Annotated in this window: 39 protein-coding genes and 1 pseudogene (1 of these 40 running past the window's edge); 21 read left to right on the top strand and 19 right to left on the bottom strand. The window is 43.7% G+C overall.

Features of this window, described 5'->3' with window-relative positions; genetic code table 11:
• The 9 genes from AC27HD_RS18400 to AC27HD_RS18360 form a co-directional block, all read right to left on the bottom strand.
• Positions 1-441, bottom strand: partial view of a peptidoglycan DD-metalloendopeptidase family protein gene (locus tag AC27HD_RS18400; protein ID WP_487107713.1) — the 5' portion only. It extends 426 nt beyond the left edge of the window; 441 of the gene's 867 nt are visible here — the first part of the coding sequence; it begins with the start codon at positions 439-441; the stop codon falls past the left edge of the window.
• Between the two features lies 1 nt (position 442).
• Positions 443-1021 (bottom strand): YqaA family protein, encoded by a 579-nt coding sequence (locus tag AC27HD_RS18395; protein ID WP_163107549.1) that lies wholly within the window; start codon positions 1019-1021, stop codon positions 443-445.
• On the bottom strand, positions 1018-1653 hold the full coding sequence (locus AC27HD_RS18390) for a protein-L-isoaspartate(D-aspartate) O-methyltransferase (RefSeq protein ID WP_032095648.1): 636 nt from the start codon (positions 1651-1653) through the stop codon (positions 1018-1020). Before AC27HD_RS18390 ends, AC27HD_RS18395 begins: the two co-directional genes overlap by 4 nt.
• Before the next feature lie 93 nt (positions 1654-1746).
• Positions 1747-2817 (bottom strand): tRNA pseudouridine(13) synthase TruD, encoded by a 1071-nt coding sequence (truD, locus tag AC27HD_RS18385; RefSeq protein WP_487107711.1) that lies wholly within the window; start codon positions 2815-2817, stop codon positions 1747-1749.
• Entirely contained in the window at positions 2814-3287 is a 474-nt protein-coding gene (ispF, locus tag AC27HD_RS18380) for a 2-C-methyl-D-erythritol 2,4-cyclodiphosphate synthase (protein WP_487107709.1), read from the bottom strand. The genes truD and ispF overlap by 4 nt, the downstream gene beginning before the upstream one ends.
• Positions 3278-4024 carry a 2-C-methyl-D-erythritol 4-phosphate cytidylyltransferase gene (gene ispD, locus AC27HD_RS18375; protein WP_487107727.1) on the bottom strand — a complete coding sequence of 249 codons (747 nt, stop codon included), beginning with the start codon at positions 4022-4024 and terminating at the stop codon, positions 3278-3280. Before ispD ends, ispF begins: the two co-directional genes overlap by 10 nt.
• A gap of 5 nt (positions 4025-4029) precedes the next feature.
• Positions 4030-4320, bottom strand: coding sequence for a cell division protein FtsB (ftsB, locus tag AC27HD_RS18370; RefSeq protein ID WP_032095651.1), 291 nt, complete (start codon positions 4318-4320; stop codon positions 4030-4032).
• 94 nt (positions 4321-4414) lie between these two features.
• The gene (locus tag AC27HD_RS18365; RefSeq protein WP_487107707.1) at positions 4415-6130 is read right to left on the bottom strand and encodes a TIGR03545 family protein; all 1716 of its coding nucleotides are present in this window, start codon (positions 6128-6130) and stop codon (positions 4415-4417) included.
• A 142-nt stretch (positions 6131-6272) separates the two neighbouring features.
• Positions 6273-7892, bottom strand: a complete 1620-nt coding sequence (locus AC27HD_RS18360) for a methyl-accepting chemotaxis protein (protein ID WP_032095653.1) — start codon at positions 7890-7892, stop codon at positions 6273-6275.
• A gap of 458 nt (positions 7893-8350) precedes the next feature.
• On the opposite strand from AC27HD_RS18360, the gene putA reads away from it, so the two are divergent.
• Positions 8351-12148: a bifunctional proline dehydrogenase/L-glutamate gamma-semialdehyde dehydrogenase PutA gene (putA, locus tag AC27HD_RS18355; RefSeq protein WP_487107705.1), complete on the top strand. Its 3798-nt coding sequence runs from the start codon at positions 8351-8353 to the stop codon at positions 12146-12148.
• A gap of 114 nt (positions 12149-12262) precedes the next feature.
• Here the strand turns inward: putA and AC27HD_RS18350 are convergent, their stop codons facing one another.
• Positions 12263-12865, bottom strand: a complete 603-nt coding sequence (locus AC27HD_RS18350) for a TIGR04211 family SH3 domain-containing protein (protein WP_032095655.1) — start codon at positions 12863-12865, stop codon at positions 12263-12265.
• A 293-nt stretch (positions 12866-13158) separates the two neighbouring features.
• Here AC27HD_RS18350 and AC27HD_RS18345 point away from each other — a divergent pair, with 293 nt between their 5' ends.
• Positions 13159-14664, top strand: coding sequence for a CYTH domain-containing protein (locus AC27HD_RS18345; RefSeq protein WP_487107703.1), 1506 nt, complete (start codon positions 13159-13161; stop codon positions 14662-14664).
• 72 nt (positions 14665-14736) lie between these two features.
• A complete protein-coding gene (locus tag AC27HD_RS18340; RefSeq protein WP_487107701.1) occupies positions 14737-15822 on the top strand; it encodes a helix-turn-helix domain-containing protein in 1086 nt (361 codons plus the stop codon).
• A gap of 60 nt (positions 15823-15882) precedes the next feature.
• On the opposite strand, the gene mutH is transcribed toward AC27HD_RS18340, so the two are convergent.
• Positions 15883-16560 carry a DNA mismatch repair endonuclease MutH gene (gene mutH, locus AC27HD_RS18335; RefSeq protein WP_032095658.1) on the bottom strand — a complete coding sequence of 226 codons (678 nt, stop codon included), beginning with the start codon at positions 16558-16560 and terminating at the stop codon, positions 15883-15885.
• A gap of 114 nt (positions 16561-16674) precedes the next feature.
• Between mutH and rppH the strand changes: the two genes are divergently transcribed.
• The 7 genes from rppH (at position 16675) to AC27HD_RS18300 (ending at position 24320) form a co-directional block, all read left to right on the top strand.
• Positions 16675-17217, top strand: a complete 543-nt coding sequence (gene rppH, locus AC27HD_RS18330; RefSeq protein ID WP_032095659.1) for an RNA pyrophosphohydrolase — start codon at positions 16675-16677, stop codon at positions 17215-17217.
• A gap of 60 nt (positions 17218-17277) precedes the next feature.
• The gene (gene ptsP, locus AC27HD_RS18325) at positions 17278-19569 is read left to right on the top strand and encodes a phosphoenolpyruvate--protein phosphotransferase (protein WP_032095749.1); all 2292 of its coding nucleotides are present in this window, start codon (positions 17278-17280) and stop codon (positions 19567-19569) included.
• Positions 19570-19826: 257 nt separating this feature from the next.
• A complete protein-coding gene (locus tag AC27HD_RS18320) occupies positions 19827-20633 on the top strand; it encodes a sulfite exporter TauE/SafE family protein (RefSeq protein WP_032095660.1) in 807 nt (268 codons plus the stop codon).
• Between the two features lie 4 nt (positions 20634-20637).
• Positions 20638-21450, top strand: coding sequence for a prolipoprotein diacylglyceryl transferase (gene lgt / locus AC27HD_RS18315; RefSeq protein ID WP_487107698.1), 813 nt, complete (start codon positions 20638-20640; stop codon positions 21448-21450).
• A 6-nt stretch (positions 21451-21456) separates the two neighbouring features.
• Complete coding sequence (locus AC27HD_RS18310) at positions 21457-22290, top strand: thymidylate synthase (protein WP_032095662.1); 834 nt, start codon at positions 21457-21459, stop codon at positions 22288-22290.
• A gap of 9 nt (positions 22291-22299) precedes the next feature.
• Positions 22300-23352, top strand: coding sequence for a response regulator (locus AC27HD_RS18305; protein WP_032095663.1), 1053 nt, complete (start codon positions 22300-22302; stop codon positions 23350-23352).
• 2 nt (positions 23353-23354) lie between these two features.
• Positions 23355-24320, top strand: a complete 966-nt coding sequence (locus AC27HD_RS18300; RefSeq protein WP_052010129.1) for a sensor domain-containing diguanylate cyclase — start codon at positions 23355-23357, stop codon at positions 24318-24320.
• A gap of 155 nt (positions 24321-24475) precedes the next feature.
• On the opposite strand, the gene AC27HD_RS18295 is transcribed toward AC27HD_RS18300, so the two are convergent.
• The 5 genes from AC27HD_RS18295 to rapA all read right to left on the bottom strand — a co-directional run bounded on the left by AC27HD_RS18295 (position 24476) and on the right by rapA (position 31201).
• Positions 24476-25825: an AmpG family muropeptide MFS transporter gene (locus AC27HD_RS18295; protein WP_487107695.1), complete on the bottom strand. Its 1350-nt coding sequence runs from the start codon at positions 25823-25825 to the stop codon at positions 24476-24478.
• A gap of 224 nt (positions 25826-26049) precedes the next feature.
• Positions 26050-26373 carry a hypothetical protein gene (locus AC27HD_RS18290; protein WP_032095666.1) on the bottom strand — a complete coding sequence of 108 codons (324 nt, stop codon included), beginning with the start codon at positions 26371-26373 and terminating at the stop codon, positions 26050-26052.
• A gap of 142 nt (positions 26374-26515) precedes the next feature.
• Positions 26516-27439, bottom strand: a complete 924-nt coding sequence (locus AC27HD_RS18285) for a DUF3530 family protein (RefSeq protein ID WP_487107693.1) — start codon at positions 27437-27439, stop codon at positions 26516-26518.
• 205 nt (positions 27440-27644) lie between these two features.
• A complete protein-coding gene (locus AC27HD_RS18280) occupies positions 27645-28376 on the bottom strand; it encodes a pseudouridine synthase (RefSeq protein WP_032095668.1) in 732 nt (243 codons plus the stop codon).
• Complete coding sequence (gene rapA, locus AC27HD_RS18275; RefSeq protein WP_487107691.1) at positions 28376-31201, bottom strand: RNA polymerase-associated protein RapA; 2826 nt, start codon at positions 31199-31201, stop codon at positions 28376-28378. Before rapA ends, AC27HD_RS18280 begins: the two co-directional genes overlap by 1 nt.
• A gap of 429 nt (positions 31202-31630) precedes the next feature.
• On the opposite strand from rapA, the pseudogene AC27HD_RS18270 reads away from it, so the two are divergent.
• The 6 genes and pseudogenes from AC27HD_RS18270 to AC27HD_RS18245 form a co-directional block, all read left to right on the top strand.
• Positions 31631-32614: pseudogene (locus AC27HD_RS18270) on the top strand (PhoH family protein); the annotation flags it as partial.
• A 142-nt stretch (positions 32615-32756) separates the two neighbouring features.
• The gene (locus tag AC27HD_RS18265) at positions 32757-35099 is read left to right on the top strand and encodes a hypothetical protein (protein ID WP_487107689.1); all 2343 of its coding nucleotides are present in this window, start codon (positions 32757-32759) and stop codon (positions 35097-35099) included.
• Positions 35086-37380: a hypothetical protein gene (locus tag AC27HD_RS18260; protein ID WP_487107687.1), complete on the top strand. Its 2295-nt coding sequence runs from the start codon at positions 35086-35088 to the stop codon at positions 37378-37380. Before AC27HD_RS18265 ends, AC27HD_RS18260 begins: the two co-directional genes overlap by 14 nt.
• Positions 37373-37942 carry a hypothetical protein gene (locus AC27HD_RS18255; protein ID WP_487107685.1) on the top strand — a complete coding sequence of 190 codons (570 nt, stop codon included), beginning with the start codon at positions 37373-37375 and terminating at the stop codon, positions 37940-37942. Before AC27HD_RS18260 ends, AC27HD_RS18255 begins: the two co-directional genes overlap by 8 nt.
• 3 nt (positions 37943-37945) lie before the next feature.
• On the top strand, positions 37946-39337 hold the full coding sequence (locus tag AC27HD_RS18250; protein ID WP_487107683.1) for a tyrosine-type recombinase/integrase: 1392 nt from the start codon (positions 37946-37948) through the stop codon (positions 39335-39337).
• 249 nt (positions 39338-39586) lie between these two features.
• A complete protein-coding gene (locus AC27HD_RS18245) occupies positions 39587-40969 on the top strand; it encodes a PhoH family protein (protein ID WP_487107681.1) in 1383 nt (460 codons plus the stop codon).
• Positions 40970-41146: 177 nt separating this feature from the next.
• Here the strand turns inward: AC27HD_RS18245 and AC27HD_RS18240 are convergent, their stop codons facing one another.
• Positions 41147-41368, bottom strand: a complete 222-nt coding sequence (locus AC27HD_RS18240) for a hypothetical protein (RefSeq protein ID WP_487107679.1) — start codon at positions 41366-41368, stop codon at positions 41147-41149.
• A gap of 1615 nt (positions 41369-42983) precedes the next feature.
• Here AC27HD_RS18240 and AC27HD_RS18235 point away from each other — a divergent pair.
• From AC27HD_RS18235 to AC27HD_RS18215, 5 genes are read left to right on the top strand one after another with little or no spacing between them, the layout of a single operon-like run.
• Positions 42984-45419: a type I restriction-modification system subunit M gene (locus AC27HD_RS18235; protein ID WP_487107677.1), complete on the top strand. Its 2436-nt coding sequence runs from the start codon at positions 42984-42986 to the stop codon at positions 45417-45419.
• A gap of 4 nt (positions 45420-45423) precedes the next feature.
• Positions 45424-46722 carry a restriction endonuclease subunit S gene (locus AC27HD_RS18230; RefSeq protein ID WP_487107675.1) on the top strand — a complete coding sequence of 433 codons (1299 nt, stop codon included), beginning with the start codon at positions 45424-45426 and terminating at the stop codon, positions 46720-46722.
• 20 nt (positions 46723-46742) lie between these two features.
• Positions 46743-48584 carry a DUF262 domain-containing protein gene (locus AC27HD_RS18225; protein WP_487107673.1) on the top strand — a complete coding sequence of 614 codons (1842 nt, stop codon included), beginning with the start codon at positions 46743-46745 and terminating at the stop codon, positions 48582-48584.
• 9 nt (positions 48585-48593) lie between these two features.
• Positions 48594-51620 (top strand): type I restriction endonuclease subunit R, encoded by a 3027-nt coding sequence (locus tag AC27HD_RS18220; protein WP_487107671.1) that lies wholly within the window; start codon positions 48594-48596, stop codon positions 51618-51620.
• 24 nt (positions 51621-51644) lie between these two features.
• Positions 51645-52799 (top strand): PIN domain-containing protein, encoded by a 1155-nt coding sequence (locus AC27HD_RS18215; RefSeq protein WP_487107669.1) that lies wholly within the window; start codon positions 51645-51647, stop codon positions 52797-52799.
• 421 nt (positions 52800-53220) lie between these two features.
• Here the strand turns inward: AC27HD_RS18215 and AC27HD_RS18210 are convergent, their stop codons facing one another.
• Positions 53221-55794 (bottom strand): bifunctional diguanylate cyclase/phosphodiesterase, encoded by a 2574-nt coding sequence (locus AC27HD_RS18210; RefSeq protein WP_487107667.1) that lies wholly within the window; start codon positions 55792-55794, stop codon positions 53221-53223.
• A 55-nt stretch (positions 55795-55849) separates the two neighbouring features.
• Positions 55850-57388 (bottom strand): methyl-accepting chemotaxis protein, encoded by a 1539-nt coding sequence (locus tag AC27HD_RS18205; RefSeq protein WP_487107665.1) that lies wholly within the window; start codon positions 57386-57388, stop codon positions 55850-55852.
• Between the last annotated feature and the right edge of the window lie 283 nt (positions 57389-57671).

Below are 57671 nucleotides of genomic sequence, written 5' to 3'. Positions count from 1 at the left end.
GACGTTCGTGTTTTTTTGTGCTTTAACATCCTGTTCACGTTCAACATACGCCTGCGGTTTCGACTGGTCAATCACTCTTTTGGCTATAGGAGGAGAGGTCGGATCTGTAGACCGAGTGGTCGTAACATTGGATCGCTTGGTGGTTGAGGGTTTGTTAACTGGCGCTGTTAGTCGTAATTTTTGACCCGGGAATATGGTGTAAGGCTTTGAAATATTGTTGAATTTTGCAATATCCTGGTAGTCGTTTCCAGTAAACCAAGCTACGGCAAAGAGGGTGTCTCCTGGCCGCACTTCATACGTGCTAGCGGTATACTCTTCACTACCACTTTCTACCTGGCTATTGAGCAATACTACGGGGGCGGGAGCAGATCTCCCCGCACACCCAATGATTAATGTTAATAAACTGTAAATAAATAGGTGGCGGAAAAAGGTGGCTTTCATTCTATCGCAAAATTAAATACGCAATAACGGCGATAACAACGACTGCCCAGCCAAGAAATTCAACATACTGCCTCAGTTTTTGTTCCATTGGGGCGCCTCCCCATCGCATCAGCCCTGCGACTAAGAAAAAGCGTGCGCCTCGCCCAACCGCGGAAGCAAGGACAAAAGGTAAAAATGCCATCTGCAGGAAGCCTGCACTAACAGTAAAGATTTTATAGGGGATAGGTGAAAAGCCAGCTAAGAACACTATCCATACACCGTAGGTTTCAAACCATCCAGTAGCGGTGTCTATTTTGTGTGTATAACCCCACTTTTCGATAAGCGGTGCCAACCAAGCTTCAAAGGCAAAGTATCCCAGCCAGTAACCCGCTATTCCGCCAATAATTGAAGCGATGGTGGTAATAAGGGCAAATCGCCATGCTTTATGAGGTTGCGACATTGCCATGGGCGCAAGCATAACGTCAGGAGGTATAGGAAAGAACACAGATTCAGAAAAACTTAGGCCACCGAGGTATTTTGATGCGTGCTTGTGTTTAGCCCATCGCAAGGCCATGTCGTAGCATGGCTCAAAAATTTTCACATTAGGTCTCCTGCAACCAAGGGTACAAATCGGACAGATTCTATTGTGGTGGTTTGCAGTTCACCATCAACGCGGTCGATACAAAGAAGCGATTGCTGTTCGTTTCCAACAGGTATAATTAGCCTGCCGCCTTCTTTCAGTTGATCACACAATGACTGAGGTAGGCTAGCGGCAGCCGCAGTAACAATAATGGCATCGTACAAACCCTTAGATTCCCAACCTTTCCAGCCGTCGCCATGTTTCATAGCGATGTTGTGCAGGTCGAGTTGGTTCATGCGACGCTTGGCATGAAACTGCAAAGACTTGATGCGCTCCACGCTAAACACGTGATTAAAAAGCTGTGCCAAAATCGCGGTTTGATAGCCCGAACCAGTGCCAATTTCCAGAACCCGTTCTGGCTTGTTAGGGCTTTCTAACAGAAGCTCGGTCATTTTCGCTACAATGTAAGGCTGCGAAATGGTTTGCCCCTGACCGATGGGAAGGGCCGTGTTTTGATATGCTTTATGTTGCAATGCGTCTGGAAGAAACGCTTCCCTCGGCGTGCCAGCAATAGCATTTAACACAGCTTGTGAACGTATTCCTTCGTTATAAAGCAGCTGTGCTAATGCGTCTCCTTTTCTAGAAGCTCTCATGATGTTGCGTACTTTCCTATATTGTTAGTTTTCGCCACGCGAGTGATGATGCATCACACAATGGTCGCATCGCGACAGGGGCAAACGCTTATTTTATACTCGATTAATAGGAGACAGCGTTTCTACACATTCACGCAAAACCGATGTTGCAAAACACCCGCTAGGCAAACCGAATGAAATAGTAAACGAATCGCCTTTACTCTGCCATGTTAAGTCTGAAGGCCAAATTTTGATGGCACGTCTTTCTTGTTCAAACCCACATTCGCTTAGAAAATCGGTTACTTCTGGGTGAGCTGCCGCTACGGTATTTTCAATATTTGCTGCATCCTCTTCAGTGGCAAGTTTGCCTTTACCCCATAGTGGGGCTGAGGGGCATACATCCTTTGCAACGTAACGAGATTGGCTTTGTTCTCTATCGTCACGGTTGATAAAAAAGCTATTCGAGCCTGATAAAACAAGCGCGTCACCAGCAAGGGCAGTATCAAACACATTATGCTCTAGTCGCTGAGAAAGCACTTCATTAAATAGCCAGCTGCGAAGTGCAGACAACGCCATAGAGCGCTTGTTTCTATGACGTATGGTTTCGCCGTTAATCATGCGTTCGGCCATCACCAAGTTGCCGCCGCGCTGTACTTCACCCATGTCGTTTAAGCGCATGACGCCAAAACGCTGCTCACCGTAATAGTTAGGTACGCCATGTGTTGCAATTTCTTCGAGACGCTCTGTAATGGCTTCAGGGTGCACTACTTGTCTAAGAGTAATGGTAAAGTGATTGCCCTTTAATTGGCCCGTACGCAGCTTCTTATTGTGTCGAGACTGCTTTATCACTCTTACCCCTTCCAGATCCCAATCGCTAAAATCAAAATCTTCTACACCCGGTGCGTGTATGCCAAACCACTGCTGCGTGACGGCGTATTTGTCTTTGCGACCTGCGTAGCTTATTTGTCTAAGCGGTAGCTCGACAAACTTGGCCAGTTGCTCAGCAACAAAAGCAGTATTGATGTTAGTCTTTTCGATAAAGATGAACTGATGTTCGCCCTCACCGCATGGCTCGTAGCCTAAATCTTCAACGACTTGAAAATCATCTGCCTGAAACTTAAAAATGCCGGTAGAGACGGGTTTGGCAAAATAATACTGCCAGTGTTCGGTATCTAATGGTTTCATGCTTTTTTTAATAACACCACGGCGTGTGATGCAATCCCTTCTTTTCTGCCTGTATATCCAAGCTTTTCTGTGGTGGTGGCCTTAACGTTAATATCGTCAATATCAACATTACAGTCTTCTGCAATCAGTGCACGCATTTCATCAATGTGTGGTGCCATCTTTGGCGTTTGCGCAACAATGGTCATGTCGGCATTAGACACCAGATAGCCTTTATCTCGCGCTACACTTACAACGTGTCTCAGCAGCACTCTGCTGTCTGCCCCAGCATAGTCATCATCGGTATCTGGAAAGTGCTTTCCAATATCGCCAAGTGCGGCAGCGCCCAATATGGCATCGCACAGCGCGTGGAGTAATACGTCTCCGTCGGAATGTGCAACTAGCCCCTGAGTGTGCTCTATACTAACGCCACCAATGGTGATGGGGCCTTCGCCACCAAATTTGTGTACGTCAAATCCGTGTCCTATTCGCATGCAAAAGGTGCCTTTAATTTTTGATGTAGATAGAATTCTGCTAATGGTAGGTCAGCCGGGTGCGTTATCTTAATATTTGCCGGGCTGCCATTGACCATACCCACTTTGTATCCCGCATACTCCATGGCCGAAGCCTCGTCTGTAATCTCAACGCCGTCGGATAAACCTTTTTTCAATGCGTTAAGCAGAAGGGGTGCTGGAAATAGCTGTGGTGTTAAAGCATGCCACAAATTGGCTCTGCTTTCAGTGTGAGACACCACGCTAAGTGAAGAGTTAGCAGGGCTAGTGGAGCATTCCTGATTTGAAACTGCTCTTTTCATTGTATCTCGCACCGGCGTAGCAAGTATGCCGCCAGTCACGGTACTGTCGTTTATCACATTAAGCAGCGCAGAAATATCGTCTTGTGTCACACAGGGACGGGCTGCATCGTGAACAAGTGCCCACTCATCATCGTGTAATGCTTTAATGCCGTTTAGCACGCTGTCTGCTCGTTCCTTGCCGCCTTGCACAACACTCACCCGCTCATTGCTGGTTAGTTTAAGTGTAGGAAGGTAAGTGTCATCAGGGCTAACAGCAAGTACAACGCGGTCAATGTCACAGTGAGCTAATAATGCATCAAGGGTGTGCTCTAATATGGTTTTGCCCGCAATGGTAAGGTACTGTTTTGGGCGGTCGGCTTGCATTCTGCTGCCAACGCCCGCAGCGGGAATAACCGCGATAACACGGGGCTTTGTCATTCTATTCATTTCGTGTCTGCAGGCAGAATTCGGTAAAAGGTTTCTCCCTGTTTAATTAGGCCAAGCTCATTTCTGGCGCGCTCTTCTATTGCTTCTAAGCCAATCTTTAAATCGTTAATATCAGCGTTTAACAGTGCATTTCGTTGAGAGAGGTTAGCATTTTGAAGAGCCTGTGTTTTAACTTCCGCCTTGCGACTGTAATAATCAGGAATACTGTTTTTACCGAACCAAAGTCGGTACTGCAGAAGTCCAAAAAATAATAACAGCACGATGGGAAGCCATTTACCTTTTAACACACGTTCACCTGACAGTTAATTGAGCGCAAGAAAACGCAGGTCTTCGCCTGCGTTTTCTTATTATGCCGCTTAGCAGCGTCGAGTCAAAGACGCTTTACTCATCTTGCCCAAATTTGCCTTTTAATTTGTCGAATAATTTGTTTTTTTGCTGCTCAACAACGTTGTTCAACTTAGACTTAAGAAGTTCTTCTATCGCCGCGCTATCACCTTGAGCAGCGCTAAGCATGCTGCTTACATCGCCCAGCTCGCCGCTTATCAGCGACTGTTCATTGCCTATCATGGCGTTGAGCTTTTGATTTAACTCATCCAACTTATCTTGCTGTGACGCGGTAAGCTCAGATAGGGCCATGTTAGCGAGTTGATTGTCTAAGTCAGATTTAATTTTAAAGTCTGGATTTGACAATGTGCCCTCAAGAAACATGTCCATGTTAAGACTAGACAGCGATTGCAGAGCCTTGGCGATAACCTTTGTGGTGTCGCTCTCGCCAGTTGCTTGCATAACAAGTTGTTGTAAATCAACGGTTCCTGAACCAGTCAGCCTGTTATCTGTAATTTGCATGGAACCCGCGGTCTTCATTAATGCTGAAGTTAGCACTGCAGAAAGCGACTCATTGCCAGACAGCGGTATGTTGGCCATGTTTACGCCGGCAAGAGACCATTGTTGACTCGCGTCTACACCCTCACCATCAATGTAAAACTCACCGCTTGAGGTAAATGATTTCAATAACTCGCCAGCGGCCTCAATAGTAAAGGTGGTTGGGTTACCGAACACATCGTGTACGTTGGTAATGTTATTCCATTTACTTGTAATGGATTCTTCTTGCCACAGTACCGATACATTCGCTTCTTTTACCAATATGGATGGAATATCCGCGGGCGCTTCGCTTTTTTCTTCACCTTGAATAAGCGGCATAACAATTTGCATGGCAGCCATTAAGTACTCGGTGTACTCAGCGGCTTTATCACCAAATACAAAGTAGGTAACTTGAGACAATGCTTCTTGGTCGCCTGCAATCACCCCTTTCAGTAAGGCATAATCTTCTTGCGGTGCATTTTTTAGTGCGCTAGCGGTTTCGCTAAGGACGCTTTTCGCTTTCGAGGCTTTTTCGGTAAAGTCGGAAATAAGAGCCCGATCTGCCTGCATTTCTGCCTTCAATTTGTCGAAAGCTGACTTTGCTTGAACAAGGGCCTGTGGATCTTTGTAGTCGGTTTCTTGTAGCTGAGCGATTTGGGTTTTGTAGTAATCAATTCGCGATTTGTCAGGCAACGACGCGTAATCATTCTTTAATGCTTCACCGTAGGTGTCGTAAGCGGCCCGAGCATTTTCCACAGCTGCAGCTGTTTTTAATGGGTTGCGCTCAAGAAGTTCATCTACCGACGGCACTGCATCTTGTGCTTTTGCTTTCATTTCATCAAATGACAGAGAGCGCTCAGGAACGCGATATACTTCACCAGGGGAAGCACGTTCAGTGTCAAATTGAACATTGAGTAAATTGAGGTTGTTAACAATGACTTGGTCGCTTAGCAAAGGGGCTAGCTCAACATCGGCATTGGCGTCGCCTACGAATACTTGATTGCGGGCGGGCTTAGTAGGATTGGTAAGGGCGATACCTTTAAGAGAAACAGTGGTTGGAAATAGCGAATGATCGAAGCTGTCGATATTCACCTCGGCACCATAAGATTCACCAAGTTTTGATTCTAATACTGCTTTTATAATGGTGTTGGCGAACAAAAAGTACACCGCAATAATAACCACAAAAAAAACAGCAATCCATTTCAATACTGATTTGCCCTTGCTACTGCTACTCATATTCCACTCCTTGATAACACTACGCTGACGAAGAAAAAGCTTCGTTCAGTTAGTGTAAAGCACTACCTATCACACTTCCATATATAAGTGCTCATATCAACTGTGCGATTTAGGTAGGCTTTACGTTATCGAAAAGCAAAAATTACAGTTTAAATCGGTTGGCTATTTCCATTATTGCCAAACAGCTGGCACGTAAAGATTGGCTCGATGCCGCCAGTTCGTCGGCTGTGCGAAGACTACTGTCCGCAGCCCCCGATAACGCGTTTATTCGCATGTTCGCTTCGTTTGCTGCTTCGGCTTGTTGTTCGGTAGCGCGGGCAATCTCACTACTCATATCTGCAATATCCGTCATTAATCGGTCTGCTTCTTTTAGACTTTGATTGGCTTGTGTGGCCCTTTCTACGGTTTTTGATGATGCCGACTGACTGACCGTTACGGCGTTTACCGCACTTTTCGCATGGTGCTGCAATTTCTCAATCATGGTTTGAATTTCATCGGTACTTTGCCCCGTTCTGCTTGCTAGTGTACGAACTTCATCGGCCACAACAGCAAAGCCTCTGCCTTGTTCGCCGGCTCTAGCCGCTTCAATCGCAGCGTTAAGTGCCAATAAGTTGGTTTGATCAGCGATGCCTCTAATAACATCAAGCACAGCACCAATGTTCTCGGTTTGGGCTGCAAGTTCAGTCACTACAGTCGACACACTTTCGATATCGGCGGTGAGGGAGCGAATATCATCAACAGTACTTTCCACCACCGAGGCGCCGTGCTGCACATTACTTCTAGCGCTACTCGTGCTTTTTTCAGCGGAGTCTGTGTTTGAGCTTACATCGTTAATTTGGGTAGTCATTTCTTCCATAGCAGCAGCCACTTGCATCATATTTTCGTTTTGCGTTTGGGCTTGTTGATTACTGCTATCACTGGAGTTTTGCACGAGCTCAGCTTGCTCATTAAGCAGTGAAATATTGTCGCGAATTCCAATTAGCGACTGGCGCATTTTATCGGTGTACTGATTAAAATAACGAGCAAGGCGCGTGACCTCGTCTTGACCACTCTCAGGCAGCATGCGGGTTAAATCTCCCTCGCCTTGAGAGATGTCTTTCATACGTTCGGTAATTTCCTGCACCGGTTTGGCAATGCTACCGCCTATGATGTACACCAAGGCCACCACCAAAATCACGCTTACCATACAAAACACGATCATGAGGTTTCGCATATGGGCGTATTCTTCATTTAAGTGTGTGAGGTAAATACCTGACCCAATCGTCCAGCCCCAAGGCTTGAATTCCTTCACATACGAAATCTTTTCTGTGGGCGCATCTTCACCAGGGAGAGGCCAAACGTAATCGACAAAACCATCGCCTTGTGCTTTTACACTGTTAGCCATATCAACAAAAAATGCTTTGCCGTTACCGTCTTTAAAAGTGCGAAGGTCTCGTCCGTCTAATTGTGGTTTTAACGGGTGCATCACCATGGTGGGCGTGGAGTCTTGGATCCAAAAGTAATTGCCGCCGTCATACCTTAGCCCTTTCACCGCAGCGAGGGCTTTTTCTTTGGCTACCGTCTCATCGGTTTCCATTGCGGCAAAGGTATTAAGCATGGTGTGCACAACTTCAACCAAGTGCTTATTCTCATCGTAGGATTTTTGTTTTAGGGCATCGTAATGCTTCGTTAAAATAATGCCGGTTAAAACAATGAATAAAAGTGCAATAAGGGCAACGATCATTCCAAGCCGCTGAAATAAACTAAAGTTTCTTAACCACATAATACCTATACCATTTCTACGTTATTTTTTGGCGTTTGCTATCACAGTATTCACGGCGTCCCGTCTGCCTTGCGATGATTGTGTTATCCGGTGTGTTTAACACCTGATAAATAAGTGTAGTCGCTTTTTTTGAGACTATTAATATTTGTAATTAAATTGAAACTGAAACGTTAATGGTGGGTCTTTTTGAGCTAAGACGTTGAGTGGCAAATATGCTGCGATAGTTTGTATTAAAGTTAGCGTAAACAGGGCGTTGTGCCGCTTTTTTATGTGCTATTATCCGCCGAAATTGGTTGTCACCTTGATCTTCATCGCACAGTGTGAAGTTTAAACACCATATAGGCTAAAAAGTGAAGTATCGACTTCACTTGTTTTCTCGCGTTTTCCATGTAACCGTAGGTGATATTTTACGGCGGAAACGCTTTTCTTGTTACAGCTATTTCTACGAAAGGGTTGCAATGCTCATAAACGATACACTCCATACAACTTCGCCACTACGCCAGCGTATCAGAGACTACTACCGCATCAGCGAGTCGGTAGCAGTCGACCAAATACTACCTATTGCAGAGGTTAATCCTCGCGCGAGAAGTAGGGCGTGGGAACGAGCAAGAAAGATGGTGCTACAAATCCGCCGCGAACAGCAGGGGCACGGCGGTGTAGACGCACTGTTAAACGAATATTCGCTCTCCACCTCAGAAGGTGTGGTGTTAATGTGTTTGGCCGAAGCGCTATTGCGTGTGCCAGATAGAGACACACAAGATGAGCTTATTCGTGACAAACTGTCCAAAGGGCAGTGGACACCGCATTTAGGGAACTCAGATTCTCTATTTGTTAACGCATCTGCATGGGGATTATTGTTCACAGGTAATATGGTGAACTACGCAGATAAGCGTAAGACCGAACAATTCGGCTTATTGAAGAAAACGCTGGGCCGTTTAGGCGAGCCGGTAATTCGTCGCGCAATGAACATTGCGATGCGCGTAATGGGTCGTCAGTTTGTTATGGGCGAAACCATTGAAGATGCAGTAGAAAGAGCGAAAGAGAAAGAAACGAAAGGCTACGTATATTCATACGACATGCTTGGCGAAGCAGCCCGCACAATGGGCGATTCAGACGGCTATTACGACGCGTATGTCAAGGCAATAAAAGTCATCGGAAAAGCCGCAAAGGGCAGAGGCCCGAAACGTTCACCTGGCATTTCAGTTAAGTTATCTGCTATTCACCCTCGCTTTGAATTTTCTCACCGCGAACGTGCAATGGAAGAAATTCCTCCGCGCTTGAAAGCATTGTGTTTAATGGCAAAAGAACACGATATTGGCCTTACAGTGGATGCTGAAGAAGCAGACCGCCTAGAACTGTCTCTGGATATCATTGAAGCCGTCTTCCGCGATGAAGATTTAAACGGCTGGACAGGGTTTGGCTTAGCCGTACAGGCTTATCAAAAGCGCGCAATTCACGTTATTGAGCATTTGCGAGAGCTTACCCTTGAAGTGGGCCGTCCATTAATGGTGCGCTTAGTAAAAGGCGCGTACTGGGACACAGAAATTAAAATGACACAGCAGGCGGGCTTAGAAGAGTTCCCTGTGTTTACACGTAAGTCATCAACAGACGTGTCTTATCATGCCTGTGCCAACCGCCTACTAGAGTATCGCGAAACCTTGTACCCTCAGTTTGCAACGCACAACGCCTACACTGCGTCTGTGATTATAGAACTGGCAGGGGACGACAAAGAAGGGTTTGAATTCCAGTGTCTTCACGGCATGGGCGATACCTTGTACGACCAAGTTGTGAAAGAAGATAAAATACAGTGCCGTGTTTACGCTCCAGTCGGTGAACATGAAGACTTGTTGGCATACCTAGTGCGCAGACTTCTAGAAAACGGCGCTAATTCATCCTTTGTAAATGCAATTGTCGACGATGAAAAACCGGTGGAAACGCTGTTAGAAGACCCGGTTGAAAAAACACAGCGATTAAAAGTGCGCTACAACAAACTCATCAAAACGCCTCGTGGTCTATACGCCCCAGAGCGCGACAACTCGCGCGGTTTGGATTTAACCGACACTAACGCAGTAACGGCACTTAAGCATGAGCTAGAGCGCTGGCAAGATTACTATAAGGTAACTGATGGTGTACCCGAGGGCGCAACAGCGGTAGTAAGCCCAGCAGATAAAAGCGATATTGTGGGCTATCACTATTACGCTAAGTCTGACGATATGGTTAAAGCCCTTGATGCCACCAACGCTGGGTTTGACGCATGGTCGAAAAAAGACGTTAGCGAGCGTGCAGAAATACTAGATAGAACTGCCGATGCCTTAGAGCGTCATATGGCGGAACTCATCGCTATTTGTATGCGCGAAGCGGGTAAGGTTGCCCAAGACAGCATTGATGAAGTGCGAGAAGCGGTAGATTTTTGTCGCTATTACGCGGTAAGAGGCAGAGAGCTTGCCGAAGATCAGCGTTTAGTGCCTCGTGGTGTTGTACTGTGTATTAGCCCGTGGAACTTCCCTCTGGCCATCTTCTTAGGCCAAGTTGCTGCTGCACTGGTAACCGGTAACACGGTTATTGCTAAGCCGGCCGAGCAAACCAGTATGGTTGCTAAGCGTGCTGTAGATATCATGCACTCTGTAGGTCTACCGGAAGACGCTCTTAAGCTTATCATCTCGCCAGGAAAAGAAGTGGGTGACACCCTGCTTCCTGATGAGCGAGTGAAAGCGGTGATGTTTACTGGGTCTACTCAGACCGGTACATTAATTTCGCAAATGCTTGCCGAACGTGGTGGTGAGCAGGTGCCGCTGATTGCCGAAACCGGCGGTCAGAACTGCATGATTGTGGATTCAACTGCACTGCCAGAGCAAGTGGTTGATGACGTTATTCATTCGGGCTTCCAGAGTGCGGGTCAACGCTGTTCAGCACTTCGAGTGTTATTTGTACAAGAAGATATTGCTGATGAGCTAACTGAAATGTTAGTGGGCGCTATGAAAGAGCTTACCGTTGGTGAGCCAACTCAGCTGTCTACCGACGTAGGCCCAGTTATTGATGAAAAAGCGCTGAAGAGTCTTACCGATCACGCGTCATATATGGAAGGCAAAGCTAAAATATTGCATCGTAACGACATTCCAGCAGGAGTTGAAAACGGAACGTATTTCGCGCCAACGCTTTACGAAATTGATAATATCGACGTGCTTGAAAAAGAAGTATTTGGCCCTGTGGTACATATGGTGCGCTTCAAGTCTAAAAACTTAGATAACGTACTAGAGCAAATCAACGGCACTGGCTACGGACTCACCATGGGTATTCACTCGCGTATTGAAGAGCGTGCCCATGAACTTGCTGCGAAGAGCCGTGCGGGTAACGTTTATATTAACCGCAATATGATTGGAGCCATTGTTGGCGTACAGCCTTTCGGTGGTCGCGGTCTGTCAGGTACGGGTCCAAAAGCAGGTGGACCAAACTATTTGCCCCGTCTACTTATGGAGCGTGCAACACCTAAACCATCGCATATCGACGATGTTGACGGTACCGATGAAGCTCTTGTGGGCGATGAGCAAATTGCAGAGCGTGCTCACGTGATGATGGACAAAGCGAAAGCGGTGGAAATTCAGTGGCGTCATACTGCACTAAACGACCGTATTTCTATGGTTCGCCAGCTGTTAGCCAAAATTGCTAAAGTAGATATTGTTGATGACTTAGCTGACGATTTGAACAGAACGTTAGCAACAGCACGTCAACAGTTAACCAGCATCGAACGCAAGTTAGCTAAGCCGCAGGAGTTACCGGGGCCAACGGGCGAGTCGAATAGACTATACCTGGAGCCGCGCGGAATTCTTGTCTGTTTCGCCGATAAAGAAGTGACCTTTGAGTACTGGTTACTGTCTATCGTTACGGCATTATCAACAGGTAACCCTGTTGTGTCAGTAGTGTCTAAAATCTTCTATGAAGAAGCCGTAGAGATTCAGAACAAGTTTGAAGCCACTGGCGCGCCTAAAGGGCTTTTCCAGGTGGCACGTCTTGCACACTTAGACACGCTACTGATGGACGAAGACTTATCGGGTGTGGTTGTTGACTCAAGCACAGAGCGTACAGCTCGTATCACTGCAATGCTCTCTTCAAGAGAAGGGGCAATCTTGCCGGTAATCAGTGCGGAGTATAACGATAACCTTATTCAGCGCTTGGTAACGGAAAAAGCTATTAGTATCGATACTACAGCGTCAGGTGGTAATACATCGTTAATGACAATGGTAGAAGATGACGAGTAATCATTAATCTACAGCATGTTATGTGCACATACTAAAGAGACAAAAAAGCCAGCGTAAGCTGGCTTTTTTATGTCATAAAGCGTGATATCAGATAATACCGGTCCGCATAGATAACTACATCCATTCACTACTGCGACGTTTTCGCTTGGGGAAGTAGGTGAGTAGTACGCCTAATAAAATACCGCCACCAGCAACAAAGCCGCCTCGCGTGAACCACATGACCAACTCATCTTTGTTGGCACTTTCTACCTTGTCGGCCAAGTTAACAATTTCACTAGCCTGAGCTTCATTCTCTGTAGAGAGTTGAGAAATTTGCTGGCGAGCATCGTTTAACTGCTGGCGAAGGCGCGCATTGTCCGATTGAGATGCTTGCAGTTCAGCCTGGTTCTCAGCCAATTGCTCGCTGATAATAGGTAGTTTTTCTGCTCGCGACATTGTATTTGATACAAACTTGCTTTCTACCCATCCCTCGCGACCATCGTCGTCGGTAATTTCAGTAAATTCAGCATCGCTATCTGTTGATACTACCGTTATTGGTGTCCCTGCCTCTATTGAGCCAAGAATACGGTAATTTCTGCTCGGTCCCGTATGCATAAAAATGAACAAATCATCTTTGATGTAGTGAGATGATGATGCTTCCAATTCAGGGGTGTCTTGCAGCGCTAAGGCTTGAAAAGAACACGTGAAGAGGGCTACGGCTAACCACTTTCGAATCATATGAAGTCCAATTGCTCGTTTAAATCATAAAGATGGTATTGGTTGACTGACATAAAGGCAAGTTTGTTCATGCATTGAGTGTTGAATACCGCCTGCAAATATTGCCAAAAAGTAGTGACAAGGGTAAGGTGTTGTATCTTCAGATGTACCTGCATACCTGTATTTTCAAACGCATAACGTTTCCATGTAGCGTGGTTTTTTAAAAGTAGAGCCACTGATAATGGAAACCAGAGATTTCCAAAAATAAGCCAAACTTGAAATAACATGACCGAAAAAGTGACCGATAAAAAACAATGTCCGAAATAGAATTGAAATTTGTAACCGGTGCACATGCGCACCACCAGTTTTCTGAGCGCGTACTCCCGCTTTTTGACAAGCATCAGGTCACGGTAATCTCGCACAAAGAAATGCGATTGGAAAACGACTACTACGACACTGAGAAATTTGATTTTCAGCAAAAGAAAATGGGATTTCGCGTGCGAGGAAACAACGGTCGCTACGAACAAACCCTAAAAACTAACGGCGTAGTGAGTGGAGGGCTTCATACCCGCTCGGAATATAACGTCGACTTGCAAAACCCGAAGCCAGATTTAAGTCTGTTTGATGCCTCGGTTTGGCCGCAAAACTGGGATGTTGCTAGCAAGAATGCCAGTCTTTCACGCCAGTTTAGTACGCACTTCACTCGCCATGCCTATGAAGTTGAGGTTGATGGCAGCAGGGTAGAGGTTGTGCTCGATTGCGGTGAGGCAATGACTGACAAAAACAGCTCTCCCATTAATGAGATAGAGTTGGAATTGCTCGATGGTGATGTGGACAGTCTTTTCACGCTAGCGCTATTGATAAACAGTAATATGGAAGTGAGGCTAAGCGATGTGTCTAAGGCCGCTCAGGGATATCAGTTGCTGCATGGCTTCAATGCGAAAATTCGACCATTACCCGATTTTCTTGCGCTAGAAGATGCAACTTCCACCGAAGACGCGTTCTGTCTTGCTGTACAAATAGCCCTATCACATTGGCAACATCACGAACATGTGTTTTGCGAAAGCGGCTCTATTAAGATGCTGGCTGAGGTAGCGAAAAGCATTCACTTATTACTGCAAAGCGTATCGCTGTATTTGCCAATATTGCAATGCCCAGAACTGCTAGCCTTGCACAAAAAGCTTATTGCTTATGCGCAACAATGGAGCTGGCAGGACGACCTGCAAAGCCTTCGTTACTTGCTATCTAAAAAAAGTCTGTTCAGCAAAACCCTAAGTAAACATCCTGCCATTGTGAGTTATTTACATGGGCGAAAAACAGGCCTAATGCATGCCCATCAGCCAAAGCAACTTTTCTTCGATAACGATGCTACCGATATTAAAATTGAAGCTATTCGTTTGGTGCAGCAAAAGCCTTGGCAGGGACGCTCTACCGGTTACGACCATAGAGTACTAGATCACGCTAAAGGGTGGTTATCTCAAGGGTGGCAGACTGTTCAGCAAAGCATGCCGCTAAATAAAACCATGGGGCCGGCCAATTATTCCGCGGTGGAAGTCATGCTTCGTCAAACCCTGTGGAGTGGTTTCTTACTTGGCGACTTATTTGTAGAAGAGCGGGGCAATTTCAGAGCACCGTGGCTAGATTTACTCACCGGTATTGACGAGTTAAACGCCTTATTAATGTTACATAAATCTATCGATGATGCCGAGGTTGAGTCTCAGGATGAGTTGCGTAAATGGACGGCGCAGAAACTGACTACGCTTATCATTATTATGGAGCGTACGCGAAAAGTAGCAATGCAACGAGACGTGTATTGGTAATGCGTGCATTAGTAAGCTCTCTGTGTGCAATCCACAGATCTTTTTTTCTTTAATTCACACGGATAGGTGATAATGATGACTTTTTCGATTCAAGATTATTGTGTACTTTTGCTGCTGGTTATTTACCTGCTAAGCCTGGGCTTATTTTTACGCCAGCAAAGGCAAAATAAGGGCGCCGGATGGCTGTTGGCAGCGCTATTGTGCTGGCCGCTATTTATGACCGATGAATGGATAAGGATAAGCGGGCTCAACGAGCTTGCTGTGCTGTATGGTTTGTCTGATATTTTCGCCGTTATTGCTATTACGTGTTGTTATCGAGCTATAAAGCCAATGCTGTACCTTCAACCTTCTGCAAAAAAACGGCTGTGGTTGCCTGCGGGTATTACTGCACTACTTCAGGTAGCGGCATTACTCATACCCGCAACAGAAAAACAAAGTTGGCTGATGGCATCACCCATTGGCGACCCGTTAGTGTTATGGCCAGCGTATGCGGCACCATTAGTAGCAGGCTTTAGCGTGTTGTTAATTGGGATATTGATTACTGAACATATGCAAACCTACCACCGACACCTACCTGAGCAAGCGGTGGATATTGGCGAATTTAAAGTAACAGGTCTTGCCAGCGTGATGGGCATTACGGTGGGCATTGCTTTCATGAGTATTTTACTGGTAACTGCAGCCACCTTTGGCTTTTTTCAGCTTGCGGCGTGGGAGAGTTATTACCATCTCATGTTGGGAGCGGCACTGCTATCGATATTGGTGTCGTTACTGTTTGCTCGCAATACGTCGCCATCCCCGTTCGACCATGAGCGTTTGGACGAGGGAAAGGCAACGCCTTACGAAATGAGCAGTATAATCTCTAAGGCTGAACGTCATACTATCGACAGCAAAGCCTATAAGGCTAGGCGGCTCACTATCGCTCGTTTTTGTGCGGAGGCGGGGTTAGATGCAACGACTCTTGCGATTGCATTACGGGTGTCTGATAAAAAAAGCTTTAGACGGTTTATTTACCATTTTCGTTTAGAGTACGCCAAGAAGGTGTTATTGCGAACCGACACCAAGGTAGCAGCAGTAGCGAAACGCTTAGGTTTGAATTCAGAAAAGTTCTTAAGCGATTACTTAGTTAAACATCTAACCAAAAACGGCAGCGGACAATAAGGGCAGCGGACAATAAGGGGCGCGGTAGGCGCTGTCCTATTAACGGCGTAAATTGGCCTTCTAGTACCCAAACGCCGAAGCAAGAATGTGGTGAGTGAAGGTTTTGCGTAAATAAAACCCCCGCGGTCGAGTTTTAATTTTCTCTCCCTCTACTCCTCTGGCCTCGGTGAGTACGCTACCATTCGCTGCCTTTGGGCGTATATGCAGTGCCGTGCCTTGCTTTGACGTTATCGATTCCACATGCCCGGTGACTATTTTTTCTGTTAACTCTTCCCAGTCTTGCCTAAGTATCTCGTCTTCTTTTTCGCTAGGTCGCCAATAAAACCCCGTGGCGACCCGTCTATCTGCAAGAGGGATTCGTCTGTCTCCTTCGATAGGAAGCCACAAAACTTGCTGCAATTTGTTGCGCACATTACAGGTTTCCCAGGTGATGCCCGGCTGCATTAGTAAAGGAGCAAAGCACACGTACGTGGTTTCAAGAGGCGCAAAGGCGGCATCAATGGGAATGGTTTTTAGCTCAATGCCAAGCTCTGGGAAATCCTGCTGCGGCTTAGAGCCTGCACTTGCCCCTAGCCATTTCTCTATCAGCATTCCTGGCCAGCCTTTATGGCGCTGCAGGTTGGCTGGAATAGCGACATTTGCCATACGAGCAAGTTCACCTAAGGTAAGACCCGCTATAGCCTGACATCGAGTGAGTAATTCGTCGGGAGTGTTAGGCGGCGACTTAGGAGGCAGCATTGTTATCGGAAATTCCTTGGTTGAGCTGAGTCATTGAATATTAACACTATGATTGGAGCATAGTTTGTGGAAGAATGAAAACATATTACCAGTATTGCGTACCCGGGAGTCTATGTGATAGATGCCGATGGATTCCGTGCGAATGTGGGTATAGTGATTTGCAACAAAATGGGTCAAATATTTTGGGCAAGACGTTATGGCCAACATTCATGGCAGTTCCCTCAAGGCGGAATTGATGAAGGGGAAACTGCCGAGCAAGCCATGTTCCGCGAGCTGCACGAAGAAGTAGGATTAACGTCTAAAGACGTGACTATTTTAAGTGTTACCCGTAATTGGCTTAGATATAAGCTGCCAAAGCGATTAATTCGACAAGGTAGTAATCCTGTTTGTATAGGACAAAAACAAAAATGGTTTTTACTGCAACTCGATTGTCAGGATCGTGATGTAAACGTATTAAAGACTGGTCACCCAGAATTTGATGACTGGAGGTGGGTAAGTTATTGGTACCCCATAAGAAATGTTGTGTCGTTCAAGCGTGATGTATATCGCAGAGTAATGAAGGAGTTTTCTCCTGTTGTTATGTCTGCACAACAGCGTGCTCCCCAGCGTCCGGGCAACGTCTCGACTAAACGCGGCAAGAAACGAAGACGTGGATAAACGAAGGCGTGGGTAAACAAACAGGAGTAACCGGTGAATACCCCTAGTAACTCAGGTGCAATGCTAACCACGCTTAAGCGTATCGTGCAGGAAATGAATCAAATTCCTGCACTTGATACCGCGTTGTTTCGACTTGCATCCAGGGTGAAGCAGACATTAAATGTCGACTCCTGTTCTATCTATCTCGCCGACAACGAAGCGAAAGTTTTCGTTCTCAAAGCCACTGATGGTTTACATCCAGACGCGGTTGAAAATGTTCGCATTGGTTTTACCGAAGGCCTAATTGGCCTAGTGGGGCAGCGCGAAGAACCCCTTAACATCGCTAATGCGCAGCACCACCCTCGCTTTAAGCACTATCCTGAAGTTAAAGAAGACAACTACAACGCGTTTCTCGGCACACCAATTACCAATCAGCGACGAGTGCTTGGCGTTATTACGCTCCAGCAAACCGACCTGCGACGCTTCAGCGAAGACGAAGAAGCATTCTTAGTTACGCTAGCGGCCCAGCTTGCTCTTGAAATCACAAATGCAGATATTCGAGGCGCACTCACTTTATCCCATACTGCGGGGAATATTGCTCAGCAAAAGAATGTTCGCGGTATAGCAGGCTCGCCCGGGCTTGCTATCGGCACAGGCTTTTCGCCTGACAAATCAATAAACTTAAAAAACTGGGTAGTTAAGCAAACTCGCTCGCCGGCCGAGCAAATAGCCCTGTATCGAAAAGGTGTTGAGGTAACCCGTGGACATGTCGATACGCTTTCTCAGCGTTTAGATGATGGGCTACCTGAAGACGTAAAATCAATATTCCAGCTTTATCACCATCTTTTAGATGCCAACAGTCTTGGCCGCGAAGTAGAAGAAAAAATACGCCAAGGGTGGGATGCCGCCTCTTCACTGAAAATGGTGGTAGAAGATTATGCTGCTCGCTTTCGCGCGATGGAAGACCCGTACATGCAGGAGCGGGCCATTGATATTATTGATTTGTCAGACCGAATTCTGGTTAACATTCTTCAAGAGCAAAACGGTCATAAAATAACGGAAAAAGCCATTGCGGGGCCGTGCATTTTAGTGGCAGACGAAGTGTCAGCTACCATGTTAGCCGAGTGCCCTCGAGATAAATTACAGGGCATTATTTCTGTTCGCGGCTCGAATAATTCCCATGCCGCTATTTTAGCCAGAGCCATGGGCGTCCCGGCGGTAATGGGGTGTCAGAGCGTATCGCCAGCGCTGCTTGAAGACAAAGAAATCTTGCTCGATGGCTACTCTGGTGAAGTCATTATTTCGCCAGCACGCGAGGTAAAAGCTGACTTTATACAGCTGATTGAAGAAGAGTCAGCAATCACAGAAAAAATTGAGGCTGAAGCCGATAAACCGTGTGAAAGTATCGATGGCTGTAGAATGTCTTTGTATATTAATGCGGGGTTATCTGCAGAGGTTGAACTTGATGCCGGGCAAATAGGTGCGGGCGTAGGGCTTTATCGTACTGAAATTCCTTTTATGCTTCGCGAGCGTTTTCCGTCAGAACAAGAGCAAGTTACCTTATACCGACAAATACTCGAAGCCGCGCCTGAGCTACCCATTACCATGCGTACTCTCGATGTGGGCGGCGATAAGCCGTTGCCTTACTTTCCAATTAACGAAGAAAACCCGTTTCTGGGTTGGAGGGGCATTCGCCTTACTCTTGATCACCCAGAGATTTTCTTAGTTCAAATACGTGCCATGCTGCGAGCTAATATTGGGCTTAACAACCTGCAAATTATGCTGCCCATGATCTCAACGGTATCGGAAGTTGTTGAAGCAAAGCGGTTAATCAACCAAGCGTTTCTAGAGGTATCTGACGAAGCCTCAGGCACTGACAACGTGATCAGTCGGCCTAAATTGGGCATTATGTTAGAGGTGCCGTCGGTACTTTATCAGTTGCCGCAGCTAGCTAAATACGTCGACTTTTTCTCAGTGGGAAGTAACGACCTTACCCAATACCTGTTGGCCGTTGATAGAAATAACACACGGGTAGCAAGCCTGTATAATAGCTATCATCCATCGGTGCTTGGTGCGCTTTACGACATAGTGCAAAAAGCCAATGCCAGTCAAACGCCGGTCACTATTTGTGGAGAAATTGCCGGTGAGCCAGCAGGTGCTTTATTGCTGATGGGAATGGGGTACCGCCGTTTAAGTATGAACGGGTTTAATTTACGTAAAATCAATTGGCTGTTGCGAAAAGTAACGCTATCAGAGTGTAAGCAGCTGCTTTCTCTCGCGTTAACGTCGTCCTCGCAGCAAGAGGTATTCACGCACATTAATGAATACCTAGAAACAAAAGAATTGGCTGGGCTCATTCGCGCGGGCGCCTAGCAGGCCTTTAGTTTTTGAAACCTGTGCCTTTTGAAACCTGTGCCTTATGAAACCTAAAGCTAAGATGCTTGTCACTAGCACGCCTACAGCGAGTGTTTCGACAGCTATGTCTTGTGATAGTCAGCCACTTAGGTAGAGCAGCACTGCAACTGTAAAATCATTTTCCATGAAGTCACATAATTGGGCTTTGGCTTACCTGCTCAAGGAGGGGGCAATTATGCTACCCTCATCAACGTTAAAAAAGTGAAGGACACTGAATGGAACCCGTCGTTATCATCATAATTTGCTGCGTACTATTAGGGGCAATAGTGGGCTTGCTAGCGGGTATGTTGGGCATTGGTGGCGGCTTAATCATTGTACCTGTGTTGTCTTACTTATTGGTGCATACACTTGGAATGACGACAGAGACAGTGATGCCGGTGGCAATTGCCACATCACTCTCCACCATTATATTTACCAGCATGTCATCTGCATTTGCACACTACCGGCTGGGCAATATCCAAAAAAACATCGTGTTGTTCACCGGCATTGGTATTGCCGTTGGGGCCATATTGGGCGCGCAGATAGCCAGCCGTATATCGGGTGAGCTGCTAAAAGACATCTTTGCGGTGCTTGTCATACTGATTGCGGCGCAAATGATCTTCGGCAAACAGAAGACGTCTGATAACACCGCTACTCGTTTTTCTCTTGCCGCGGTGGGCAGTGGGACCGGTTTGATAAGCGCCTTGATGGGTATTGGGGGCGGCGCTTTACTCGTGCCTGCATTGGTGTGGTTTCGAGTAAACGTGCGTTCAGCTATTGGCTGTGCGGCGTTATGCGGGCTGGTTATTGCCTTGTTTGGTACTGCAAGTTTTGTCATTACCGGATGGGACGCGCCAGATGTTCCTCAATACAGCTTAGGTTACGTATATTTGCCCGCGATGGCTGGAATTGTAACAACGTCGATGATTACCGCGAACATCGGTGCTAAACTCGGCCAAAAAGTGAATGTTCGCGTATTGAAAGCCATGCTAGCCTGCCTGCTAGTGCTGGTAAGTATTAGAATGATTTTAGGAATTGAATAATAAAATGGAACAGAGCAGTTATCTGGTTTTCCCCAGTATCGACCCCATTATTTTTAGCTTGGGACCACTAAGCGTACGCTGGTATGGCTTAATGTATCTCGTTGGATTTATCGCCGCATTTTTACTGGCACAAAAGCGTTTATCCCAAACGCCTTGGAATAGAGATCAGCTCAGCGACCTGCTATTTTGGAGCTTTGTCGGCGTTATTCTTGGTGGGCGTATTGGCTACGTATTCTTCTATCAGTTTAATCTGTTCCTAGACGACCCTCTCTATCTATTTAAAATTTGGGCAGGTGGAATGTCATTCCATGGCGGTCTCATCGGTGTATTAGCTGCTCTTGCGTGGCAGGCTAAGCGTATGAAAGCCACGTTCTTGGAACTGGGCGATTTTGTAGCGCCACTTGTTCCTATTGGTCTTGGCGCCGGACGCATTGGAAATTTCCTTAATGCCGAATTATGGGGAAGAACAACCGATGTGCCGTGGGCTGTTATTTTCCCTAGCGCTGGCAATGTGCCTCGTCACCCTTCTCAGCTTTATGAATTTGCCCTAGAAGGGGTGCTTCTATTTATTATTCTGTGGCTTTTCTCAGCGAAAAAACGACCGGTTGGCGCCGTCAGCGGACTGTTTTTATTAGGCTATGGCAGTTTCCGTTTTATTGTGGAGTTTTTCAGAGAGCCCGATGCACACATTGGTCTATATCAAATGGGGCTGAGCCAAGGCCAACTTCTCTGTTTACCTATGATTGCTTTAGGATTAGGATTGATTGTACGTGCTTATAAGGGCACCAAAAATAAAGATAAAACTAAGAAGATATAAGAAACGATGAAAGAATATCTCGCTCTCATGCGCCATGTACGCGATACAGGTGTGAAAAAGGAAGACCGCACAGGCACGGGAACGCTCAGCGTTTTTGGTTATCAAATGCGTTTTAATTTACAAGAGGGCTTTCCTCTTGTAACGACCAAAAAGTGTCATTTAAAGTCTATTATTCACGAATTGCTGTGGTTCCTTAAAGGCGAAACCAATATTGCCTACCTCAAAGAACATGGCGTTCGCATATGGGATGAGTGGGCAACGGATGAGGGCGAGCTTGGACCGGTATACGGCAAGCAATGGCGAAGCTGGGATTGTGGTGATGGCACATCTATCGACCAAATTGCCGATGTGGTCGAACAAATTAAACATAACCCCGACTCAAGACGTCTTATTGTAAGTGGTTGGAACCCAGCCGCTCTGCCTGATACGCAGTATTCGCCAAAAGAAAATGCCGAAATGGGCAAACAGGCGCTTCCGCCTTGTCACACTATGTTTCAGTTTTATGTACTTGATGGCAAGCTAAGCTGTCAGCTGTATCAGCGCAGTGGCGATATCTTTCTTGGCGTGCCGTTTAACATTGCAAGCTATGCGTTGTTAACGATGATGATTGCACAAGTGTGTGACCTAGAGCCTGGTGATTTCATTCATACATTAGGCGATGCGCACCTTTATTCAAACCACCTAGAGCAGGTGGAATTGCAGTTAAGTCGCGAACCGTTTGAACGGCCTACTATGGCAATCAATCCAGACGTTAAGGATATTTTTGGATTCAAATACGAAGACTTTGAACTTAAAAACTATCAATCTCATCCGCACATAAAAGCCCCCGTCGCTATCTGAGGAGATACAATGAGTACTCCCATATTGATTTGCGACGACTCCGGTTTCGCAAGGCGTCAGATGGCCCGCAGTATTCCCGACAGTTGGGATGTAGAGGTGTCGTTTGCCGAACATGGACAAGATGCCTTAACCCAAATTCGAGAGGGAAAAGGCGATGTGCTTTTTTTAGATTTGAATATGCCGGTGATGGACGGTTACGAGACGATGGAGATCATTCGCAAAGAAGATCTACCTTGTTTGGTCATTGTGGTGTCAGGGGATGTTCAAGAAAAAGCACGAGAGCGAATGTTGGCTTTGGGCGCTATCGATTTTATCCGTAAGCCCATTGATAACGCTAAGCTTATGCACATTCTTACCTCCTACGGTATTTATAGCGGCGACAGCCTTGCCACAGGTCGCGCAAGCCAAAATAATACCGAGAAAGCAAGTGCGACAGCGAAAAGCGAAGCGGTAGTTACTGAAGAAGAGAAATTAGACGCCTATCGCGAGATGGTGAACGTTGCAATGGGACGAGCAGGTGAAGACCTTGCTAAGCTGCTTGGTGAATTTATTGATTTACCTATTCCCAATGTTAACTTAATAGAGAGCAACGAACTCTCTATGGCCGTTGCAGATATTAACCGAAGCGATCGCGTTTCTGCTGTGTCCAAAGGGTTTGTTAGCGAGGGAATAAGTGGTGAAGCCTTGGTGATATTTAACGACACGAAGTCGCAGAATATCGTTGAATTACTGAAGTACGCTCCCTCTGCATCATCTGAAAACCTAGAGCTTGAGGCACTCATGGATGTGTCAAATATTCTTATTGGTGCCTGTTTAAACGGTTTGTCAGAACAGTTGGCAGTGGCATTTAGTCACACTCATCCCGTGTTGCTAGGACAGCACCAAGGCCTCTCTACGCTTTTAAGTGACAATGTGCATCAATGGGGCAAAGTCATGGCCGTTGAAATTGGCTATGCCATAAAAGCCAAGGATATTTCTTTTGATTTATTATTGCTGTTTCCCGGTGATGCAATGAATCAAATTTATGCGCGATTAATGAACACCGACAGGGAGCGTCAATAGCGATGCATAGCAGTGTGACTCTTTCTTCCACGCCTAATGTTGTTGATGAACTACTAGACTCTATCGAAGTGGGTATTGTTATTCTCAACAAGCAATTCGAAGTTGAAGTGTGGAATAAATTTATGGCAAACCACAGCGGCAAACGAGAATCGTCGCTGTTGGGCACCTCATTATTTGAACACTTTCCTGAAATAGATAAGCAGTGGCTAACGGCAAAAGTAGATCCGGTCTTCAGTCTTAAAAGCCCCGTATTTATTATTTGGGAACAGCGCCCGTATTTATTTAAGTTCGGTTGTAGCAGGCCAGTAACAAGTGCGGCGTCGCACATGTATCAAAACGTCACTATGTTTCCCCTTGTTGGCGATAACGGCAGTGTAGAAAAGTTCTGTATTTTGGTTTACGACGTGACAGAGCAAGCTCTTGGTAAACGAGGCATGGCAAAGCTCAATGAAGAGCTTAAAATTACAAGTCGGGTAGATGGTTTAACCGGCTTGTACAATAGACGTTATTGGCAAGAGCGGTTTGAAGAGCTTTATAAGCTCTCAAAACGCAGAAACAAACCCAGTACCGCAATGATGTTAGATATCGACCATTTCAAACGGGTCAACGATACCTATGGTCACCAAGCGGGTGATAAGGTTATTAAGATGCTGGCCGCGCTTATCAAGCGTTGCGTAAGGGAAACTGACCTGGCAGGGCGTTACGGCGGCGAAGAATTTGCCATTATACTTACCGATTCCACTTTAGAAAGTGCTACTCATGTTGCCGAGAGAATACGAGCCCTAGCCGAGCGTCTTGAAGTGGAGCACGATGGGCAAACCATTACATTCACCGTTAGCTTAGGCCTTGCACAATTTGAGCAGAATGTGAAAAGCCCTATGGTATGGCTAGAGCAGGCCGACCAAGCACTTTATCGCGCGAAAGAAAGCGGACGTAACCAGTATTGCGTTCACGCAGTTGAGTCTTAGCTAGAGTCGCAGCCAGAGGCCTAGCCAGAACTCTAGCTGAAAATGCAGCGTAGGCCTGACTCTGCATAACGTGTGCGGTATCGGTTATATCGACAATGTTCGTATCTATTGTGTCAGTATCTGTCGTGCTAGGATTCGCCTCGTTAGTAGAAGCTTTACGTTTTCGGCGCTAGCGGATTCTGCACGTTTTTAATGTGCTCGCGAATGCTGTAGAGGAACACTAGGCTTGGTATCACCATTACCGCAGTGAGTATAAAGAAAAGACTCCAATTTCCATTCAAACTATCCACAACAATGCCGCTGCTAGAGGCGACAAATGTCCTTCCTGCCACACTTAAAGATGCCATTAGCGCATATTGTGTGGCGCTAAAGGCGCGGTTACACAGTAGCGATATGAACGCAACCATGGCTACCGTGCTCCAGGCGCCTGTAAAACCGTCTACAACCACGGTAAAGGCCAGTAAAGAAGTAGAAGGCCCTGTTTGTGCTATTACTGCAAATAAAAGGTTAGACGCCGCCATAGCGATGCCCGCCACCATTAAGCCGCGATAAATGCCATAGCGTATGTTTACAATTCCCCCCAACAGCGAAAATACAATAGTTACCCACCAATTCAGCAGCTTTGAGTAGGTAGCAATATCACTGTTGGTAAAGCCAATTTCTTTATAAAAGACAATGCTCATGCGCCCGAGAAAGGCTTCGCCAATTTTAAATAGAAAAATAAACAACAAGAAGGAAAGCGCAAGCTTCACGCCGTTTCGTGCAAAAAACTCAGAAAATGGGCTTATTAACGTGCTCTTTAACCAGCGTGAAATCTTGTCTTGAGTGCTGGCGTTAGCATTAGCATCGCCAGTGCTAGTGCCCTCAGAATCTAAGCGGTCAAACAGCGCACTTCTGTCGATATCCGGCTCTTTGGCAAGTAACGTGGCTATAGCAAGTAGGGCCATTATTACGCCCAGCAATAGATAGATATTCGCCCAGCTCCAATCGGTAAGGTCGGCGAGGAAGAAAGGAATAGCACCTAAGCCTCCATAGCCTGTCCACCAACCTGCGGTTGCTACCGAAGACGCAGCTGACATTCCGTCTTTATCGTTTTCAGCAATACAGTCTATGCGAAAGCCATCAATGGCGATGTCTTGCGTGGCGGAGAAAATGGCGGTGAGTAAACCGACTAATGCAATATAGAAAAGGTGAGACGTTGTGGTTAGCTGAGACATCGCCAGACAGCACAAGACGATGCCTATTTGCATGGAAAAAATCCACCCCTTGCGCTGACCTAATCTCGGTGGCTTTACTTTATCCACCAACGGAGACCAAAGAAAGTTGATTGAATAGGTGGCGAAGATAATGCCAAACAAGCCGATTGCTGAGCGTGATAACCCGTCATCTTTCAACCAGGCAGACAGCACTGAGCCAATCATTATCCAAGGAAAGCCGCTGGCTATCCCGAAACAGAAAATACTCAAAAAGCGTTTGTCGTTATATGTTTTTATCGCGCTTAACAAAATACTGCCTAGTGATGCTCCAAGGCTTGGTATTGAGCCATGTAATCAATGAAATGGCAACATATGAGTGGTGTTTGCAGGTGCCTTATTTCGACATGGATTTTTTAAAAATGTGCATGTGCTTATGGAAGAGAAGATGTTGAGCAGTACGGTCGAAATAGTTTTGTGCTTGATGTGTGCAGGCTTTTTACAGAACTAAAAGAATTACATGAGGGAAGGCCTTGCTAGGGCCTTATGCCTACACAGTCTATGGGACACGTGCCTGCGTCCTCGAGAAATTTGACACAGGTGCGTAACTCATCAACTAAAATAGTGTCGTCTTTTAGTTTTTCTTCGTTCCAATAGTGAATTTGGTGCAGCACATGCCAGAATACTCGTTCTTTTTGCGTGTAAGGCTGCGTAAGTGTGCAATTGACCTGACCCCATTCTTCCATGCAGTCCCAAAAAAAGAGTTCGATCTCTTCAACCGGTAAGCCTTCATTCCAAAAAGCATTTAGGTAAAAACACAGTTGTTTTGACTTGGTATCAACAAAATCTTTGACAGTCATAATGCCCCAACCGTTTTTTTACTACTCAGCGTATTATAGTCCATTACATTACTACTGCTCTAGGTTAGGAGTTATTTTTTACGATGTTATCGATATGTAACTGATATGCGGATTTTTTTAGACTAATAGTAGATTCTGAAAATTACCAGCCCAAATAACGAGTCCATCCAATGGTGTTATTTGCAACTAGTTGTATATACGGGGTTTTCTGATTTTGGTTTAGACTAAAGACTGAATTTGAGGAGGGGAGTAGCACCTGTCGGTAATGCAGTTTTAAACTGGTTTTGGCGCGATTTCGGCGCATCACAACCGTACTATTTTCCCAATCGCTCAATCCGTCTATAGAAAGGTCGAGTACGGGAAACGAAGAATTAGCCACTAAGTCGCTAATACTTTTATTCACATCGGCCTCTGGCCAATAGGGGGAAATCGTGACTAAGCTATCTGGCTCAAATGCCAAATTATTGCTGGTGGCGTCCAAAAATGTAGCAGCCAGCATACCTTGCGCAACCACTAGCCGATAGCCTTGCACGTTTTGCAAACGGTTGTTTAAGGCAATAAGCTGCTCAGTTAACTTGTCTGATGTTTGTTCAAAATCAAAGTATTGAGTGAGGTTTGTACTTCGCGGATGAATAACGCTATTACCTTGTCCGCTACTGCCCGGCGCTTGTTCCGCTGCCGATGGATCTGCTGCCGCCTGAGTATCAGCCCCTTGCCCAGAAGTGTCGGCTGATTCTATGCCAGATTCTGTTGGCATCATATTGAGGTTAAAAGGGCTTATGACGACGCGCCATCCTTTCTCTGAGAGATAACCCGCAAGCTCCTTGCTTTGAGAGAGTGAAAAGCTGGAGAGAAAAGGCTCAACCAGTATAACGGCAACCCCTTGTGATAACGGGGTTTGAGGTTCAACTTCGATAATAGGTACTACGCGTTCGCCCACCAAAAGCTCTTGAACTTCGCCCAACGCAAACCCGTGACTGATATCGGTAAAGTAATCGCCAAAGGCCGCTTTAGGCGAAAAGCCCAGTGCAAGCAGGCACAGTATGGAGGCAATACATTTACGCATGTTTCAAAAAACCTTTCGGCTCACAATAGTAGTTAGATAGCAATGTATCGGCAAAACCATAAAAATCTAAATACCAAAGCGTATTTTAACCAGCAAGTTTGTCGTCTCGTTTACTCAGTAAGCCTCTTTTGGATACGTTTTCTATCTACAAAGGTTACTTTCTAAAAAGACTACTTCCTAAAAAGCTTCTTACCTGAAAACCCTTCTACCCAAAAAGCTTTACCGATGAAAACGTGGTTAATGGCGTTGGCTTGTAGTCACTAAATGGAATAGTGCTTTGAAAGTTGAGCCAGTTGTTCGATTTTGGGTGTTTTAAACTCAAGCTTTCGGCGTGCAGCTGCAGGCGGGTGGCCATGGCTAATGCTGCGTCGTGAGCATACAGCCTATCACCTAAAATTGGGTGGCCGAGTGAGAGCATGTGCACGCGTAGCTGATGAGAGCGCCCGGTAATGGGGCGTAGCGCAACCAGAGAGTAAGGCCTATTTTCGCTATCATATGCACGTGTTATCACATCAAAGTGTGTTACCGATGGCTTTCCCCGTTCGTGGTCAACCATTTGCTTTGGTCGGTTGGGGTAATCGACGATAAGCGGTAAATCTATCTCTCCGCTGTCGGCGTCAACATGGCCGTATACCCTGGCGAAATAGCGCTTTTTCGTTTCTCTAAGCTCGAACTGCTTGCTGATGGCGCGATGACTAAATTTAGTCAGCGCCATCACCATAATGCCAGATGTCGCCATATCTAACCTGTGTACCACAGTAGCGGTAGGCAACACTTTGTTAACGCGGGTAATAAGCGCATCTTTATGTGCTTCTATTCTGCCAGGTACACTCAACAACCCGCTTGGCTTAAGGGCAACCACCATAAAGTCATCTCGGTACAGGAAGTTGAGATACGGCGTATAAGGCGGGTTGTAAACAAACGGTGGATTGGCCATTAGGGATTATTCACTATGATACGAATGGCATCAAACTGCACATCGGCACCTTGAATAACTTTGTCTAGCGCACTCATTTGCTGCTCAATAAACACAATCTCACTGTCGCGTACGGCAGGGTTGCGCTTCTGTAAGTCTTTTAATCGCTGTATTTCACTGTTAAGCGTGGTGTGCATAGTGCTAAGCGCGTCGTGTAGCTTTTGATTCGCGGCCTGGTGTGCAAGTTTGCGCGTATTTTCTATCGCAATGCTAAGGGGCTGCTGTAATGCTTTTAACAATTGTGACGATATTTTCCGCCCTACTTTTCGTTTTACATCGAAGCTTAAATCCACAGGGTTACCTTGGGCGTCAAGGCATATGCGTACCGGCGTTTGCGGAAGAAAACGGCCTAGCTGGAGGGCTTTCGGTGCTTGAGCATGAAGTACAAACAATGCTTCTATCCAATAAGCGCCTTTCGGCAGGTCGGGGTCGGCAATAAAGCCCATACTGCTTTTACCGTGTACATCAGTAAGAACAACGTCAATCGCGGTGTGAACAAGAGGGTGGTCCCAACTTAAAAACTGCACATTTTCTAACGTCGTCGCTACGCGGCGCTTGTAGGTTACCGTCATTCCCTCAGGGTCTAACCCAGGTAGCTGACTCACCATTTGCTCTGTTGGCATAAGAATAAAGCAGTCGTTGCCTTTCTCATCTTGCTGAACGCCAATGGCATCAAAAACACGGCCCATAAAGCGCGAAAGGTCTTGCTCACTATCAAGGGCAATAATGTCCTCTAATAGTGCTTCAACTCGGCCTTCACCCGATGCATTAAGCTCAAGCAGACGATCTCTACCTGCTTCAAGCTGAGCAACTAGCTGACTGTTCAGTTTAACACTTAAGTTAATCAGTTCGTCTCTTGCCGTCATATCGCTAGGGTGCAGACATGCGCTCATCAGCAATGGCTTAACGTCGTCAAACACGCCAGACCCTGTGGGACACGTTTTTTCAAATGCATTTAAGCCTTCGTGATACCAATCTAGCAATACGTGCTGTGCGCTTTTCGCAAGATAGGGAACGTGAATGTTCACAGTTTGCGTTTGACCTATTCGGTCTAAGCGACCAATACGCTGCTCTAGCAAGTCAGGAGTAATAGGTAAATCAAACAGCACCAGGTGGTGGGCAAACTGGAAGTTACGCCCTTCACTGCCTATTTCACTACACAGCAAAATTTGTGCGCCATCTTCTTCATCAGCAAAATAATGAGCGGCTTTGTCGCGCTCAACAATACTCATGCCCTCGTGAAACACACTGTGTCTAATGCCCGTTTGCGTGCGAATAACTTCACCGAGTTCTTGCGCAGTGCGGGCGCTGGCGCAAATAAGCAATATTTTCTCTGGCTTAACGTCTTGCATGAAATCGACCAGCCAGCTAACGCGGGGGTCTAGTTTAGTCCAACTGTTTACCACGCTTGGCACACGTTCAGGATAAAGCGCGTTGAGCAAGTCGTCGCTGTTCACGGCCGCTTCATACTCTTGTGGCATGGCAAGCTCGTAGGCAGACAGTTTGCGCTCGGGGAAGCCTTCAATATTGGCGCGACGGTTTCTAAACAGCATACGGCCTGTACCGTGGCAGTCTATGAGTTGGTGTAAAAGTTCGTGTCTATTTTTAGAGCTGGTGAGGTCGCCAGCGTGTTCCATAACGTCAGGTGCAAAGTTGCAAAGGGTAGCGCGCTGTTTTTCGTTCGGTTCTGCGTCTGACAATAATGGAGCAACCGCATCGGCAAGCTGACTGTATTGCGATTCTTCGGTTAGAAACTCTTCGTAACTGTGAAAGCGTGCCGGGTCGAGTAAACGCAGGCGAGCAAAGTGACTTTCGTGACCTAACTGATCGGGGGTTGCCGTTAGGAGTAACACCCCAGGCGTGTTTTGGGCAAGCCCCTCAACACAGAGGTATTCTTGCGACGGCGCTTCTTGCGACCAAGACAGGTGATGTGCTTCATCCACTACCATTAAATCCCAATCTGCGGCCTGAACCTGCTGCTGTCGTTTTTCACTGCTGCTTAAGAAATCGATGCTGCACAGAACTAGCTGCTCACTGTCAAACGGGTTTATATCTTCTTCGTCCAGCGCTTCGCAGCGGCTCTCATCGAAAATAGCAAAAGGCAGGTTAACGCGACGCAGCATTTCTACCAACCACTGATGCATGAGTGAATCTGGAACTAAAATGAGAATGCGAGACGCTCGGCCAGTCTTTATCTGTTGGTGAATGATTAGCGCTGCTTCAATGGTTTTTCCCAAACCAACTTCATCGGCAAGAAGTACCCGCGGTGCGTGGCGGCCACCTACTTCAGAAGCAATGTGCAATTGGTGGGGAATAAGTGAAATTCGTGCCCCGGCAACGCCAATCGTATTAGAGCGCTGATACTCGTAATGATAGCGCAACGCGCTTTCTCGCAAATCAAACCATTTAGGGTGGTCGAGCTGTTGGCTAAACAAACGCTTTTCAGGTTGGTTCAAGCGAATGTGATGGTCTAGCATTGTTTCAGGTAGTCTTGCCTGCGCCTTCGTATCTTCCCGTAGACCGTGATAGATGAACACCCCTTGGCTTTCTTCTGATTCAGTCACCGTCATTTCCCAGCCGTCTTGGCTTTTTACGGTGTCGCCAATTTCAAAGGTGAGTCGCGTTAGCGGCGCTTCTGTTTTTGTATAGATACGCGCTTCGCCAGTGGCAGGATACAGCACCTCAACTGAACGGAAATCAATGCCAACAATGGCGCCTAATCCCAATTCGGTTTCTGTATTGCTTAACCAACGCTGACCAATAGAAAATTGACTGTCTGAACTCATAAATCACTCACCTTTTTGCGGGGGCGGTATTGTACGCATTGCATGCTAATAAGTCATTAATACTAGCTTATTTGGCACACTTTTCTGTTTATTCAGCAAGAATGGCACTTGTTAATGAGCAGCAACGCTTTCAATTTACTATGCGTTGCGAGGGCAGAGATTCTCCGAGAAAGTGTGGGGTGCTTGGTCGCACTCTTTGAAAAAATAAAACGATAAAAACAGTGCGAAATCTGTATTTCTGGATTATGGTGGAATTAGCGTTTAGGAAATCGTTATCAAACGCTTGAAGCAGTGGGTTATTGCTGCTTCTCAGTCGACGCGAGTAGGGGAGATGTCCTGTTTCGAGCGGCATCCCTGTAGTTGCCCAGCTGTAGCTCGCTAGCCATTACCAATTGACGGCTAGCTTGGCTTTATTTTACGGAGTAAAGGATGCCAAGAAGAAACTCTACCGAAACGAAAATATACGTCCTCGATACCAACATTTTGCTTCACGAACCCCACGCTTTTCTTTCCTTTAAAGAACACGATGTTGTTATTCCTATGACGGTTCTTGAAGAACTCGATTACATCAAAGACAGTAAAAAAGACGTTGCACGGGACGCACGTGTCTCCATTCGTTCAATGGAAGACTTGCTGCATGAGGCCACGCCTGAAGAAATGCTTGTGGGTGTTTCAATGGAGGGGCTAGGAGCGGGCGATACCGCACCTACTGGAAAGCTATCGATATTTGCCGATTTGAATATGGCTGAAGCGCAGCAGGTTTTCACGAGCAACGAAAACGACAATCGCATTATTAACGTTGCCCTTCATATTCAAAAGGCTTACGCACCGCAAAAAGTGGTGTTAGTGACAAAAGATTTGAATATGCGCTTAAAGGCGAAAGGGGCCGGTTTAGCGCATGTTGAAGACTATCGCACCGATCAACTTATTACTGATATTAAGTACTTGTCTCGAGGCTTTCACGCCTTTGAAGGTAATTTTTGGGATAACGTAAAAAGTGTGGATAGCCGAACCGAGGGGCGGGACACCATTCACACCGTGCCAAAGTCGATACTGCCAGAAGCTTATATTAATGAATTCCTTCTTGATGACAGTAAAGAGTTTGCTGGCCTTGTAGAAGAGATCTCTGATGATCATTTAGAGGTACTCGACCTTGGTTACGAACGCTTGATGAGCCGTAATGCATGGGGCATAACGCCGAAGAATATAGGTCAGGGTATGGCGCTGCATGCCTTGCTAGACCCTCATATTGATATGTGTATTCTCACCGGGCCTGCGGGCAGTGGTAAAACCCTTTTAGCCCTGGCTGCCGCCCTTGAAATGGTGGTTGAGCGCAACATGTATGACAAGATTATTGTCACTCGCAGTACCCCTGAAATTGCCGAATCGATTGGGTTTTTACCGGGAAACGAGATTTTCCTAATTTACATATGTTGTCAAAAATGTAATTCTCTTTTTAATAAAGCTGCTTAGGGTTTTTATTCTCGTCAAAAATTTTTGACAATTGTCAATAATTATAGCAGACTAGGATCAAAGAAGGAGCTCGCATACGCCAATGAAAATAAGAACTGATCTCCTGACCCAATTTCCCTATCGAGTTATCACTGAAAGTCAAAATAACGACTTTTTATCACACAAAGAACACCTCCCCTATGCGGCGAAAAAAGCTTTTACGAGATTATTAAAAGTAATAGATGCCTTTCTTCATTCAACTGATCAAAAACTCACCTTGAGATCGTTTAACAATGAGGAAAGCCTTAACGAACTATTCCAATCCCTAATATCCTTTGTCTATCTGCATATAGAAGGCGAAAAAGTTCACCTTTACAACATTAGTAGCTATGCCAAGAGTTTGTTTTCGAGTATCGCTAAGAAAGCAAACATACAGCTTTATAAGCTGGTATTTTCGAAGAGGTCGATTAGCGAAGACGTGCAGAACCTAATCGGTCTTGCAAAACCCGTAGATGAAGAAAAGCTTGAATTTTACAAAGGCTGGGTAGTTTTAGATAAAGGCGGAACGGAGATCGATATTGAGCTTGGTTTTTTGAGAGAAGCCTACGGTGCGTGGTTTACGGCAAAGATTTTTGAAGCGTTTAAAAAGTTTTGTCGCACGCAGGAAAGAGAAACAGCTAAAACGTATTATAAGCATCTTAAAAGGTTGCTAGAGTACCTGATTAAACTGGCTCCAACTTGTGAATTGTTGGAACAGTGTCTGGAGCGAAGAGTCGCAGTTTACTATTTATCAGTGATCTTCAATGTCGAATTAAAAAAACACCTCTTAAGTGGTGGGAATGGTAGGTCTTTTTGTAACTCTTGGAGCAGCAAGATGGCTTTATACGAAGATTGTTTTGTGGCTAACGCAATATTTGACAAGCCCTTGTTTGCTTTGCCTGTTCCTAAGTTTAAGCAATCACTAGTCCTTGCTGGTTCTCACAATAAGCCTCCTGAGAACGGAAATCTGAGTTCTGGAATATTGAACAACAAGTTAATCACTAAAGTTCCACTAAAGTATACGGATGATGAAGTGATTCAAGAAGTTGTCAAAGATATAAGGCGAGATATTGACCATGTACTCTTCGCTTGCAAAAAGGCGGTTGCCCTAAACTACAAGAGGTTGACTCAGTATCAAGAATACTCGATGTCGTCTTCTGCAAAGGTATTGGGCGAGGTACGAACTCCTCAATCTTTAACTGAAAAAAGAAGTATCGCTTGTGCGACTTTCGCATTGCACCTATGGGATCATCCGGGTAAAGCAGGTGGCTACAGCTCATTCTTAGGGTTCAATAATGAAACTACCTATATAACAAAATTGTTGTGCTTACCAACGCTACACATTCTCTACCCACTTTTATTTCAGCTAATTCATATTCATCCCAAAATCACAGAGTCATGGCTACTTAACTGGCAGCTATTCGATGACAATGACAAGTTAGATGGTTTTATTGAGTCAGGTAATTCATTCGTTATTCAAAGTGTAAAGAAACGTAGAGGGATAGAAAACGCACAGCAAGTGATTAAGTTAACCGTCGAGTCCAAAGAAATAGTAGAGAAAATATTAGCGCATACTAGAGTTGCACGAGAGTACTTAAAGTCGAAAGGTAGTAGTGACTATCGTTATGTACTCTTAACTGGGGCCTTGAATAGCAAACCAGCGAGGCTCAAAGGTATCACTAATTTGAATAAAATTACTTCTCGCTCTATTTTCACAAGACTGCTCACCTCTGGCTCTGCGAACGTTTCCAAACGACGAGCTAAAGAAGTTGTAAAAAGCTTATCGATTAGCCGTTTCAGGGCAAGTTCCGGTGTTGAAGTCTTTTTAAAGACAAACTCAGTGAAAAAGATGTGTAATGCGCTTGGCCACAAAGAGCCACGTGATGAAATAGTTAGAAGTTATCTACCTGACCCAATATTAAGGTTCTTTCAAGATCGCTGGATACGAATATTTCAAAACGCGATTGTTTTTGAAGCAATGAAGGATTCTAAATACCTACATCATGCGATTGATATTACTCCTGAGTCTCTAGAAGCATTTCTGAGAAATCATAAACTGAAGAGAATGTCTGGGCATATTTGGGACGGCAATGTAATTCCTCTCAAGGTTGATGAGGCTACGCTTGACGGAGCGATCGTAATATCTCCTGTGCTGCTAAAAATACTGCTGTTTTTCTTTAACGCTCCCAAAGAGGATATTTTGACTATTGCATTAGCAAAATCGGATCTAGAAACTTGGACACAATTATCGACTTTGATCATTACGCAAATCGAATGTCAGCTAAGTTCACCGAATTTGTTAACTGATGAATTTGATGAAGAAATCGTTGATATGTACAAGGAGGCTAAAAAAGAGCCGTTTTCGTTAAGCCATTTTCTAGCGGAGCGTCCACATGAAGCTAGTTAAAGGTTCTAGAGGGATGCATGAAGACTACCAGAAATTAGTATCTGGTCTGTCTCCTGAAGAAAGCTTGTTGGCCAGCATGAAGCTGGTTCAAGATAGTGTGGAACAGTATGACTTGAATCTATCTCAGCCTGATTGGTTGTTCTCAGATATTATGCAGGATGTTTGGCTCATTAGATTGAATGATGCTGAGGTAGTATTGAATTTTGATGTCGAATTCATTGCTAGCGACGGTAGTATTGAGAAATTAGTATCTGAAAAACATCGAGCATTGGTAAACGCTTTCAAATGCTGGCTACTGATCCAATCCTCTCCAATGCACACCGGATACCAAAAGCAGGTAAAGAAGACAGTCTCTGTGAAGCTTAGGCATACCTTGTATTTGATCGATTTTTTACTGTTGAACTCAAAGGCAATTAGTTTAGAGAAGCACTTTATCCTATGGGACAAAGATTTCGTTCGTGTGACTCTGGCAAAAATTTTTGAGCAAGCAAGCGTTACAAAAGGAGTTTATGAAACAGAGAAAAGACTTGATGAATTTATTAGCGAAAATATTAAGAACTATTCCAATGATGATTTGGATAATGGCTTCAAAAAGCTGGAAATGCAGTTTGATTTACCACCTGAAGTTGTCCAGCGCTATATAGCACCTCATCGCAAAGCCTTAGCGCTCTTATATTTGGAAGGAGCCATTGAAACTAGGCGAAAGGGAGGGCGATTTGGTCTTGTCAAACTAAGTTTTTTGAGAGAAAAACTCTTCGCTAATACATTGTATGGACACAAAATAATACAGCCTAAGTTAGAAAAATACGCAGTATCTGATGACTATGGTCAGCCTTCATATAGTGAGTTTCCTCAACACCCTTTGAATAAGCGTTTAGATGTCGGAATATCCGAAAGTTACTTTGGGAGTGTTAAACAAACTCTCTTTATGCTCGCAGGTGTTAACTCACTGAGTAAGCATATCGGGTTAGAAACTTCAAAAATTAGTAGTGCTTGCTTTGAGGATATCAAAATAGATGCCTTGATGACTACATCACCTAAAGATACAGGTCGAGTGCCTACGATAGGTGCTGGAGAAGTATTACCACAAATCAGAAACGCTTTTGAGTTTATTCTCAAACATAAAGCGGTGATTTTTGAAGCGGTTGAGAGCGTATTGGTGGGTAGCTCCAAAGAAATCAAACGAACGTCGTGGAAAGAATTCACCGAACGCGGTTATAAAAAATACTTGCCCCCTGAAGCTGTTGAGCTTGGTATTGAGGTGCTAGGCTACAGCGTATGTGAAGACGAACTATTCAAGAAGCGAAGAGAAAACAAAGATCTGTTTTTCTTGTTCAATGTTCTGCAAGGAGCTCTTCAGGTAATTGTAGGTTCGACGATGGCAAGACGTATGGGTGAACTAGTTGAACTCGATCCATTTGAAACACTGTTACCCAAAGGTATCGACCCAGAGTGTTCGCCATCAACAGATTTCAATCTTGTTTTCGATAATCGAAAGTCTGGGGTTGCTTATGGTGGAGAAATCGTTCGAGAACAGCTTAGTCGCCCCGTCTTAAATCGTGTAGCGTCAATTATCTATCAGTGGCAGAAGTTTAATTTGAGGATAAGTAATCAAGGCTTATTGAAGAATTTGAATGAAGTTGGACTGTTTACCTCATTGAGCAGTCAAACTGTGGCGTTCAAAGAGGGAAATACTGAGTCATTTATCGATAACTTTGATGCTTTTTGTGATTACTTTGAAACGAGAAGCTATGTTGATAATAACGGTGTGGTTCGGCGTCTATATATTCGTCAGCACCAGTTGAGACGATTTTTTGCGATGACGTTCTATTGGGCTTATGGTTACGAAGCCAGTGAAACGCTGCGTTATTTTTTGGCCCATACCGATATTGAACACTTGGAAAGATATGTAACAGAGGAAACTTCTGGAGAGGTGCTGCGAGGCGTTCAGGCTGAGCGTATGATTGATGGTATCCGTAACAGAGACATCAGTCATATTGGCGAACTTGAAGTTATTTTGAAGAAAAAGTTCGGTCTCAATAGCATTGAATACACAACGTATGCCGAGATTAGTGAAGACATAGAAGACGAGTTAATTGTATTAGCAAAAACACATGAGCATGTCATTCCACAGCGTTACAAAAACTATAACGTATTACTTAATGGAATTGAGAAATTACTGAGTGATGGTGTTATCAATTTAAAGGCCGAATATGCAGCTGTAAAGTCTAAGAGTACCAATGAAGAGATAATAATGGATCTGGTGTTGAAGTATGAGTAAGCGTGACGACAACGAAATGAGAAAATTAGCAACTGTCAAGGCAAAAGAAAAATTCCTTGATGAAAGCTCGTTCAAAAAAAATATTGCTGAACACGCTCAAGACGAAGCACTATTAGTTGCGTTATCTTCACAGACACGTTGGGCTGAGTATGTTCGAGATGACTTTACCTCGATGTCACTTAATACACTAAAAAAAGTAGCAAAAAAATATCTGCTCGATGGATATTCAGGGTTCGATAACAAACGAATTAAAGCATTGTCACTAATTGAAGAGCATTCAAACAAAGGCTCAAGAACACAAAGATTAGTAAGGTCTGATACAAAAAAAGGATTGGAAATAAAAAATGAAGAAAAGGATTTGCAGCTTTCGATACTTAGAGAAGCGAATTTGGCTCTATCAAAAGGGTTGGAAGTTACGATAGACGCATTGGACAAGCTTGCTGATGAATCGAAAGATAGTTACTTGCGAGATGTCATAGAAAGAGAGATGTCCAAAGTGAGGGCCTTGTTGCGAAAAAGCTTTCAGCTAAGAGAGTTGGATGAATCAGTTGAAGGTGAATAAAAAATGTCTAATCATCAGCTAGCAATTCTGCTGGACTCAACGTCAGAAATCCCAGTTGGGTATGATGATTATGCAAAGCAATATAAATTTAGACGGTTCCCAAACTATCCTGTTCTTCATTGGCCTAATGGCGTGCCATGCGTTGAGGCTAATTTATTTATCATGGATGGCCTTTTAAGTAAATCATGGTCTATTTCATATGCTGGAGGAACTGTTGGAAACTATGCATCTAATCTCTCCCACATTATTAGATATTGCTACAACAACAACATACATTTCACGGAGCTTACAGATAACAGAATTGAGCTGTTTGTAAATGGCTTGCTCTCAGAAAAGAAAAACAACGGTAAGCGAAAAAGAAATAATACAACTGTTAATAAGATAGGCCGAGACACCTTAAAATTTTTAATCTTTGTGGGTAAAAAACTAAGAGATAAAAATTTCATTGGCACCAAAGGGTGTAGAGTTAACTACACAGAAGAGGTATACAAGAGGAATGGTATAACAAGAATTTACGTTACTCATAGCGTTTTTCCTTCAAAAGACCCTTACAAAAGACGATTGCCAATTGCTCTCTCAGATATCGAAAAGCTAATAGTTCACATTACAACAAACAGCGAAAAGTCAATTGCTACGCGTGACTTATGCTTGGTCAAAGCACTCAAAGCGACAGGAGGTAGAAGAACCGAAGTCGCGAATTTGAGAGTCTCTGATATAGATAAAGCTTTGGCTAGTGAAGACTCTATTCCCATGTTGCGTTTAATTACTCTGAAACAAAGAAAGAATCTGCTGACAGAAATAGTTCGAGAGGTTCCAGTATATAGAGCAACCCTAAGATCTATAAAGCGGTACATCAGGAAAATACGAACGCGAATCATTAAAGGTATAGAAAAAAACACGAATGAAAGCTTTGATGATCACGGATATGTTTTTATTTCTGAAACTTCAGGGGAACAACTGAAACCGGACTCTATCACGACGTATTTTAATACTTGGGGAAAGGTTATTGGGGCTTCAGGTAACGTAATGTCTCATGCATTCCGTCACTTTTACATAACCGAGAAAATTGAAATGCTCATCAAGCTATTTGAATTGCGAGATGCTAGTGACCTGAAAGCAAAATTTGCTAATGAAAACTCTTTTAAGATGAAGCTCATAGAGTGGACTGGGCACAAGAGCGTGAGATCACTAGAGAACTACATACATTTGGCGTTTGATGATCTTTCAGGAGTTAGTGCTTCGTTTGACAAGCTAGCGATGATACAAGGAGTCCAAGTAGCAAAAGATGAAATGAATGACTTAAAGAGAAGAATTGCGAAAAAGGAAGTCAGTTCTGCTGAGGTAATTGTTGAAATTGACCACTTAATTAATGAATTGACAGATATACTCAACTAGCAAAGAAGAAGGCCAAGAAATTGATTCGTAGTCATATCCATATCAGTATGCTGAAAGATTTAAACTTATTGGTTTTGTTATGACTGTGCTTACTTTGAGAGCTTTCTGACTGTTATGGTTCGAGGTGATGAAGAAAAATATTAATTGAAAAAATACTCAGGATTTGAGCAATATAAAACGAGAGAATATCGTTGTGCTGAGATAAATCTAAAATGACTATTCATGAAAACAATCTCCATAGGGGAAAGTATGAAAAATCCAAACGAGAATCGTAACCCAAGAATACTTGATACATCAGCATTAGTTCATGATCCCAAAAGTCTACTTTCCTACAAAGACGATATTTATATTTGTCTAACAGTACTAGAAGAGTTAGATAACCTAAAAGAGCGCAGAGAAAAAAGTGTTAGTGCTGATGCTAGAGTAGTGATAAGAATGCTTGAAGATATCATCAACGGTCATAGTGCCGAACAGATGGAGAGAGGTATACCGCTGCCTTCTAATGAATCTGCGAAACGAGGAAACTTGTTTATTGGTATTGATACCAATTTAGATATCCAAAGCGAGCTAAGGCAAGGCATTGGCAGCGATGCCGATAATCGCATTATCAATTACGCGCTCCACATGCAAAAGGTTTTAGGGCAAGAGGTCACACTGGTATCGCGCGATATCAACATGCGCTTAAAGTCTAGAACAATAGGTGTTGATGCTGAAGACGTTCTGGTAGACCATCAAATATCTGATATCGATCTATTGTACACGGGAGTGCAGGCTTTTGACGGTGATTTATTTGATCGCGTTAATTCGGACGATGGCTTTAAGCTCTCAGGAGAAGTTTATCAACTCGATAGAAGCCTCTTCAACGAAGAGGTTCAGTACAACATGTATTGGTATGATGAAGCAGGTCATATTGGCTTTATCACAGAAGTTACAGATGGACATGTTTTTACTAAGTTACTACCTCGAAAGCAGGAAAAGATTTGGGGCATCAGTCCTAAAAACTCGCGACAAGCTATTGCTTTAAGTCAGTTAACAGATCCACATTTTGATTTGAACATAATTCTTGGTCCCGCAGGTTCTGGTAAAACATTTTTGGCGGTAGCTGCTGCGTTACACCAAGTTTTGGAGTTAAAGCAGTATAAGAAAATCGTTGTTGTAAGATCTCGCGATTTCATGGACGAAGATCCCGGCTTCCTCCCGGGCGACCTAAAGGAGAAGTCTATGCCACTGCTTGCAGGTATTACTGATGCGCTTATATCGATGCACGCTGATGATGATCATACTGCAAATGTTCATGCAACGGTTGAGCATATTATCGAAAGGGCGAACATTGAATTTACTTCGATGGCATATTTCCGAGGGCGCTCAATTGATGATGCTGTATTAATTATAGATGAAGCGCAGAACATGACTCGCGCACAGATGAAAGGAATGTTAAGCAGAGGAGGGAAAAACTGCCGGACAATTCTTCTTGGTAACTTAGCGCAGATTGATGACAAGTTTGTAACTCCCGCTTCTAGCGGTGCTACAGCTGCGGTTAACGTATACAGAAATTATGACAAGGGAAGTGTTTTAATTTTCGATGAAGTCGAAAGAAGCTCTCTAGCACAGTTTACAGAGCAGAATTTATAGCATCTATGTTTATTAGGTACTCAAGGCGTTCACCTATTGCTTCGAGTACCTTCCATATCCAACAATTCTAAACATATTAAAGGGTGTAATCTTTTTGCCTTTTAGGCGCTTGTAGTGGCTGATGATTTTTTTTCGCAAATGAAAAGAAGCGACGTCTCTAGTAAAGACTAGTGAAGGTCATACTTCGAGATTGTTATATGTTTCATCTAATAAAAACCTCCCATCATGGAAATGTCCAAAGGATAGTTTGCCATTTGGTTTAATGCGATAAAGACTATTAGAGTTCTCGACAGGACCGAACAAGAGATTACCTTGAGCCAAGAGTTCCTTCATGATAATTCCCGAATTAGAGTCTTCGGCTATTCTTTTGGCTAGCTTTAAAACATCTAGTTTTTCCAACTTAATCTCCTGATTAGTGTAGGTTATTAAGAGGTGGGGTGAGAGGCATAGGTAGTGCATCACCCCTGTTAGTGCGATAACACACAACCTCATCACTAGATTAGCTCTAAAACTATACAAATAAAAGAATAAAAGGACAGTGGTTGTAGAATTTTCCTATAAACTCTAGACCATATACCATTGAGCATCTCTGGGCTTGATTAAATGATCAAAAGTGGTAGGAAATAGTTTTATTCGCTCTAATCGAGCTGGTTGCCGAAGCCTTTTGCCCTATCGGTCGATAGTGAAAATATCGATTAAACAGTGAGTTAGGATTTCTGAGTCTTACTCAACCCTTCGTTTGACTTAATTTTACTATGAGCGATCAAAAGTGGTAGGAAATAGTTTTGTTCACTCTAATTGAGCTCGTTGCCGCAGCCTTTTGCCCTATCGGTCGAGAGTGAAAATATCAATTAAACAGTGAGTTAGTATTTCTGATTCTTACTCAACCCTTCGTTTGACTTAATCGTACTGTTAGCGATAAAAAGTGGTAGGAAATAGTTTTATTCACTCTAGTCGAGCTCGTCGCTGAAGCCTTTTGCCCTATCGGTCGATAGTGAAAATATCAATTAAACAGTGAGTTAGGATTTCTAAGTCTTACTTAATTCTTCGTTTGACTTAATTGTACTATGAGCGATCAAAAGTGGTAGGAAATAGTTTTATTCGCTCTAATCGAGCTCGTTGCCGCAGCCTTTTGCCCTATTGGTCGAGAGTGAAAATATCAATTAAACAGTGAGTTAGTATTTCTGAGTCTTACTCAACCCTTCGTTTGACTTAATTGTACTATGAGCGATAAAAAGTGGTAGGAAATAGTTCTATTCACTCTAATCCAGCTCGTTGTCGTAGCCTTCTGCCCTATCGAAAGATAGTTAAAATTTTTATTAAACAATAGCTTAGGGGTTATGAGTCTTACTCAACCTTTGGTTTGATTTAATTGTACTATGAGCGATCAAAAGTGGGAGGAAATAGCATTATTCGCACTATTCGAGTTCGCTACGAAGGTTTTTATCCTTACCATTCGGTGGGGAGAAATAGCTACTCCTTAATACTATGATAGCTTTCAGCGTATTCCCCGCCTTTTAGTTTGGCGCGGGACTGCTGGTAGAGTTTAAAGGTGTAGGAAAAGAAGCTCAAAAATATTATGTCTAGTCTTTTAATTGCTTTCGAAGAATTCATTGTTTTCCGTGTTTGAGTTACTCTTAGACTTTGATTTTTTGAGCGGTATTTCAGAAACTGAAATTTGCTGTAAATTTAAAAACTACGTAGAACGCTTCAATTAGGGTGACTTTGTGATAAGAAATCGCTTAATCGGGCTCTGAAGAGCCTGATTAAGCGATTTAATGAAATTATGAACACAGAGCTAGTCCCTTACATTTTAAAGGCTGAGAGGCTGTTTTAGGCTTTCTGATGCGCTGGCGGAATGTTGACTCTAGTGCAGACACTTCACTTGAAGGTGATAAATGGCACCTTCAATAGCTCAATCTAACTAAATGATAAGACATGCGAGCATGGCAATAGCGCTTAGCATTAGATAAGAAATTAGAAAACGAAAGAATCGTTTTAGACAGGGTTACCAATGGATCATAGTGTACACAATAAATTAGTGAGTTTTATCTGGAGCATTGCAGACGACTGTCTGCGGGATGTATACGTGCGAGGAAAATATCGCGACGTTATATTACCAATGGTGGTATTACGCAGGCTGGATACACTTTTAGAGCCAACCAAAGAGAAAGTCCTAGAGGAAGTGCGCTTTCAAAAAGAAGATATGCAATCCACCGAACTGGATGACGCTCCCCTGATCGAAGAAGCGGGATATGTTTTCTACAACATCTCTAAATGGACGCTTAAAAGCTTACATGGCACTGCCACCAACAACCAGCAAATACTACTGGCCAACTTTGAAGAATATCTCAACGGCTTCAGCGCAAACGTAAAAGAAATTGTCGAGTGCTTTAATCTGAAGGCACAGATACGTCATATGGCATCTAAAGATGTGTTACTTGATGTGCTCGAAAAATTTGTCTCGCCATACATCAACCTCACTCCTAAAGAAGCAGAAGATCCTGATGGCAATAAACTTCCCGCTCTGACCAACCTTGGTATGGGTTACGTGTTTGAAGAGCTAATTCGTAAGTTCAATGAAGACAACAACGAAGAAGCCGGTGAACACTTTACGCCTCGCGAAGTGATTGAACTAATGATTCACCTTTTGTTTGATCCACTAAAAGGCAATTTGCCCGACCCACTCACCATATACGACAGTGCCTGTGGTAGTGGCGGAATGTTGACTGAGGCACAAAACTTCATTGAAGAAAAATTCCCAAGCCAAGGTTCGAATAGAGATATTTATCTTTACGGTAAAGAGATCAATGACGAGACATATGCTATTTGTAAGTCGGACATGATGATAAAGGGCAATAACCCTGAAAACATCCGCGTAGGTTCTACTCTGTCTGTTGACGAATTTGCAGGCAAAACCTTCGATTTTGCTTGTCAAAATCCGCCATACGGCAAAAGCTGGGCAAGCGAAGTCAAAAATATAAAAGACGGCTCTGATGTTATAGATCCGCGCTTTATCGTAGAGCTAGAAGACTACTGGGGCAATAAGTCGAAAGTAGATGCGACTCCGCGCTCTAGCGATGGTCAGCTTCTATTTTTAATGGAAGTGGTTAGCAAGATGAAGCCGCTCGATATCAGTCCAGTAGGCTCTCGTGTCGCGTCTATCCATAACGGCTCTAGTTTGTTTACCGGAGATGCGGGGTCGGGCGAGAGTAATATTCGCCGATACATCATCGAAAACGATATGTTGGATGCCATCGTCCAGCTCCCCAACAACTTGTTCTACAACACAGGGATTACGACTTACATCTGGTTGCTTTGCAATAACAAACCTGCCAACCGCAAAGGAAAGGTGCAGTTAATTGATGCAAGCTTGCTGTTCAGAAAGCTGCGTAAGAACCTAGGTAATAAAAATTGTGAGTTCTCGCAGGAACATATCAACGAAATTACTCAAACCTATCTTGATGCGGCAGATGTTGAAAGACAGCTTAGTGAGACTAATGACCCTATAGGTATTGCCGCCAAAGTCTTTAACAATGACGACTTTGGATATTACAAAGTCAACATTGAACGCCCTGATAGACGCTGTGCACAATTCAAGCCTGAACTAATAGCACCATTACGTTTCGATAAATCGCTAATGGAAGTGATGGAGCACATCTATGCGGTGCATGGAAATTCGGTTTATGACACTGGCTACCTCAAAGCTAACGAATCAGCAATTCTAAGCTGGTGCGAAGAGAACGAAGTTACGCTAAACACCAAGGCTAGAACCAAGCTATTTGACCAAAACACATGGGAGAGCGGTCGCTTATTGGTTGAAATGGCAAATCAACTAGGTACAACAATCACTGAAGAGTACGAAGACTTTAATCAGTTTAAAGTGGATGTTGAAAAAGAGTTTAAAAAGCTTGCTCCAACAGTGCTTGAAACCATTCCACAAGGCAAACGCAAAGGCTTCTTCACCACTATTGTTAACGCAGTCAGTTGGTATGATGAAAACGCCGGAAAAGTCGTTAAGAAGATCGTCAAATTTAAGCAGGACAAGTTTGACGAACTGCTGCACCACTTGGGCTGTAAGGAAGCTGAACTGGCCGATTTTGGTTATTACTCTACAGATAAAAAGCTTGAGTTTATTACTTATGAGCCTAGCTCAGATTTGCGTGACGCTGAATCAGTACCACTTACTTACAAGGATGATAAAGACACGGGCAAGAGTGAAGTCCACCAGTATTATCTTGATGAGGTAAAGCCGCATGTGGAAGAAGCATGGATCAATCTAGATAGCACCAAAATTGGTTACGAAATTAGCTTTAACAAGTACTTCTATCAACATAAACCGCTACGCTCAATGGATGAAGTGGCAACCGACATTATCAACTTAGAGCAAAAAGCTGAAGGTTTAATTGCAGATATTCTAGGTGTTGATTTGGCTGATGTTCAAGGATAGAAAAATGACTGCAAGTAATTTTCACACTATATGCGCTTCATCTCTTCCCAGTGGATGGGTTCTTGCACCTGTTGGTGCTTATTGCAGTGTCATAGACCCTCAGCCTGACCATAGAGCACCAGCGTTGGACCCAGATGGCCTCCCTTACATTGGTATTAGAGATGTGAATTATGATGGAACTGTTAATGAAAGTACGGCTAGGATGGTTTCAGAGAAAGCGGTACTCAAGCAAGAGAAAGCTTTCACCATAAGTGATAAAGATATTGTTTTCTGCAAAGTGGGAACATTAGGTCAACCTCGGCATTTGAATATAGAAAAGAAGAGAGTGGCTCTTTCTGCAACGCTTGTTCTCATAAAAGCTAAGGAAAACTGCTGTGAGCGGTATTTAAAGCATGTACTAGATTCGGATTATCTTAACTCACAAATATATAGCGTTATTACTGGTGCTACTCGCCCAGCTCTCGGAATTCAACAAATCAGAAAGTTTAAGCTTCCTTTTCCTCCTCTAATGGTGCAGTTACAAATATCAAGATTCCTAGATAGAAAAACAGACAAACTAGACGAAGCGATTAGCATCAAAGAAAAGCAAATCGAACTGCTAAGAGAGCGCAAGCAAATCATAATCCAACAAGCCGTTACGCAAGGCTTGAATTCAAATGCACCAATGAAAGATTCTGGTGTAGATTGGATTGGTGATATTCCAGAACATTGGGAGATTAAACGTCTCAAATATGTTCTGGATGAACGGAACGAGAGATCAAAAACTGGAGAAGAGCCATTATTTATGATGAGCCAAGTTCACGGTCTTGTAGTAAGGGCTGATTTTCATGATAAAGCTGAAGTGGCGGCTTCAAATGTAGATAACAAAATCGTCTATAAAAATGATTTGGTGTTCAATAAGCTTAAGGCGCATCTTGGGGTTTTCTTCAAATCAAATATCGATATGGAAGGTTTAGTTAGTCCTGATTACGCGGTTTATAAACCAAAAGCTTTCATTAGTGATTTAAAACTTCTGGAAATACTATTCAGGAACCCAAAATATATAGAGCAATTTATCATTCGCGCCACTGGTATTGTTGAAGGTCTAATACGTCTTTATACCGATGACCTTTTTGATATTTCAGTTCCTGTGGCCCCAGAGAGTGAGCAGCATGAAATATTGAAGTTCATTGATATTGAAAGTCAGAAATTTGATAGGGCAATTCAGATTCAATCCCAGCAAATTGAAAAGCTCAAAGAATACAAAACCACGCTCATAAACAGCGCTGTTACAGGAAAAATAAAAGTGCCGAGTGTCGCGTAAGGATAAAAAGGATTGTTACCGTGAATCAACAAATTGAAAATCGTATTGAAGCGAATGACATTAGCATTAACAGTTTACTCAAAGGGCAAAAGTTCTATATAGACTACTTTCAACGGGAATACCGTTGGGGGGAGTCACACATAAAAACCTTAGTAGAAGACTTAACTAATACCTTTTTGAAGTCGTATAAAGATGGTGATGCCCCTGAAGCGGTTGGCAGTTACCAAAGTTATTACCTAGGACCTGTTGTATTTAGTATTAACCCAGAAACGGCTAAAAAGTCGATTATTGACGGACAGCAACGCATTACTTCAATCACACTATTGTTGATTTATCTAAACAACAGGCAAAAAGACTTCGACGATGACGACAAGGTTCAAATTGCTGATCTAATCTTCTCAGTAAAGCATCGAGTTAAATCTTTTAACATGACCGATGAAAACCGTGAATCTTGCTTGAAGTCACTGTTCGAAACAGGTGATTACACCCTGCAAGACGATGACGATGAAACCGTAGAAAATATGCTGAATCGTTATCTTGATATTGATAATTGTTTTCCTGAAGAAATTGACGAAAAAGCATTGCCATTTTTCATCGACTGGTTCATTGAGAACGTTGTTGTTATCGAAATTAAAGCCTATTCAGATGAGAATGCTTACACCATCTTTGAGACCATGAATGATCGTGGTTTGAACCTTACATCAACAGAGATGCTCAAGGGATATGTATTATCAAAGATCACTGATAGAAAACAGCGTAACGAAATAAATGATGTTTGGAAGACTGCCATTCAGTCGCTTCATCAAATCGACAAGAATGCCGATCAAAGCTTTTTCCATGCATGGTTTCGTGGTCATTATGCTAACAGTATTCGCCCCGGTAAGGCTGGATCTGAAAACCAAGATTTTGAATTAATCGGTTCTCGTTTCCACAATTGGTTTAAAGACAATCATCTAGAACTATTCAAGTTAGAAAGCTCAAATGACTTTTATCAGTTTTTCAAAGTACAGTTTCCATTCTATGTGAAATGGTACTTGGCCTACAAAGAAGCCAGTAAGCAATATACACCTGAGCTTGCTCATATCCACTACGTTAAAAATTGGGGAATAGCTGACTCACTGCAAGAGCCAATGATCTTGGCTCCAATTTGTGTGGGTGATGATGAGGTCACTATCAAGGCCAAGTTGAATGCTACAGCTAAATACATAGAAACCTTTACGGTACGCAGAAGCGTGAACTATAAGAAATTCGGCCAAACTGCTATCAAGTACACAATGTTCAATATTATCAAGGCTGTGCGTAGCAATGAATTAGATGAGCTTATCGAAAACTATCAGTTCTTTGCTGCTGACATTCCTCAAAAATGGGCGGCGGTTGAGCAATTCAGATTGCACGGCATGAATAGAAAGTTTGTAAAACATCTGCTTTGCCGTATCAGTAGTTATGTTGATGGTTTAGTGGGTAAAGACATCAGTTACACACAGTACTTTTCTCCGAAAGGAAAGCCGTTTGAAATAGAGCATATTTGGGCAGACAAGTTTGAAGAACATAAAGACGAATTTGAACAAATTACCGATTTCCAAACATGGCGTAACAACATTGGTGCATTGATTTTGTTACCACAAGGTACTAACCAGTCATTTAACAGTGATAAGTACTCAGATAAACGCGAGCATTACATAAAAGAAAATACGTTTGCTCAAACGCTTCATGAAAAGTGCTACGAGAAGAATCCAAATTTCTTGAAGCCAGATCAAGTAAAAGCAATTGGATTTAAATCACACGAAGATTTTCTCAAAGTGGACATAGCGGAGAGAAATAAAGTGGTACAGCGTATTTGCGAACAAATCTGGGACTACTAGGGAAGGGTTATGGTCAGTCAAACAAACGAACAGGCACTTGAAGCTGCTATCGAGAAAGCATTAACGGGCACATGCCAAGAAGAAGCCAAAGCGGGTGTTCGAGAAGTACCGCCTGATAATAACAATAGACTGTACGTTGTCGGGCAACCTTCAGATTTCGACATGCATTATGCTCTGGATACCCAGTATTTCTGGCGATTCCTTGAGAATACTCAGGAAGATGAGTTGGAAAAACTCAAGCGTAATAGCCCGAATGACTGGCAGCGCAAGGTTTTGGAACGGTTTGACCGCTTAATCAAAAAGAATGGCGTTCTGCATCTACTGAAAAAGGGAATCAGTGTTGATGATGCTCAACTTAATTTACTCTACCCGGCACCGCTGGCAAGCAGTGGTGAAAAGGTTCATCAAGATTTCGCGGCCAACATCTTTAGTGTTACGCGTCAGTTGAGATATTCCAAAACAAACCCTCTACAAGAGATAGATATGGTGCTGTTTGTTAATGGTATCCCACTAATTACCTTGGAACTCAAAAACGCGTGGACAGGGCAAACAGCTCGATATCACGGCCAGAAGCAGTACCGCAACGATAGAGATATAACGCAACCATTGCTGCAATTTGGCCGATGCCTAGTACATATGGCTGTTGATACCGACGAAATCTATATGACTACTAAATTGGCGGGGAAAAGTACTTTCTTTCTTCCCTTTAATAAGGGGAATGGACATGGGCAGGGTAACCCACTGAACATGTTTGGCCATAAAACGGCTTATTTGTGGGAAGAGGTGTTCACAAAGCAAAGTCTGGCTAACATTATCCAACACTTTGTTCGTTTAGATGGAACCAGTAAAGACGATCTTAAAAAGCGCACATTGTTTTTCCCTCGTTATCATCAAATGGATGTGGTTCGTAAGTTAGTTGAGCATGCCGCCACACATGGTGTGGGACATACCTATCTTATTCAACATTCGGCAGGTTCAGGTAAATCAAACTCCATAACATGGGCCGCATATCAGCTTATTGAAACCTACCCGATAAATGCAAATCTTCCCGGAAGTAAAGGCGTGGAGCAGCCGTTGTTCGACTCTGTAATAGTTGTTACTGACAGACGTTTGCTTGATAAACAACTCAGGGACAACATTAAGGAATTCTCTGAAGTTAAGAATATTGTTGCGCCTGCATTTAAGTCTTCTGAGCTGAAGTCTGCGTTAGAGAATGGCAAGAAGATCATTATCACGACGATTCAAAAGTTCCCGTTTATCATCGATGGTATCAGTGACCTCAGCGACAAGCGGTTTGCCGTAATTATTGATGAGGCTCACAGCTCTCAGTCCGGCTCTGCTCATGACAACATGAATAGGGCTATGGGGAAGTCTGAAGTTGAAGAAGTCGAAGATGCGCAAGACAAAGTGCTTCAAGCCATGCGCTCAAGAAAGATGCGAGGCAATGCATCTTACCTTGCTTTCACTGCAACGCCGAAAAACAGTACGCTTGAAAAGTTTGGTCAACAGCAGGAAGACGGCAGCTTCAAACCGTTCCACCTCTATTCGATGAAGCAAGCGATTGAAGAAGGGTTCATCCTCGATGTGATAGCTAATTACACGACTTACAAAAGCTATTACGAAATTGAGAAGTCTATTCAAGATAACCCTGAGTTTGATACAAAGAAAGCACAGAAACGCTTGAGAGCCTATGTGGAGCGCAGCCAGCAAACCATAGATACCAAAGCGGAAATAATGCTGGAACACTTCATCCCTCATGTTGTGAACAGTAAAAAGCTGAAGGGCAAAGCCAAGGGAATGGTCGTCACGCAAAATATTGAGACTGCAATTCGTTACTACAAAGCAATAACTCGCCAACTCGAACAGCAAGGCAATCCTTTTAAAGCTGTAATTGCTTTTTCTGGCACAAAGGAAGTTGATGGTATCGAGTATACCGAAGCCGATATGAATGGATTCCCAGAGGCGGAAACAAAAGACAAATTTGATACTGACGAATACCGTTTATTGGTAGTAGCGAACAAGTACTTAACGGGGTTCGATCAACCAAAGTTGTCAGCGATGTACGTAGATAAAAAGTTGGCAAGCGTACTATGTGTTCAGACTCTGTCTCGCTTAAATCGCTCTGCGCCTAAGTTTGGCAAGAAAACCGAAGACCTGTTTGTTTTGGATTTCTTCAACAGTGTGGATGACATCAAAGCGGCGTTTGATCCGTTTTACACTTCCACAACGCTTTCAGAAGCGACTGATGTAAATGTGTTGCATGAGTTAAAGGACGCTATGGACGACGTCGGAGTGTACGATTGGCATGAGGTTGAAGAGTTTATAAAACGGTATTTCGATAACGCAGATGCACAAGAACTCAGCCCGATTATTGATGTATCTGCGAATCGCTTCAACGTTGAACAGGAGCTTGAAGACGATGACAAAGTCGATTTTAAGATTAAAGCAAAACAGTTCGTTAAAATATACGGCCAGATGGCGTCAATCATGCCCTACGAAGTCGTGGCATGGGAAAAGCTATTTTGGTTCTTAAAATTCCTCATTCCGAAACTCATAGTCAAAGATCCTGACGCAGAGGCATTGGATGAGCTTTTAGATTCAGTGGACTTGAGTTCTTATGGCTTACAAAGGGTAAAGCTGAATTATGGTATAGGACTTGATGCAGAGGAAACTGAGTTAGCCCCACAAAATCCAAACCCTCGTGGTGCGCATGGTGGTGATGAAGAACGAGACCCTCTGGATGATATTATCAAGAACTTCAACGAAAGATGGTTCCAAGGTTGGAGTGCCACTCCCGAAGAGCAAAAGGTGAAGTTCATCAATATAGCTGAAAGTATCAAGCAGCATCCAGATTTTGAGGCTAAGTATCAAAATAACCCAGACCCGCATAACAGAGAATTAGCATTTGAGAAAATGCTGAAAGAAGTGATGTTGGCGCGTCGAAAAGATGAATTAGAACTATACAAACTATTTGCTGGCGACCCAGCATTTAAAGCCTCTTGGATGCAAAGTATGCAAAGGACTATTGGTCTGTAATCATGTTTATTTTGGAGAATTATTATGGAAGATAATCTTGGTCTAGAAGTTCTTTTCAAAGGCTATTACAGAGTAGAAAATGATGCGGTTAAAGCTATTTGGCGAGATGGTTTAATTATCCCCGACGCAAATGTTTTGCTTGATCTTTATCGATATTCTGACGATGCCCGTGATACATTTCTTAACCTATTAAATAATCATAATTCACGAGTTTGGCTACCCCATCAAGCTGCGCAAGAATACTTTAAGAACCGCCCCTCTGTAATCAACGAACAATCTAAAAACTACGACGCGACATTGAGTGATATTAATGACTTATATAACTCATTCAATCAGAAAAACCGTCATCCTTTTTTGCCTCCACATTTGCTAGGAGAGGTTGAAGAGATGTTCAAAAAGCTGAACACATATCTAGAAAATACCAAAAGTTCACATATCAAGCGTCTGAATGTTGACGAGATACAAAATAAAATAACGGAGATATTTGGACATAGGGTTGGTAACCCCTTTCCTTCCGATAAATTGAAGAAGATCTTTGAAGAAGGTAAATATAGGTATCAAAGTAAAATTCCGCCCGGTTATGAAGATGCTCAAAAGAACGATAACGAGAAAGATTTGGTTGGTCAGCAACGTAGGTATGGTGACCTAATAATGTGGAAACAGATCATTGCTCACGCGCGAGAACATAAAATACCTGTTCTCTTAATAACCGAAGATACTAAAGAAGATTGGTGGTTAAGATGCGGTGGAAGAACACTATCGGCAAGACCGGAATTATTCAAAGAGTTTCATGATGAAACGGGGCAAGAAATACAGATTTATCGTACTGAGAGTTTTCTTCATAATGCGACTAATTATCTATCTGAGAATGTCAGTGAAGATGTAATCGAAGAAATCAAGCTCATACAGAGCAAACCGGTCTTTTATGAAGTTGTACAACGCTCCTCTTCTTTTTACGATCTGGCAGATTATATTTCTACAAACTTTAAGAAGGGAGATGAACTTCCGGGTGAGAGAGTGATAGCGGATGCGATTAACTGGAACAGGTCTGGTGTAAGGGAAAATCTTGTAAGATTAGAAACTATGGGCTTAGTGGAAATAGAGCACGGTAAGAAAACAAAGTTAATTGAAAATTTGCCACCTGTCTCACTAGATATGCGTGGCAAGCATAAAAAATGAGAAGATAGTACAGTGCAATTATAGCTATTAAATGTAGTAGCTTATATGAATCACAAGTGCCTGTAGTAGCTCATATCTGATCTGACAGTTTCGATGAATAGGTTTATATTTTATCTGACAGGCAGCTATGAGCGTATAGCGGACCTTGACCACATCCAATTCGCTGGTTCGTTTCAGACAAGGTACGACTAGCAAAATGGTTGTAAAATTTTGGCACCGTCACAAATAATTAGTGACAACGAGGGGACAGGTCACGCCTAGAACGCAGCACTTTATCGATTAAAGTGTAAAGCGCCGGCTTGACTTTGACACTGTATAGCTCCTTTTTTGTTATTGCTTTATGAAGCTTATGATGCCGTTACGTCAATTATTTTCGCAGACAACTGCTCGGTTTTTTCACATTAACCCAAGGTAGCTTCAATTAATGTAATGAGGAACTAAAGGTACCTGTCTTCAGCAGTTGCTTCCAATCTTCTTCATTAAGCGGTTTAGAAAAATAGTATCCCTGAAAAATATTACAACCTGATCTGTTTAAGTAATTTCGCTGGATTTCGTTTTCAACCCCCTCAGCTATACAGCTTACGCCTAGCGCCTTAGCCATATTGATAATCGCGTCAACTATCACATATTCTTTATCCAACGCATCGTCAACAATATCATCAACAAAATATTTATCTATCTTTAACTCTGAAATGGGCAACTCTTTAAGGTATGCAAGGCTTGAATAGCCCGTCCCAAAATCATCTACTGAGAACTGAAACCCTAGTTCTGCTAGCTCTAGCATTGTTTTTCTGACCAAAGACATGTCGGACACAAGTGCTGTTTCTGTCAGCTCTAGCATTAATACTTGCGGAGGAATACCTTTCTCTTTTGTGGTTCGAGTGAGAAACAGCGCAAACTCTGGGGCCACAATTTGTCGAGCACTGATGTTGATAGAGACCTTACTGCATATTCCTTCACTCATGATTTCTGTAAGCGCATCACAAGCAGCTTCTATGACCCATTCTCCAATAGAAAAAATTGCACCGGTTTCTTCGGCAATAGGAATAAAATCAGCCGGGCTCACCCACCCAAACTCAGCTGAGTGCCATCGAATAAGAGCCTCAAATGCAATGATTTCTTCATTTGCGTTATATTGAGGCTGAAGAGCAAGGCTCAGCTCACCGCTATTGGCAACGGTTTGTACCCGATCGCGAATCGCAATGTACTTGTCATATTCATCAATGCCATCTTTGGCAATATGACAGAGCCCGAATGGCGCGTCATTCTTAGCTCGCATCACTGCATGTTCAAGCACACTTAACATGGCTTCAAAAGAGTGTTCTGCAGGATTAAATATTGCGCTCCCAAGAGAGCCTGACAATGAATAAGTGGTTCCGCCGATATCGACTCTATAGTTATCAGAGTGAAGTAGAGCGCTTTCAATCAGATTGGAGTTGAAACTATAAAGGTCAGTTTTTGACGCAGTCTTGTAAGACAGTATGACGAAGGAGTCTGCATCATATTTGAAAATAGCATAATCGTGGCCAATGATTGCTTTCAACTTGTCGGCTACCTGCTTTAACGCTTTATCACCATTATGAAAACCAAAACGATGGTTAAAGGATGCCATTTTATCAATATCGAGCAGAAGTGCATGAACGTAATGTCCTTGTCGGATAGCTTTGAACATATGCTCTTTCGCTTCTCGTTCAAACCATTGGCTGTTACGAAGGTTGGTTACGTTATCTGTGAAAGCCAAGTTGTAAATAGCATCCTCAGCCTCTATTCGCTCACTTATGTCCCTGACTAAGCCTATATATTGCTTTTCGCCATTCTGGGAAGTCTCCGTAAGTGATAACTCCATCTGAAAAATATCGCCATTTTTTCGCCGGGCAGGGAGTTGCCTACCTACACCGATTATTTTAGCTTCACCCGTAGATTCATAATGACGCATATAGCTGTCGTGTTTAGTTGCGTATGGCTCTGGCATTATCATGGCGACATTTGAACCAAGCATATCCTCTCGGGAGTAGCCAAACATTCTGACCGCCACATCATTACACTGCAACATACGGCCCTGACTGTTGATAGTGATAACGGCGTCATTCAAATTGTTCAGAATATTCTCAAGCTTATCTGCATACTCTAGACTCTGTATTGACAGCAACTTTTGCTCAGTAATATCTTCAAAAGCACCAAATACTCGCAGTAAGTTCCCGTTGGAATCTAGTTCCGCATTTCCTGTGGTTCTTACCCATTTAGTGTTGCCAGTCGCATCAACAAACTCTAATTCCAAGTTATAAGGCTCAGCATCTTTTAATAAATTAGTGAATGCGTCTTTGATTATATCTTGGGCGGCTGGAGCATAAAATTTGATCGCTTCCTCTGGTGATAATTCACGTCCTTTTGATACACCGTAGATCGCATAGATTTCGTCAGACCAAAACACTTGCTTCGCTTTATTGTGAAACTCCCATGCCCCAGTTTTTGAAATAGACTGTACCTCATTAAGTAAGCTGAGATGAGAACCTGTTCGCTTGTCCAAATGACATTTCTGAATATAGAGACTCAGTTGTTCCGCAAAATTGCCGAAAAATTGTGTTTTTAATAGGACTGGCTCATCGATAAAATCAAACAAAGCAACAACAATGCCGACTACCGTACTGTCTTCATTGATTATTGGTGCACCCATGTATCCATCGAAGCCAATATCCTGTAATAGCTTATCTTGAGGGAAGCGTTGCATTACACTAGTGGGATAAACACACACCTTGTTATTTTCAATATTACTGCACGGCGTGCCCTCTAGTGCATAAGTCATATTTTCCAGAGGCGATTTTTCGCTAGAAATAACAAGAGTCGTAATACTCTCACCTTCTTTCACAGCCAAATACAGTATCTGCGACTGTAAAGCGCTCCTTACCGAGTCCAGTTTGCTCTGAAGGTAATCTGCGTTTTCGATGGCCACTGCTTTAAGCGCATCGCCGTCAAAATTTATTTTGTACTTAAACAACTGTTGCTCCCTGCCTGAGTGTAAATCTGAAGAGACACGGCATAATTAATAACGGCTACTGCTGAAAGCTCAGAGGCAACGATGCAAGCGCTTCGGAACGTTCCGTAATTTTATCAGACTGATTAGATACCTCACCTGCAAGCGCAAGGTTATTATCAGCCTCCTGATTAACATTCATTACGTTACGACTGATTTCTTCAGCAACTACACTTTGTTCCTCTGCGGCGGTTGATATTTGCGTTGCGTAATCTGCGATAGTGGCGACATCTTCATACACTTTATTGATAATTCTGACCGTCTCTTGCGTTTCAGATAAACACTGCTCTGCTGTTTGTTTACCTTGCTGCATTTTATTGGCCCATGCCAGAAGTGTTTCTTTAATCCCCGCCATGGAGCTTTGTATTTGCTCGGTTGCATTATGAGTGCGCGTTGAAAGCGCTCGCACTTCTTCAGCAACCACAGAAAACCCTCTACCGTGCTCTCCCGCACGAGCAGCCTCAATTGCAGCATTCAAAGCAAGCAAATTGGTCTGGTCTGCGATACCCTGAATCTCTTTCGTAACATTCCCAATTTTCTCGGCTTCACTGGCTAGCTCCTCAGACGATGTTGCTGAAGCTGAAACCTCACCAGACAAGGCAGTTACAGATTGCATCGTTTTTTGCATTGATTCTGTTGCCCTACTGCATTCAACATGCACTGCATCAACTCTTTCTGATGTGCTGGTAGTGTTAGACGCAACCTCTCTGATAGTTGCTGACATTTCCTCCATCGCAGCAGCAAGTTGATGTAGCTCCTTTGTTTGCCGCTCTACACCTTCTTGTGTTTCTCTCGAAGCGCTTTTAAGTTCAAACGCACTTTCTAGTAGAACTTTTGCGCCGTCTGTTGCTCTGCCGAGTATAGTTCGCGCTCTTCCTTGATGTAATGTATCTCGAAAGTGCATTACATTAATGAGTGATGACCCGCTATATACTATTCGCGAGACACTGTCGTACTCAATTTGCATAGTTTTAAGCGCACTTGGGAATGCGATTAATTCAGAATAAAAGCAAATGAATGTGATAACCGGAAACAGAGCACCGAAAAATACTGTGTAGGTAGATAAAAACATCGTTAACACTGAAAGTGCCAAGAAACATGCAAATCTGAATCTAAAAGACTCCCATAAAGGCTCAGAGATGCTTTTTCCTGTATTGAGCTGTTGATACAGAGACTCGGCTCTATTTCTGACTGTTGACGGAAGTGTTGTTCTTACAGACTGAAATCCGGTTAGCTTACCTGCTTCATAGAGAGGAGTCACGAAGGCATCCACCCAATAGTATCTACCATCTTTACATCGGTTTTTTACAGCACCTCGCCATGCTTGACCAGAATTGAGTTTTGACCACATATCGGCGAACGCGGCTTTAGGCATATCAGGGTGGCGGACAATGTTATGGTTTTTACCAACAAGCTCTTCTTTTGAAAAGCCTGCAACACGACAAAACTCTTTGTTAGCATATCGTATTACTCCCCGAGTATCCGTTACTGAAACCAGCTCTTCATCATCCGAAAAAGTAACTTCTTCATTAATTATTGTTTGGTTGCGTCGCGACATCGAGAATTCCCTGTATTGGCTTGTATCTCATAGTGACAGATTTGAATCTGTTTGTAACAGCCTTCAACTTTGCGGTTTCAATACAGGTAAAATAATACAGATATTAAATAGCCAAAGTCCTCCGACCACTAGTTATTTAGGCAAGATGATATTTTGAGCTGATATCCGCTTCACGTACTCTTCTGCCGTTTAATTACAAATATTCCAACGGCTGCTGATGGCACAAACCGGAAATCGCGCGTAGCAAATTGTCGTTATTCGTACACTCAAATCTGCTATGAGC

Source organism: Alteromonas sp. 4NS20-0143 (assembly GCF_057542855.1).
This window is presented reverse-complemented; position numbering and strand designations above follow the sequence as displayed.

What these genes read in the sequence shown, in the direction of transcription:
- AC27HD_RS18390 (WP_032095648.1), bottom strand. Translation starts at nt 1,653, where the DNA reads ATGAGAGCTTCTAGAAAAGGAGACGCATTAGCACAGCTGCTTTATAAC.
- truD (WP_487107711.1), bottom strand. Translation starts at nt 2,817, where the DNA reads ATGAAACCATTAGATACCGAACACTGGCAGTATTATTTTGCCAAACCC.
- ispF (WP_487107709.1), bottom strand. Translation starts at nt 3,287, where the DNA reads ATGCGAATAGGACACGGATTTGACGTACACAAATTTGGTGGCGAAGGC.
- ispD (WP_487107727.1), bottom strand. Translation starts at nt 4,024, where the DNA reads ATGACAAAGCCCCGTGTTATCGCGGTTATTCCCGCTGCGGGCGTTGGC.
- AC27HD_RS18365 (WP_487107707.1), bottom strand. Translation starts at nt 6,130, where the DNA reads ATGAGTAGCAGTAGCAAGGGCAAATCAGTATTGAAATGGATTGCTGTT.
- AC27HD_RS18360 (WP_032095653.1), bottom strand. Translation starts at nt 7,892, where the DNA reads ATGTGGTTAAGAAACTTTAGTTTATTTCAGCGGCTTGGAATGATCGTT.
- putA (WP_487107705.1), top strand. Translation starts at nt 8,351, where the DNA reads ATGCTCATAAACGATACACTCCATACAACTTCGCCACTACGCCAGCGT.
- AC27HD_RS18350 (WP_032095655.1), bottom strand. Translation starts at nt 12,865, where the DNA reads ATGATTCGAAAGTGGTTAGCCGTAGCCCTCTTCACGTGTTCTTTTCAA.
- AC27HD_RS18345 (WP_487107703.1), top strand. Translation starts at nt 13,159, where the DNA reads ATGTCCGAAATAGAATTGAAATTTGTAACCGGTGCACATGCGCACCAC.
- AC27HD_RS18340 (WP_487107701.1), top strand. Translation starts at nt 14,737, where the DNA reads ATGATGACTTTTTCGATTCAAGATTATTGTGTACTTTTGCTGCTGGTT.
- mutH (WP_032095658.1), bottom strand. Translation starts at nt 16,560, where the DNA reads ATGCTGCCTCCTAAGTCGCCGCCTAACACTCCCGACGAATTACTCACT.
- ptsP (WP_032095749.1), top strand. Translation starts at nt 17,278, where the DNA reads ATGCTAACCACGCTTAAGCGTATCGTGCAGGAAATGAATCAAATTCCT.
- AC27HD_RS18320 (WP_032095660.1), top strand. Translation starts at nt 19,827, where the DNA reads ATGGAACCCGTCGTTATCATCATAATTTGCTGCGTACTATTAGGGGCA.
- lgt (WP_487107698.1), top strand. Translation starts at nt 20,638, where the DNA reads ATGGAACAGAGCAGTTATCTGGTTTTCCCCAGTATCGACCCCATTATT.
- AC27HD_RS18310 (WP_032095662.1), top strand. Translation starts at nt 21,457, where the DNA reads ATGAAAGAATATCTCGCTCTCATGCGCCATGTACGCGATACAGGTGTG.
- AC27HD_RS18305 (WP_032095663.1), top strand. Translation starts at nt 22,300, where the DNA reads ATGAGTACTCCCATATTGATTTGCGACGACTCCGGTTTCGCAAGGCGT.
- AC27HD_RS18300 (WP_052010129.1), top strand. Translation starts at nt 23,355, where the DNA reads ATGCATAGCAGTGTGACTCTTTCTTCCACGCCTAATGTTGTTGATGAA.
- AC27HD_RS18290 (WP_032095666.1), bottom strand. Translation starts at nt 26,373, where the DNA reads ATGACTGTCAAAGATTTTGTTGATACCAAGTCAAAACAACTGTGTTTT.
- AC27HD_RS18285 (WP_487107693.1), bottom strand. Translation starts at nt 27,439, where the DNA reads ATGCGTAAATGTATTGCCTCCATACTGTGCCTGCTTGCACTGGGCTTT.
- AC27HD_RS18280 (WP_032095668.1), bottom strand. Translation starts at nt 28,376, where the DNA reads ATGGCCAATCCACCGTTTGTTTACAACCCGCCTTATACGCCGTATCTC.
- rapA (WP_487107691.1), bottom strand. Translation starts at nt 31,201, where the DNA reads ATGAGTTCAGACAGTCAATTTTCTATTGGTCAGCGTTGGTTAAGCAAT.
- AC27HD_RS18265 (WP_487107689.1), top strand. Translation starts at nt 32,757, where the DNA reads ATGAAAATAAGAACTGATCTCCTGACCCAATTTCCCTATCGAGTTATC.
- AC27HD_RS18260 (WP_487107687.1), top strand. Translation starts at nt 35,086, where the DNA reads ATGAAGCTAGTTAAAGGTTCTAGAGGGATGCATGAAGACTACCAGAAA.
- AC27HD_RS18255 (WP_487107685.1), top strand. Translation starts at nt 37,373, where the DNA reads ATGAGTAAGCGTGACGACAACGAAATGAGAAAATTAGCAACTGTCAAG.
- AC27HD_RS18250 (WP_487107683.1), top strand. Translation starts at nt 37,946, where the DNA reads ATGTCTAATCATCAGCTAGCAATTCTGCTGGACTCAACGTCAGAAATC.
- AC27HD_RS18245 (WP_487107681.1), top strand. Translation starts at nt 39,587, where the DNA reads ATGAAAAATCCAAACGAGAATCGTAACCCAAGAATACTTGATACATCA.
- AC27HD_RS18235 (WP_487107677.1), top strand. Translation starts at nt 42,984, where the DNA reads ATGGATCATAGTGTACACAATAAATTAGTGAGTTTTATCTGGAGCATT.
- AC27HD_RS18230 (WP_487107675.1), top strand. Translation starts at nt 45,424, where the DNA reads ATGACTGCAAGTAATTTTCACACTATATGCGCTTCATCTCTTCCCAGT.
- AC27HD_RS18220 (WP_487107671.1), top strand. Translation starts at nt 48,594, where the DNA reads ATGGTCAGTCAAACAAACGAACAGGCACTTGAAGCTGCTATCGAGAAA.
- AC27HD_RS18215 (WP_487107669.1), top strand. Translation starts at nt 51,645, where the DNA reads ATGGAAGATAATCTTGGTCTAGAAGTTCTTTTCAAAGGCTATTACAGA.
- AC27HD_RS18205 (WP_487107665.1), bottom strand. Translation starts at nt 57,388, where the DNA reads ATGTCGCGACGCAACCAAACAATAATTAATGAAGAAGTTACTTTTTCG.